The sequence below is a fragment of the Halonotius terrestris genome, from assembly GCF_006861665.1.
Taxonomy (GTDB): domain Archaea; phylum Halobacteriota; class Halobacteria; order Halobacteriales; family Haloferacaceae; genus Halonotius; species Halonotius terrestris.
Window position 1 is genome coordinate 56,504 of sequence record NZ_RKLU01000002.1, and the last position, 55,786, is coordinate 112,289.

56 protein-coding genes and 2 pseudogenes (2 of these 58 cut by a window edge) are annotated in these 55,786 nt (G+C 64.4%); 27 read left to right on the plus strand and 31 right to left on the minus strand.

Annotated elements, in window-relative coordinates; all coding sequences use genetic code 11:
* Positions 1-85, plus strand: the 3' portion of a protein-coding gene (locus EGH24_RS03805) for a hypothetical protein (RefSeq protein ID WP_142978850.1). It extends 353 nt beyond the left edge of the window; only the last 85 of its 438 coding nucleotides appear in the window; its start codon lies off the left edge, out of view; the stop codon is at positions 83-85.
* 10 nt (positions 86-95) lie between these two features.
* Here the strand turns inward: EGH24_RS03805 and EGH24_RS03810 are convergent, their stop codons facing one another.
* Positions 96-1,301 carry a PQQ-dependent sugar dehydrogenase gene (locus tag EGH24_RS03810; RefSeq protein WP_142978851.1) on the minus strand — a complete coding sequence of 402 codons (1,206 nt, stop codon included), beginning with the start codon at positions 1,299-1,301 and terminating at the stop codon, positions 96-98.
* 76 nt (positions 1,302-1,377) lie between these two features.
* Positions 1,378-2,214: a hypothetical protein gene (locus EGH24_RS03815; protein ID WP_142978852.1), complete on the minus strand. Its 837-nt coding sequence runs from the start codon at positions 2,212-2,214 to the stop codon at positions 1,378-1,380.
* A gap of 223 nt (positions 2,215-2,437) precedes the next feature.
* Here EGH24_RS03815 and EGH24_RS03820 point away from each other — a divergent pair, with 223 nt between their 5' ends.
* Both EGH24_RS03820 and EGH24_RS03825 read left to right on the plus strand, forming a co-directional pair.
* On the plus strand, positions 2,438-2,764 hold the full coding sequence (locus tag EGH24_RS03820) for a nuclear transport factor 2 family protein (RefSeq protein ID WP_142978853.1): 327 nt from the start codon (positions 2,438-2,440) through the stop codon (positions 2,762-2,764).
* A 92-nt stretch (positions 2,765-2,856) separates the two neighbouring features.
* A complete protein-coding gene (locus EGH24_RS03825; protein WP_142978854.1) occupies positions 2,857-3,336 on the plus strand; it encodes an RNA-binding protein in 480 nt (159 codons plus the stop codon).
* A gap of 39 nt (positions 3,337-3,375) precedes the next feature.
* Here EGH24_RS03825 and EGH24_RS03830 read toward each other — a convergent pair whose 3' ends face one another.
* Complete coding sequence (locus EGH24_RS03830) at positions 3,376-4,089, minus strand: DUF1028 domain-containing protein (RefSeq protein ID WP_142978855.1); 714 nt, start codon at positions 4,087-4,089, stop codon at positions 3,376-3,378.
* Positions 4,090-4,232: 143 nt separating this feature from the next.
* Between EGH24_RS03830 and EGH24_RS03835 the strand changes: the two genes are divergently transcribed.
* Positions 4,233-4,583 carry a cell division protein SepF gene (locus EGH24_RS03835; RefSeq protein WP_142978856.1) on the plus strand — a complete coding sequence of 117 codons (351 nt, stop codon included), beginning with the start codon at positions 4,233-4,235 and terminating at the stop codon, positions 4,581-4,583.
* A gap of 76 nt (positions 4,584-4,659) precedes the next feature.
* Here EGH24_RS03835 and EGH24_RS03840 read toward each other — a convergent pair whose 3' ends face one another.
* Together EGH24_RS03840 and EGH24_RS03845 are read right to left on the minus strand one after the other, a co-directional pair.
* On the minus strand, positions 4,660-5,649 hold the full coding sequence (locus EGH24_RS03840) for a PrsW family intramembrane metalloprotease (RefSeq protein ID WP_142978857.1): 990 nt from the start codon (positions 5,647-5,649) through the stop codon (positions 4,660-4,662).
* Positions 5,650-5,732: 83 nt separating this feature from the next.
* Positions 5,733-6,581: a translation initiation factor eIF-2B gene (locus tag EGH24_RS03845; RefSeq protein WP_142978858.1), complete on the minus strand. Its 849-nt coding sequence runs from the start codon at positions 6,579-6,581 to the stop codon at positions 5,733-5,735.
* A gap of 115 nt (positions 6,582-6,696) precedes the next feature.
* Between EGH24_RS03845 and EGH24_RS03850 the strand changes: the two genes are divergently transcribed.
* Together EGH24_RS03850 and EGH24_RS03855 are read left to right on the plus strand one after the other, a co-directional pair.
* A complete protein-coding gene (locus tag EGH24_RS03850; RefSeq protein WP_142978859.1) occupies positions 6,697-8,493 on the plus strand; it encodes a HEAT repeat domain-containing protein in 1,797 nt (598 codons plus the stop codon).
* Between the two features lie 69 nt (positions 8,494-8,562).
* On the plus strand, positions 8,563-8,937 hold the full coding sequence (locus EGH24_RS03855; protein WP_142978860.1) for a hypothetical protein: 375 nt from the start codon (positions 8,563-8,565) through the stop codon (positions 8,935-8,937).
* Here the strand turns inward: EGH24_RS03855 and EGH24_RS03860 are convergent, their stop codons facing one another.
* Together EGH24_RS03860 and EGH24_RS03865 are read right to left on the minus strand one after the other, a co-directional pair.
* Positions 8,938-10,398 (minus strand): RtcB family protein, encoded by a 1,461-nt coding sequence (locus EGH24_RS03860; protein ID WP_142978861.1) that lies wholly within the window; start codon positions 10,396-10,398, stop codon positions 8,938-8,940.
* A gap of 291 nt (positions 10,399-10,689) precedes the next feature.
* Positions 10,690-11,838, minus strand: coding sequence for a DoxX family protein (locus EGH24_RS03865; RefSeq protein WP_142978862.1), 1,149 nt, complete (start codon positions 11,836-11,838; stop codon positions 10,690-10,692).
* Positions 11,839-11,935: 97 nt separating this feature from the next.
* On the opposite strand from EGH24_RS03865, the gene EGH24_RS03870 reads away from it, so the two are divergent.
* The 8 genes from EGH24_RS03870 to EGH24_RS03905 all read left to right on the plus strand — a co-directional run bounded on the left by EGH24_RS03870 (position 11,936) and on the right by EGH24_RS03905 (position 17,581).
* Entirely contained in the window at positions 11,936-12,412 is a 477-nt protein-coding gene (locus EGH24_RS03870) for a GNAT family N-acetyltransferase (RefSeq protein ID WP_142978863.1), read from the plus strand.
* 142 nt (positions 12,413-12,554) lie between these two features.
* Positions 12,555-12,845: a 50S ribosomal protein L21e gene (locus tag EGH24_RS03875; protein WP_142978864.1), complete on the plus strand. Its 291-nt coding sequence runs from the start codon at positions 12,555-12,557 to the stop codon at positions 12,843-12,845.
* On the plus strand, positions 12,846-13,202 hold the full coding sequence (locus tag EGH24_RS03880) for an RNA polymerase Rpb4 family protein (RefSeq protein WP_142978865.1): 357 nt from the start codon (positions 12,846-12,848) through the stop codon (positions 13,200-13,202).
* A gap of 66 nt (positions 13,203-13,268) precedes the next feature.
* The gene (locus tag EGH24_RS03885; RefSeq protein ID WP_142978866.1) at positions 13,269-13,865 is read left to right on the plus strand and encodes a DUF655 domain-containing protein; all 597 of its coding nucleotides are present in this window, start codon (positions 13,269-13,271) and stop codon (positions 13,863-13,865) included.
* 60 nt (positions 13,866-13,925) lie between these two features.
* Complete coding sequence (locus EGH24_RS03890; RefSeq protein ID WP_142978867.1) at positions 13,926-14,792, plus strand: 16S ribosomal RNA methyltransferase A; 867 nt, start codon at positions 13,926-13,928, stop codon at positions 14,790-14,792.
* Complete coding sequence (locus tag EGH24_RS03895) at positions 14,785-15,414, plus strand: HemK2/MTQ2 family protein methyltransferase (RefSeq protein ID WP_142978868.1); 630 nt, start codon at positions 14,785-14,787, stop codon at positions 15,412-15,414. Before EGH24_RS03890 ends, EGH24_RS03895 begins: the two co-directional genes overlap by 8 nt.
* A gap of 77 nt (positions 15,415-15,491) precedes the next feature.
* Entirely contained in the window at positions 15,492-16,511 is a 1,020-nt protein-coding gene (locus EGH24_RS03900) for a 5-methyltetrahydropteroyltriglutamate--homocysteine methyltransferase (protein ID WP_142978869.1), read from the plus strand.
* Positions 16,508-17,581 (plus strand): methionine synthase, encoded by a 1,074-nt coding sequence (locus EGH24_RS03905; protein ID WP_142978870.1) that lies wholly within the window; start codon positions 16,508-16,510, stop codon positions 17,579-17,581. Before EGH24_RS03900 ends, EGH24_RS03905 begins: the two co-directional genes overlap by 4 nt.
* A gap of 50 nt (positions 17,582-17,631) precedes the next feature.
* Here EGH24_RS03905 and EGH24_RS03910 read toward each other — a convergent pair whose 3' ends face one another.
* From EGH24_RS03910 to EGH24_RS03925, 4 genes are all read right to left on the minus strand, one after another.
* Positions 17,632-18,153 carry a hypothetical protein gene (locus tag EGH24_RS03910; RefSeq protein WP_142978871.1) on the minus strand — a complete coding sequence of 174 codons (522 nt, stop codon included), beginning with the start codon at positions 18,151-18,153 and terminating at the stop codon, positions 17,632-17,634.
* 60 nt (positions 18,154-18,213) lie between these two features.
* Positions 18,214-18,558 carry a DUF5615 family PIN-like protein gene (locus EGH24_RS03915; RefSeq protein WP_142978872.1) on the minus strand — a complete coding sequence of 115 codons (345 nt, stop codon included), beginning with the start codon at positions 18,556-18,558 and terminating at the stop codon, positions 18,214-18,216.
* 2 nt (positions 18,559-18,560) lie between these two features.
* Positions 18,561-18,866, minus strand: a complete 306-nt coding sequence (locus EGH24_RS03920; protein WP_142978873.1) for a DUF433 domain-containing protein — start codon at positions 18,864-18,866, stop codon at positions 18,561-18,563.
* Positions 18,867-18,967: 101 nt separating this feature from the next.
* Entirely contained in the window at positions 18,968-19,951 is a 984-nt protein-coding gene (locus EGH24_RS03925) for a DMT family transporter (RefSeq protein ID WP_142978874.1), read from the minus strand.
* Between the two features lie 38 nt (positions 19,952-19,989).
* On the opposite strand from EGH24_RS03925, the gene EGH24_RS03930 reads away from it, so the two are divergent.
* From EGH24_RS03930 to EGH24_RS03950, 5 genes are all read left to right on the plus strand, one after another.
* The gene (locus EGH24_RS03930) at positions 19,990-20,187 is read left to right on the plus strand and encodes a hypothetical protein (protein ID WP_142978875.1); all 198 of its coding nucleotides are present in this window, start codon (positions 19,990-19,992) and stop codon (positions 20,185-20,187) included.
* The gene (locus EGH24_RS03935) at positions 20,184-20,990 is read left to right on the plus strand and encodes a helix-turn-helix transcriptional regulator (protein ID WP_142978876.1); all 807 of its coding nucleotides are present in this window, start codon (positions 20,184-20,186) and stop codon (positions 20,988-20,990) included. The genes EGH24_RS03930 and EGH24_RS03935 overlap by 4 nt, the downstream gene beginning before the upstream one ends.
* Positions 20,987-21,937 carry a carbohydrate kinase family protein gene (locus tag EGH24_RS03940; protein ID WP_185903226.1) on the plus strand — a complete coding sequence of 317 codons (951 nt, stop codon included), beginning with the start codon at positions 20,987-20,989 and terminating at the stop codon, positions 21,935-21,937. The genes EGH24_RS03935 and EGH24_RS03940 overlap by 4 nt, the downstream gene beginning before the upstream one ends.
* Positions 21,938-21,995: 58 nt before the next feature.
* Positions 21,996-23,525 (plus strand): hypothetical protein, encoded by a 1,530-nt coding sequence (locus tag EGH24_RS03945; protein ID WP_142978878.1) that lies wholly within the window; start codon positions 21,996-21,998, stop codon positions 23,523-23,525.
* Positions 23,526-23,649: 124 nt separating this feature from the next.
* Positions 23,650-24,045 (plus strand): pyridoxamine 5'-phosphate oxidase family protein, encoded by a 396-nt coding sequence (locus EGH24_RS03950; RefSeq protein ID WP_185903227.1) that lies wholly within the window; start codon positions 23,650-23,652, stop codon positions 24,043-24,045.
* 180 nt (positions 24,046-24,225) lie between these two features.
* On the opposite strand, the gene EGH24_RS03955 is transcribed toward EGH24_RS03950, so the two are convergent.
* Together EGH24_RS03955 and psmB are read right to left on the minus strand one after the other, a co-directional pair.
* Complete coding sequence (locus EGH24_RS03955) at positions 24,226-24,492, minus strand: DUF2061 domain-containing protein (RefSeq protein WP_321167809.1); 267 nt, start codon at positions 24,490-24,492, stop codon at positions 24,226-24,228.
* A 113-nt stretch (positions 24,493-24,605) separates the two neighbouring features.
* On the minus strand, positions 24,606-25,337 hold the full coding sequence (gene psmB, locus EGH24_RS03960; protein ID WP_142978880.1) for an archaeal proteasome endopeptidase complex subunit beta: 732 nt from the start codon (positions 25,335-25,337) through the stop codon (positions 24,606-24,608).
* A 119-nt stretch (positions 25,338-25,456) separates the two neighbouring features.
* On the opposite strand from psmB, the gene EGH24_RS03965 reads away from it, so the two are divergent.
* On the plus strand, positions 25,457-25,939 hold the full coding sequence (locus EGH24_RS03965) for a cupin domain-containing protein (protein WP_142979372.1): 483 nt from the start codon (positions 25,457-25,459) through the stop codon (positions 25,937-25,939).
* Positions 25,940-25,961: 22 nt separating this feature from the next.
* Here EGH24_RS03965 and EGH24_RS15230 read toward each other — a convergent pair whose 3' ends face one another.
* On the minus strand, positions 25,962-26,126 hold the full coding sequence (locus EGH24_RS15230) for a hypothetical protein (RefSeq protein ID WP_185903228.1): 165 nt from the start codon (positions 26,124-26,126) through the stop codon (positions 25,962-25,964).
* 309 nt (positions 26,127-26,435) lie between these two features.
* Between EGH24_RS15230 and EGH24_RS03970 the strand changes: the two genes are divergently transcribed.
* Positions 26,436-26,804: a DUF555 domain-containing protein gene (locus EGH24_RS03970; protein ID WP_142978881.1), complete on the plus strand. Its 369-nt coding sequence runs from the start codon at positions 26,436-26,438 to the stop codon at positions 26,802-26,804.
* A gap of 97 nt (positions 26,805-26,901) precedes the next feature.
* Complete coding sequence (locus EGH24_RS03975) at positions 26,902-27,441, plus strand: CBS domain-containing protein (protein ID WP_142978882.1); 540 nt, start codon at positions 26,902-26,904, stop codon at positions 27,439-27,441.
* 29 nt (positions 27,442-27,470) lie between these two features.
* On the opposite strand, the gene EGH24_RS03980 is transcribed toward EGH24_RS03975, so the two are convergent.
* Positions 27,471-28,640: a DUF4013 domain-containing protein gene (locus tag EGH24_RS03980; protein WP_142978883.1), complete on the minus strand. Its 1,170-nt coding sequence runs from the start codon at positions 28,638-28,640 to the stop codon at positions 27,471-27,473.
* Between the two features lie 68 nt (positions 28,641-28,708).
* On the minus strand, positions 28,709-30,850 hold the full coding sequence (rqcH, locus tag EGH24_RS03985; RefSeq protein ID WP_142978884.1) for a ribosome rescue protein RqcH: 2,142 nt from the start codon (positions 30,848-30,850) through the stop codon (positions 28,709-28,711).
* A gap of 118 nt (positions 30,851-30,968) precedes the next feature.
* Here rqcH and EGH24_RS03990 point away from each other — a divergent pair, with 118 nt between their 5' ends.
* Positions 30,969-31,823, plus strand: coding sequence for a ZIP family metal transporter (locus EGH24_RS03990; protein WP_142978885.1), 855 nt, complete (start codon positions 30,969-30,971; stop codon positions 31,821-31,823).
* Positions 31,824-31,898: 75 nt separating this feature from the next.
* On the opposite strand, the gene EGH24_RS03995 is transcribed toward EGH24_RS03990, so the two are convergent.
* From EGH24_RS03995 to EGH24_RS04010, 4 genes are all read right to left on the minus strand, one after another.
* Positions 31,899-32,168, minus strand: a complete 270-nt coding sequence (locus EGH24_RS03995; protein WP_142978886.1) for a hypothetical protein — start codon at positions 32,166-32,168, stop codon at positions 31,899-31,901.
* A gap of 120 nt (positions 32,169-32,288) precedes the next feature.
* Positions 32,289-34,580, minus strand: a complete 2,292-nt coding sequence (locus EGH24_RS04000) for an OB-fold nucleic acid binding domain-containing protein (RefSeq protein WP_142978887.1) — start codon at positions 34,578-34,580, stop codon at positions 32,289-32,291.
* 111 nt (positions 34,581-34,691) lie between these two features.
* Positions 34,692-35,309 carry a YIP1 family protein gene (locus tag EGH24_RS04005; RefSeq protein ID WP_142978888.1) on the minus strand — a complete coding sequence of 206 codons (618 nt, stop codon included), beginning with the start codon at positions 35,307-35,309 and terminating at the stop codon, positions 34,692-34,694.
* A 64-nt stretch (positions 35,310-35,373) separates the two neighbouring features.
* The gene (locus EGH24_RS04010) at positions 35,374-36,597 is read right to left on the minus strand and encodes an HD domain-containing protein (RefSeq protein WP_142978889.1); all 1,224 of its coding nucleotides are present in this window, start codon (positions 36,595-36,597) and stop codon (positions 35,374-35,376) included.
* Positions 36,598-36,763: 166 nt separating this feature from the next.
* Between EGH24_RS04010 and EGH24_RS04015 the strand changes: the two genes are divergently transcribed.
* Positions 36,764-37,243 (plus strand): phosphate-starvation-inducible PsiE family protein, encoded by a 480-nt coding sequence (locus tag EGH24_RS04015; RefSeq protein ID WP_142978890.1) that lies wholly within the window; start codon positions 36,764-36,766, stop codon positions 37,241-37,243.
* A 58-nt stretch (positions 37,244-37,301) separates the two neighbouring features.
* The gene (locus tag EGH24_RS04020; RefSeq protein WP_142978891.1) at positions 37,302-37,631 is read left to right on the plus strand and encodes a hypothetical protein; all 330 of its coding nucleotides are present in this window, start codon (positions 37,302-37,304) and stop codon (positions 37,629-37,631) included.
* 35 nt (positions 37,632-37,666) lie between these two features.
* Here EGH24_RS04020 and EGH24_RS04025 read toward each other — a convergent pair whose 3' ends face one another.
* The 7 genes and pseudogenes from EGH24_RS04025 to thrS all read right to left on the minus strand — a co-directional run bounded on the left by EGH24_RS04025 (position 37,667) and on the right by thrS (position 46,294).
* Positions 37,667-39,475 (minus strand): acetyl-CoA carboxylase biotin carboxylase subunit, encoded by a 1,809-nt coding sequence (locus EGH24_RS04025; protein WP_142978892.1) that lies wholly within the window; start codon positions 39,473-39,475, stop codon positions 37,667-37,669.
* A gap of 91 nt (positions 39,476-39,566) precedes the next feature.
* On the minus strand, positions 39,567-40,466 hold the full coding sequence (locus EGH24_RS04030) for a methyl-accepting chemotaxis protein (RefSeq protein WP_142978893.1): 900 nt from the start codon (positions 40,464-40,466) through the stop codon (positions 39,567-39,569).
* A gap of 87 nt (positions 40,467-40,553) precedes the next feature.
* Entirely contained in the window at positions 40,554-40,898 is a 345-nt protein-coding gene (locus tag EGH24_RS04035) for a hypothetical protein (RefSeq protein WP_246057886.1), read from the minus strand.
* Between the two features lie 6 nt (positions 40,899-40,904).
* Positions 40,905-42,449, minus strand: a pseudogene (locus tag EGH24_RS04040) (acyl-CoA carboxylase subunit beta).
* Between the two features lie 110 nt (positions 42,450-42,559).
* Positions 42,560-43,264 (minus strand): SDR family oxidoreductase, encoded by a 705-nt coding sequence (locus tag EGH24_RS04045; protein ID WP_142978894.1) that lies wholly within the window; start codon positions 43,262-43,264, stop codon positions 42,560-42,562.
* 67 nt (positions 43,265-43,331) lie between these two features.
* Entirely contained in the window at positions 43,332-44,294 is a 963-nt protein-coding gene (locus EGH24_RS04050) for an NADPH:quinone reductase (protein ID WP_142978895.1), read from the minus strand.
* Between the two features lie 68 nt (positions 44,295-44,362).
* Positions 44,363-46,294, minus strand: coding sequence for a threonine--tRNA ligase (gene thrS, locus EGH24_RS04055; RefSeq protein WP_142978896.1), 1,932 nt, complete (start codon positions 46,292-46,294; stop codon positions 44,363-44,365).
* A 167-nt stretch (positions 46,295-46,461) separates the two neighbouring features.
* Here thrS and lpdA point away from each other — a divergent pair, with 167 nt between their 5' ends.
* A complete protein-coding gene (lpdA, locus tag EGH24_RS04060) occupies positions 46,462-47,862 on the plus strand; it encodes a dihydrolipoyl dehydrogenase (protein WP_142978897.1) in 1,401 nt (466 codons plus the stop codon).
* 18 nt (positions 47,863-47,880) lie between these two features.
* On the opposite strand, the gene EGH24_RS04065 is transcribed toward lpdA, so the two are convergent.
* The gene (locus EGH24_RS04065) at positions 47,881-49,620 is read right to left on the minus strand and encodes a peroxidase family protein (protein ID WP_142978898.1); all 1,740 of its coding nucleotides are present in this window, start codon (positions 49,618-49,620) and stop codon (positions 47,881-47,883) included.
* Between the two features lie 104 nt (positions 49,621-49,724).
* Between EGH24_RS04065 and EGH24_RS04070 the strand changes: the two genes are divergently transcribed.
* The gene (locus EGH24_RS04070; RefSeq protein WP_142978899.1) at positions 49,725-52,112 is read left to right on the plus strand and encodes a DEAD/DEAH box helicase; all 2,388 of its coding nucleotides are present in this window, start codon (positions 49,725-49,727) and stop codon (positions 52,110-52,112) included.
* 26 nt (positions 52,113-52,138) lie between these two features.
* Here EGH24_RS04070 and dnaK read toward each other — a convergent pair.
* The 3 genes and pseudogenes from dnaK to EGH24_RS04085 all read right to left on the minus strand — a co-directional run.
* A pseudogene (gene dnaK, locus EGH24_RS04075) lies at positions 52,139-54,046 on the minus strand (molecular chaperone DnaK).
* A gap of 175 nt (positions 54,047-54,221) precedes the next feature.
* The gene (locus EGH24_RS04080) at positions 54,222-54,914 is read right to left on the minus strand and encodes a nucleotide exchange factor GrpE (RefSeq protein WP_142978900.1); all 693 of its coding nucleotides are present in this window, start codon (positions 54,912-54,914) and stop codon (positions 54,222-54,224) included.
* Positions 54,915-55,118: 204 nt separating this feature from the next.
* Positions 55,119-55,786, minus strand: partial view of a bactofilin family protein gene (locus EGH24_RS04085; RefSeq protein WP_142978901.1) — the 3' portion only. 472 nt of this gene lie beyond the right edge of the window; the window shows 668 of its 1,140 coding nt (coding positions 473-1,140); its start codon lies beyond the right edge, outside the window — the gene reads right to left on this strand; the stop codon is at positions 55,119-55,121.

A 55,786-nucleotide genomic window follows, 5' to 3' on the forward strand; every position in this document is an offset into this window, starting at 1 on the left:
TGTCGGTGATATGGTCGACGCGCTGCCGATCAACGACCGAACGAGAAGCACGATCGGACCGATTCTGGAGTTGTTGCGGGGATAGGTCGCCGCGTTCACTTAGGAGCGATCCGCAAAATCGGCGCGTCGCCGGCGTCGACAGCGACGTACAACGCGTCATCGGGGCCGACGACAACGTCTCGAATCCGTCGATTGAACTCGGCTAATAGCGGTGCTTCCTCGCTCACCTCGTCGCCATCGACCGCTAGATGAACGATGTCCTGTGTGACCAACCCACCGACGAAGAGGTCGCCCTGCCACTCCGGGAACGCCTCGCCGTCGTAGAACGTCATCCCGCTCGGCGCGGGGCCGTCGGCTCCGCAGGGCCACCCGAAAACCGGGGCGATCACGTCGTCGCGGTCGTCGTGGCTGACGCCGATCTCCTCACCTGTAACGTAGGTACAACCCTCGTCAGCGACGGGCCAGCCGTAGTTACCGCCGCGCTCGATTCGGTTGATCTCGTCGCCGTCGGACTCGCCGAACTCGCTTTCCCAGATCGCGCCGGTTTCTGGGTGTACGTCGATGCCCTGTGCGTTCCGATGGCCGTAACTGTAGATCGCGTCGCGGGCGTCCGGGTCGTCGACGAAGGGGTTATCCTCTGGAATCGAGCCGTCAGGTCGCAGTCGCAGGGTCGTTCCGAGATCGTTGCTCAGATCTTGGGCGAAATGATCGGGGCCGAAATCCTTCGATTGGCGGTCGCCGACCGTCATATACAGCAAGCCGTCGGGCCCGATGGCGACGCGGGAGCCGTAGTGACCGCCGGAATCGACGTAGGGTTCGGCGGTGTACAGCACCTCGAAGTCGGACAGCCGGTCGTCGTCACCCGCGCCGGTGAGTCGCCCGCGACCGAGTCGGGTCGTCGTTTCGCCGCTGTCGTTGGCGACAGCGTAGGTGAGATACGCCCACTCGTCGTCGGGGCCGAGCGTCACATCGAGGAGGCCGCCCTGTCCGGCGGGCTCGACTTCGGGGATGCCGTCGATTTCGGTCGTCGAGCCGTCGGCGAGGTCGACGCGCAGGAGCCGCCCAGCGTCGCGTTCGGTGACCAGCAGCGATTCGCCGTCCGATCGGAACGCCATCGCCCACGGGAACGCCAGCCCGTCGGTGACCGTTTCGAGACTCGCGCTTTCGGGGAGGCCGTTGCTGTCGCTGCTGTCGCCGGCCCCGTCGCCACTGTTACCACCGCTGCCGACTCCACCGAGACAGCCGGCTACGGTGCCACTGACGGCGACGCCGAGGGCGGCGAGATAGCTCCGTCGCTCCATTGGTTGGCGGTGCTTTGCTCGCTCGCCGCAAAATCCTGCCGGCTCGGTCGCCCTCTTGCTCGCTTTCTAGGGACCATCAGGCCGTATCCTCGACGGTCGAGGTTGCGAAGTTGCCGTCGGCGTCGGTTCCTCTAACCGTGAGCGTGTACCGTTGGCCGCTCTGCACCGTGTAGCCGGCGTTCGGTTCGACCACTTCCGCCGGATTTCCTTTCGGCGAATACTGGGCCGTCGGTTCGAGCGTGACCGTCTTCTCACCGACGAGCGTCCCGTTCGAGCCACCCTCTCGTACCTCGTAGGCGACTTCGACGAGGTCGTCGTCATCGTCGTTGTCCCGGATGTCGACGTTCCTGATTTCGAAGACGTTGCCGCGGTTGCCTTGGGGGAGGGCCGCGGTGAAATCCGGGTCGATGACGGGTTTCTGGATCACTACTGCACCGGTAACGTTGCCGACTTCTGCCTCGACGCTGCCGGTTGTTTCGACGGTGAACCGATCCCCGTTCGCGGTGACGGTGTAGCCGATCGTCCCCGTCGTCTTCGCCGTAATATCGACGATGCCGCTGTTTCCGCTTCCCAGCGTCACCGTCACCGAACAGCCTTCCTCGCCCTCGTTGTCATGAAGCGCCCCCTCGCTGCAGTTCGACAGCGCGACCGTGTAGCTCACGGATTCGGGGGCGTTGTTAGTGAGTTCGACCATCGGGTTCCGCACGTTCCGTTTGACTGGCCCTTGGTCGACGATGCCGACTAATGCGTTGTTGTCGTCGACACCGATCCCGAAGAGCCGCCGCGCACTGACCTGATCGTACGCGCCCGCGGCCGTCACGCCCAGCAGGCCCCCGCCGGCGATCAACAGGAGGGCTGCGCGGCGGCTGAGCTTCCCCGAATCGTCCCACTTGTCGCTGCTTTTCGGGACCATCGCTACACCCTCGTGTCGGGCCGCTCAGCCCTGACTCTCGACCCGGTCGCTGCCGCGGGGCCGACGCGGATCGTGGTCCGGCTGCGGCGAGTGCCGGATAGTCGTCGCTTCGTACTCATTCCCGTCTAGTAGGCGGTCCCTACGGTTAGTCGTTCGTATTATCGGGGATGTCGTCCGCTCCGAGTGCCACAACCGCTTTGCGACCGGCGGCCGAGATGCCGCTATGGAGCGGGCCGACCGCGTCAGCGAATACTACCGCTGTCTCGACGACGACGAGTACGACACCCTGTGCTCGCTGCTCGACCCCGACTTCGTCCAGCGTCGCCCCGATCGCTCGTTCGACGACCGCGAGGCGTTCGTCTCGTTCATGGCCGACGAGCGGCCGGTGACGGACACGACCCACGAGGTCGTCGCGCTCTGTGAATCTACGGCCGGCCTCGCGGCCTACGGCGAACTGCGTGGTCCCGACGGCGACACCCTGTTCGAATTCATCGACGTGTTTCAGTTCGCTGCCGACGGCCGAATCGCAGCACTCGATACGTACTCGTAGCGCGTCGCCGCCGCGATCGTCGCCGCTGCCGCGGCCCCCGGCTGCCACAACGGAACGGTCGATTTATTCGCCCCGCGGGCATCCGCTCGCGTATGCAAGTCAAATCCCGACACCATCTCCGCAGTGACGCCATCGCCGACCTCCAAGAGTCGCTGGCGGACTCGCTCGGCGTCGACCTCACGGGCGACAGCTTCGAGTTGGTCGAACTCGACGGCACCGAGTTCGATATCGTCCTCGTCGACGGCGACAAACTCGTCGCCTACGTCGACGACGAACCGTTCCTCACCGTGCAGGGCGCAAACGAGTTCCCCCCACAACACGGCGTCGTCACCGTCGACGAGGGCGCGGTCTCCTTCGTCTCCAACGGCGCGGACGTGATGCGGCCCGGCATCGTCGAGGCTGACGACGGCATCACCGCCGGCGACCTCGTCGCTATCGCCGAGGAAACCCACGGCAAAGTGCTGGCCGTCGGCCGGGCGAAAACCGATAGCGACGACATGGTCGGCGACTCCGGCAAGGTCGTTGACTCGATCCACCACGTCGGCGACGACCTGTATTCCTTCTCAGTCTGAGCGGTCTGTTACCGTTTCGTTGCCCCCACTTCTTGTGCGTTACTCAGGTCTGTTCGCTTCGATATCTTCGGCCGAGGCATACTCGGATAACATCTGCTCGTAGCCCAACATCGCGCCCTCGTAGGTCCGTTTGAGGTCGGCGATCGGCGTCTCGCTGGCATCGACACGGAGATCGTTGTAGAACCGCCGGTACGGCGTCGATTCTGTCGTGACGACCGTGACCGCCGCGCTCTGCACCGAGAGGGCCTCGCGCTTGTCGCCGCCGGCCGCGTGGCCGGCTTCCAGCGCGTCGATCAACCGCTCCGCGAGTGGTCGGTCGCCGAAGGCACTCGCTTCGTAGGCGTCGGCGGTTTCCCGAACGACGGCTTCGTCGGTGAGGAGGTTGCCGGCGACGGTGTAATGATCGCCGTCGTATTCGCCGATCGCGCCGACACACGAGTCGCCGGTGACGACGACGCTGTCCTCGCGGTCGACGCCGTGAATTTGGCGGTTGCGCCGCTGTTCGGGCGCGTCGGCGTTGAGCAGGGCGGCCACCACGTCGTCGATAGCGAGGCCGTCGTCGAGGTAGTCGAGCGCGCGCTCGCCGAGGTCGGGATCGACGTGGCTCTGGATCGCCAGCGCGCCGGACTCACCGACGAACGGACAGAGCGCGCCGACGCCCGGCAGCCGCGTCGTCACCGCCACGCCGAAGCGGTAGGCCCGCTCGTCGGCGTCAGTCCGGTAGGGCTCCCGGACACAGATGCTGAAGGTCATACCGGTGGCTCACGCTGCAGGCCCAAAACCTCACTGTCGCCGGCGACGCGGCGAACCGCTGTGCCGCCGTGTGACCTGCTAGGACCTCACCCTGACGGGTGTCTGACGTAAGAACTAATGGCGAACCACTCCCTGGATACCCTATGGGAATAATGAGCAAGATCCTCGGCAGTGGCGGAGAGCGTACGGCCTCTGATTACGTCGAACTCGACATGGAAGACGTCGAACCTGCGGGCGGCGGCGCGGGCATGTCGGTCCGGATCGCCGAAATCAGCGGGAAACAGGACGTCATCGACATCAAAGACGCCATCTACGACGGCGACCTCGTCATCGCCGACATCACCCGTCACAGCACGAGCGACCGCACCATCGAACACATCATCGATGAACTCCGACAGGTCTCGAAGGAAGTCGACGGCGACATCGTCCAGAAGGGCGACGACCAGCTCATCATCACGCCGACCGGCATCAGCATCGGCCGCGAGAAGCTGTAACCGACGCCGTCCCCGCAGTCCCCGCTTTCCTCTCCAGTACAGCCCGCCTAGCGGTGAGTACCGCTGTGGCGGATCGTTATGCTGGCTTTTCGACAGCCCCAGCGTCGGTTTCGTTGTACGTTCGGCGGTACCGCCAGAGCTTCCGCAGCAGATAGAAGCCGAAGACCGCATCGAAGATGACGACGTAGATGAGGAAGCCGCCGATCTGCGGCAGCCCCGTGATCGACGTGATGAGGTACGAGCCGGATGCGACCGTCGAGTTGTAGGTCGCGTGGATCGCCGCCGCGATCAACAACCCCTTGACGACGATCGGGCCGCTGTTTTCGGGGTTGAACTTCGCCAACCCGAGGTAGTAGCCCGCTGTCGCCGAGTAGATGACGTGGCCCGGCCCGGCCAGCGCGCGGATCGCCGTGATGTCGCCGCCGGTCGTGAGTGCCGTTATCCCGATCGTCAACTCCGCCAACTCGCCGCTTTCGGAGAGTTGCCGCAGAATGTACAGCGAGTTCTCGATCGTCGCAAACCCGAGGCCGGCGATCGCGCCGTAGACCGCGCCGTCGACGACGGCGTCGAACCGGGCGTCGGTGTAGGCATACAGCCGGACGGCCAGCAGCTTCACCGTCTCCTCGCCCGGGCCGACGATCAGGAAATAAAACAGCGGGAGGCCGATAACCCCGAGCGGCTCGAAGAACTGCTGGGCCGCAGTGTTGGCTAAGGCGGCGAACGTCGCAAACAGAATCGACAGGAGAAACGTCGTCACGAGCAACGACAGCGGTTCCCGCGTCGTCACGTCGGAGTAATAGACGTACGTTGTCAGTCCCGCCGCGGGGACGACCGACAGCACGGTAAGCATGCCGACGGCGGGCTCGCTGATCGCGGCCAGCCCACCGATGGCGACGAGGATGCCGAGGGCGATGAGGACGACGATCCACTTCGCGCCACGGATCAACAGCCAGTGGAGCGCGACCGCCGCGCCGTCGATGGAGGTGCGTTCCTCCCAGTCGGCGATATCGTAGAGGTCACGCGAGCCATCGGCGGCCGATTCGACCGGATCCCGCGACTCGTCCATGCTACCCCTTCGTGAGCGGCCCGTAAGGGCTTCTCGATTGTGGCAGGTACAACGCCGACGCCGTCGCCATCGCGCGCCGGCGACTACAGGTCGTGGACGCCGGTGTCGGTGATGAGCTTATCCACTAATTCGACCGGCGTCGCGTCGTAGGAGGGGTTTTCAATGGTAATTCCCTCGACGGGTTCGAGCATGACCTCCTCGGGGGCGCGGAACTGGTTTTCGAAGGCGAAGCCGTCCTTGATGACTTTCGCGCCGGAGCCGACGACGACGACCTCGACACCGAGTTTCTGGGCGGTCGCCGCCAGCGGGAGTGTCCCGACGCGATTGTAGAGCGTGTCGTCGACGATACAGTCCATCCCGATGACGACGCGGTCACACTCCGGGAGGTAATGCCCCATCGCGTTGTCGACCATGAGGTGTGGGTCAACGGGATCGATCTCCGCCAACATGCGGGCCGTTCCGCGACCGATGTAGCGCGGGCGGGTTTCCTTGACGTAGGCCGTGAGTTGCGTGCCCGCATCCGCCGCGGTTTCGACGGCTGACAGCGCGGTCGAGGAGAAGTCGTGAGTCATGAACGTCTCGCCGTCGTCGAACGTATCGGCGGCGTTCTTGGCGGCGCGTTTCTTTCCCGTCTCGATGTCGTCGATGACCCGGTCGATCATATCGCGGGTCAGCTCCTTCGACTCCTCGACTGTATCGGCGGCATCGACGACGGCACGCTGGACGGCCCAGACAGCGTTGTGGAGAGAAGCGTGTGAGGGATTGGCCCGGCGGAGCGCGCCCGCGTTGCGTTCGAGGTCCAACTCGAACTCGTCGACAGAGGCGTACTCCCGGTCGAGTAGCTCCGAGAGCGCTTCTGTCGCCTTGATGGCGATAGTCGAGGAGCTGTGGGAATGCATCCCCTGAATCTCCTCGACGGTCTCGTTAATCATACCCGGACGTTGGCGTCTCGGGCCTAATGTGTTGCGGGCGAGGCCGACCTCGCGCTCCTCGAACGGCGGCCGAAGACTTTTGCGCTACGCCATCCAGTACCATACCAACCGCCAGATGCCATCCGACCCGTCTGCTACCGATCCAGCCTGCTGTCTTTGTGGTGATGCCGTCTCGTGGGCACCGACTCCGGGCACGCCTGACGACACCACGGCGACACCGGCTTCCGGGCAGTCCGCTCCGCCGAGTGACGACGCTGCCATCACGTTCGCCCGCCCGCAGCGACGCCCGCGGTCAGCCGTGCCGAATCCGGTCTGTCGATCCTGCGCCGAAGCCGCCGAGACCACCGATGGCGAGCCGATCGATGGACTCCCAACCGCACCGCCCGCGGACGACGAGTTCGAACTAACGCCGTACGCCGATGGCCCGAATCCGGTCATCGTTGACGGCGCGCGCTGTTGGCGGACCGGGACCGCTGACTGCTGGCAACTCTCTCGGGAGGCCGTCGCCTGTGACTCCGTCCGCGAGTTCATCCGCCGCCACACTGACAGCGACGGCGCGGCAATTGAGTGGTTCGCGCCCGACCCGACCGGCTTGCCGCTGCAGATTCGAATGGAACCCGACAGCGCGCCCGGACTGACCGCGTTTTTCGAACAGTTCGGTCCCGCAACCGCGTTCCGCGTCGACTTCGCTGCGGCGGCGACGCCGAGCGCGCCCAACGATTGCCCGCTCGTCGATCCCCACCGCGTGCCGACTGCGGAAGTCGCCCCCGACGCGCCGCCGACCTTTGAGGCGACGACGCTTGAATCCGAACCGCGGCGACTCCGCTTCCAGTTGCCGGCGATCAAACAGGTTCGCGTCGTCGAAGAGCCGTCGCGCCCGTCGCTTGACGAGCAGGAGCCAGCAGTGCGTGTCAGCCACTACCGGACGCTGGCCGAAACCGCGCCCGGCCTCGTCAATCCGGCCGACATCGAGCCGTTGTTGACGGCGTCGGCTCCCCGGGTCAGATTTGACGCGGTGCGGACGTTCCGGACGCTGCTGACCGCCGAGCCGTCGGCCGGGCTGTCTGCAGTGGATTCACTCACCGACCGACTCGACGACCGGCAGTTGACCGCGCTGACTGCGGTGCGGTGTCTGCTCCGAATCGCCGAAGAGTATCCGGCGGCCGTCGCCGACAGCACGCCCGCGGTGAGCGACGTGGTCGACAGCGGGAGCGCGCTGCTCGATACGGCGGCGACACGACTGCTGTTGTATATCGCCGAACACGATCCGGCGGCCGCGTTGGATGCGACACCCGCGCTTGCCTCGTTGTTGTCGCCAACGCCGACCCGCCCGCGCCGGCAGGCGTTAGCGACGGTCGGCGTGTTGGCCGAGCCCTATCCCGAGGAGATACGGCCGCTGGTACCGCAGCTCTGTTCGCTGTTGCGGACTGACGACACGCAGTACCGGATCAGCAGCACGGCCGCCCTCGGCCGCGTCACCGCCGAGTACCCCGATGCCGCGACGCCGGCGGTGCCGACGCTGCTCGATCAACTCACCGCGGCCGACGCCGAACTCCGCGGCAACGCGGTCGGCGTGCTGGGTGATATCGCCCGCGGCTTCCCGATGGATATCGCGCCTTACACCGAAGAGATCGGCCCGCTGTTGGGCGATGAGGATCCGACCGTCCGGTCGAACACCGCTGGCACGCTCGCCCGCGTTGCCAACGACGATCCGCGCCACGTCCTGCCCTACGTCCCGGCACTGATCGACCTCTTGGACGACAGTTGGACGCGCAGCCGAGTGCATGCCTGCTGGGCGTTGGGCTACTGCGGCGACAGCGATGCGACGGCCGCGCTCAGCGATATTCGCCACACCGACCCCAGCGAGGCCGTCCGTGACCGGGCGGCGTGGGCACTCGACCGCATTGAGTGAGTCGGCTGTCTCGAACGTGCCGCCGCGGCGCGCAAAGCCCTCAATAGCGTCGCCGCCCAACGGAGAGTAATGAGTTTCACCGTCACCTACTACTGTCCCCATTGCGAGGCCCTCGTCGAACTCGAACGCGAGGGATACCTCGACGATAAGGCCGTCACGCCGTACCCCTTCGAGGGCTGGTCGTACGTCACGCCGGAGGACCCATTCGAGGATGAAGACGGCGTCGACGGCGTCGAATTCACCTGCGGCGAGGACGGGACGCTGCGGGACGGCGAAACCGGCTGTGGCGAATCGTTCTATCTCAGTTTCGTCAAATTCGAAAACGGCCGCGAGATCGATCCGCGGCAACCGAGCGAACGCGTCGAGCTCGCAGACGACGGGCCGTCGACGCCGAAGGGTCCGAGCGGTCCATCTGGCCCGGGCTCCGGCGGCTTCTGGTCGTAATCAGCCTTTGATGTTGCAGACCGGCACCGTGCGGGCGACGGGGTCGGCGAGGTCGAGGGCCTCCGAGACGGCGACAACGTCGTCGATGTCCTTGTAGACGCCGGGGGCCTCCTCAGCGATGGTTTCGCCGTCCTGGGCTTTGATGTAGATCTGCTGTTGGTCGCGCAGGTCGGTTTGCACGTTGCTCGCGCCGTACTCGCGTTTGGCCTGCGTGCGACTCATGATCCGGCCCGCGCCGTGGGCCGTCGAGCCGAAGCTTTCGGCCAGCGACCCACTGCCCCCGCGGAGGACGTAGCTGCCGGTCCCCATGCTGCCGGGAAGCAGGACGGGCTGCCCCACGTCGCGGTAGGCTCGCGGCACCTCCTCGCGGCCGGCCGGGAACGCCCGCGTCGCGCCTTTCCGGTGGACGTAGAGTTCCCGATCCTCGCCGTCGACATCGTGGACCTCTTTCTTGGCGATGTTGTGGGCGACATCGTAGAGGAGTTCCATCTCCATGTCCTCCCACGAGCGGTCGAAGGCGCGCTCGAATACCTGCCGCGTTCGGTGGGTGAGCAGCTGGCGGTTGACCCACGCGAAGTTGATCGCCGCGCCCATGGCACCGTAGTACGCCTCGGCCACCTCGCTGCCCGCGGGCGCGGCCGCGAGGTTGTCGTCCGGGAGGTCGGCGTTGAACTCGGCGTGTTCTTCGGTGATTCGGTTGACGTAGTCCTTGCAGACTTGGTGGCCGAGCCCGCGACTCCCGCAGTGGATCATGACGACGATCTGGTCCGGTTGGAGGCCGTAGGCGTCGGCCACGTCGTCATCGAAGATTTCGGTGACGCGCTGGACTTCGAGGAAGTGGTTCCCGGAGCCGAGGCTCCCGATCTGGTTTTTGCCGCGGTTCTTCGCGTCCTCGGAGACGAACGCGCTGTCGGCGTCGGGGCGACGGCCTTCATCCTCGCAGTGCAGCATGTCTTCGCGGGTCGCGTAGCCCTCTTCGACTGCCCAGTCGAGCCCGCGGTCGAGGATTTCGGTGACGGTCTCGACGTCGGTTTCGACGACGCCGCCGTGACCGATGCCGGTCGGGATGTTGGCGAACAAGGTGTTAACGAGTTCTTCCTCTCTGCCGCGGAGNTCGTCGTANGTGAGATTTGTNCNNATCATCCGGACGCCACAGTTTATGTCGTATCCGACCGCTCCGGGCGAAATACAGCCGTTCTCGGCGTCGATACCTGCGACCCCGCCGACCGGGAAGCCGTANCCNTGGTGGCCGTCNGGCATACANAGNGCGTGGGTCGTCATTCCCGGGAGGTGGGTAGCGTTCGTGATTTGGTTGAGCGTGTCGTCGTCGCCGATCTGGTCAAGGAGGGCTTCGCTGGCGAGGAGCCGCGCGGGCACTCGCATCTCGCCTTCTGGGGGTATCTCCCAGACGTGCTCCCGGACGCGGTGCAGCCGGTAGCCGTTGATCTCGCGTGTGGTCATGGCTGTGGGTGGGCTGTGGAGCCGAAAGAGCGTTGCGTCCGATACGCGGACGATATTTGCTCTATCGCCGATTCACTATCCCCTTAGAAAGCCCTCAACGCGCTCGACTCCCGGGACTCGTTGCGCTCCTCGTTCGCTTCGCTCACTGCGGTGCTTACGTCGTCCGGGTTCGCCGAGCGCGTTTCGCCCTTTCAGTCCGCCAGGCGCGGCAGTTGATTCAGTTCTCTCAAGAAGGGTGGATGGCTGGTCGAGACGCAACTCAGTTGCCAGCGAGAAAGACGTTGCGGCGGCTTAGTCGCCGCTGACAGATTCGTCAGCAGTCGCCGGGTCGCTTTGTTCACCGTTCTCGCGGGCGACGACTTGAGCCGCGGAGTCGAATCGCGTTTTGAGCCAGCGGTCAACCGAGTACGGGCCGCCGCCGGTGATCAGCAGGGCCGACACGAGGCCGAACAGCGAGATGTGGGCGACGACCGGGTCGTCCGGGAGGCCGAACAGCGTCGTCACGAACAGCCCGAAGGCGACCAGCGAGAACCCGCGCGTGAACGCGCCGACGATGAACATCACGCCGACGAGGGCCTCAGTCAGCCCCGCGCCGATCACCCAGAGCTCCGGCGCGACGGGGACGACCGCCGTGAGGTCGTATTTAGCGACGACGGACAACGCCTCGCCGGGCCGCAGTAGCTTCTGGGTGATTCCGAGGTAGACGAACGCGATGCCGATCCCGACGCGGAGCAGCGTCGGCACCAACTCAGTGTAGGGCTCGATCCGCTCGGCGAAGGGGACAGCGACCCGCCGATAGAAGGGGTCGAAATCCGAGTAGAGCGTCCGATCGTCGTTCGCCATCCGTGCGATCAGTTCGTCCGCGCTCGGTCGGCCGCCGCCGAGCAGGGCGATCGCCAGCAATCCGGGGACGTACTCGAAGGCCAACAACAAGCCCGGTTCGGCGGGTAACACGGCCAGATAGATCAACAGCGTCGTCACGGCGACGACGCGTGTTGCGAGGCCGAACAGCAGGAGGAACCCGACGCTGATCCCGAAGAGTCGGAGGACGGTCGGATACGGCAGTTGGACCGAGGGGCTGAAGAAGTAGCCGCCGAAGCCCGCGCCGATCATCGGCATCCCCATGCTCAGCCGGAAGAGCCACGGCAGCAGATCGCGGTAGTCGTCCATGATTTCTCGGAAGGCAGCGATGTCGGCCGGGAACGGTCGCACAAGGAGATAGCCGGCGATCCCGGCGACGATAGCGACGAAGCCGCCGAGCAGGACGGCAATGATGAACGGCGTGGTGAACGCTTCGATGAGGAACTGGGCGACATTTGCGGGCTGGGAGTCTTCCGGGCGGACGTACTCGATGTGGGCCGTTGCCGGTCCGACAAAGGCCACGAGGAGGGCTGTCAGTGTGAGACAGCCACCGAGGAGTCGATTGCGGCTGGGGGTCATATTCGCCATTATGACTGATGGGCTCCTAATTGCACCGGTCGGAACAGGGGGTAGTCGGACGGAGGAATTAATACTCTCGTCGGCCATAGGGATGATAGTGAGCGTCAATCTCGAACGACGGCGCGACGGCCCGGGTGACACCGAGTACGTCGAGCGCGCCTGGCGGCTGAAAGAGCGCATCCACAACCAAGAGGGCGTGCTCAAACAGCGACGCGGCTTCTTCGTCGATGCCTACCGGCGATCGACGACGCTGCTGTACTTCGAGGACCGGGAACTCGTCGCCTTCGGCTCGGCCCGACGCGACGGCTATATCCTCTTTTTGGCTGTCGCCCCCGAAGCTCGCGGACAGGGCTACGGCGAACGGCTGGTCGCCGAGATCGCCGACGACCACCAAACGATCACCTGCCACGCTCGGACGACGAACAAAGCGGCCCTCGGTTTTTATCAACACCTCGGCTTTCAGGTCGATCGTCGGATCGAAAACTACTATGAAGACAACGGCGACGCCTATTATCTCAAACTCGGCGAGGAAGACGGCATTCGCCAGCGGCTCTCTGAGTTCCTACGTCGGTAGCGACGGCCTCAGCGCGGTCGCTGCCGTGGCGGTACGTCAGCACGGTCGTTGCCGGGCGATTCGTCCCCGTATGTGACTCGCTGCCGCGAGCGCGACGGAACGCACCTTTTATACGCTGACACACGTAAGCCGAGGTACTACTATGCCAAGTTCCAATGGGCCGCTGACCGGAACGCGCGGAAAGCTCTCGAACGATCCACGCGACGGCGGGACGTCGCCGCCGCAGCGCGCTGTCACCGAATTCGAGGAGGGCCAGAAGGTCCACCTCAAAATCGACCCCAGCGTTCCTGAGGGTCGCTTCCACCCTCGATTCAACGGCCACACCGGCGAGGTCACCGGCGAACAGGGTAGTGCCTACACCGTCAGCATCGTCGACGGCGGGAAGGAAAAGACGGTGATCGCCCGGCCGGCCCACCTGCGCGCTCAAAAGTAGATGACGATCTTCAAGGAAAAAATCGACGAGGAGTACGTCACCATCTCCGAGGTGAAAACGCTCCTCAACGACGTGGAGGCCGAACGCGCTGCCGACGAGGATCGGGACCTCCAGTACGAACTCGCTCGTGCCATCGAACACGTCAACCGCCACGCCGTCCTTGAGGCCGAGGAGTCCCGCGAACTCGTTGACCAACTCCTCGACCTCGAAAAGGTCAACGAGAAAATCGCCCACCGGATCGCGGACCTGCTGCCGCAGGACCGCACCGAACTCCGGGCGATCTACGCCAAAGAGCGACACACCCTCGACGGCGAGGAGCTCGACGAGATCCTCAACGTCGTCGCGCAGTACACCTGATCGGCAGCCGGGCCCCTTGGAGCGCGGAGCCGATTTTTTAAATAGCTTGTTTGCGTAGTCCACCCTATGTCTGACTCCGAGAACGGTAACGGCGACAGCGACGCCACCACACGCGAAGCCGTTGTTCTCGACTACCTCCCTCATGGTCGCCCCGACGACAACCGACCGCAGTACCAGAAGGACGCGCTCGCCTACGCGGTCGCCGTCGACGACTTCTCACTCCTGGAACTCACGTTGACCGACGAGGCCGACATCGGCATCGTCGACCGCGTCACGATTGGCGACGACGCCGACGACGCGATCATCGAGTCGGCCCGCGAGATCGAGTACGAGGACCTCTCGAATTCGGCGGTCTCGGAACTCGAATACGCCGTCGAGGCCATCGTCGAGGCCGAGGAAGACCGGTTCGTCGACTTCTACAACGACGCCCAGCCGATCACGCTCCGGCTCCACCAATTGAATCTGTTGCCCGGAATCGGCAAAAAACTCCGCAACAAGATCATCGACAAGCGGAAACGCCAGCCCTACGAGAGCTTCGAGGATCTCTCCGATCGGGTCGGCGGTCTCCACCGCCCGAAAGAGGTGATCGTCGAGCGCGTCCTCGAAGAGATCCGCGACGATGACCTGAAATACAAGACCTTCGCCCGCGACGACGAGGCCTGAGCCCTCCCCACGACGCCGCCGAAACGGGACGTTTAGGCCGCCCGCAGCAAACCCTGTAGCATGACTCGTTCCGAATCGCCCGGCAGCCGCGATCCCGACGCGCTGATCCGCCGGGCCGGCGACCGCGGCAACCCGGATTTCGACCAACACTTCCTCGTTGACGACCGCGTTGTCGACCGGATTCCGGGCTATCTGCCCGATACGGCCGACCGCAGCCATATCCTCGAAATCGGCGGCGGGCCGGGCGTCCTCACTGACCGCCTGCTCGCGGTTGCCGACCACGTGACCGTCATCGAACGCGATCCCACGTTCGCCGCCCACCTCCGCGAGGAGTTCGCCGACGCCATCGACGCCGACCGCCTGACCGTCATCGAGGGTGACGCGCTTGAGGTCGACCTCCCGGATGCGACCGCTTGTGTCTCGAATCTCCCCTACAGTGCGTCCAGCGAGATCGCGTTTCGATTGCTCCCGCTAGACATTCCGCTGGTCTTGATGTTTCAACAGGAGTTCGCCGAGCGGATGGTCGCCGCCGTCGGCGAGGACGACTACGGTCGGCTCTCGGTGAGTGCGCAACACTACGCCGACTGCGAGATCGTTGAATCGGTGCCGAACACCGCCTTCGATCCTCAGCCAGCGGTGCAGAGCGCGCTCGTTCGGCTGATGCCCCGAAAACCCGAGTACACCGTCGCCGACGAGGAATTCTTCCTCCGATTCGTCAAGGCGATCTTCACCCAACGCCGGAAGACGATCCGCAACGCGATCCGTAACACGGCTCACATCTCCGGGCTGGACGATGCCGACGCGGTCGTTGACGCGGCCGACGAAGACCTGCTCGGTCGGCGGGCTGGCAACGTCGCGCCCGCTGAGTTCGCCGCGCTCGCACAGACAGCGGTCGAACACGGCTTCGATGACTCCGACGATGGATAACGCCGATAGTGGCGACGAGACCGACGAAAGCGAGAGCGACAACGACCGCCCGTCGCTTGCCGAGCAGCGCGGTGTCGACGGTCACGTCTACCAGCCCGCCGAGGACTCCGCGTTACTGGCGAAAGCGGCCATCGACGACATGTCTGCACCAAATCGCGTCCTCGAAGTCGGCACCGGCTCAGGGTGGGTCGCCGAACAGGTCGCCAGCGAAACCGACGCCCGCGTCGTCGGCAGCGATCTCAACCCCCACGCGTGCCAGCAGGCCCGCGAGCGCGGGATCGAAGCTGTTCGCGCCGATCTGGTCGCGCCGTTTGCCCCCGACGAGTTCGACGCCGTCCTGTTTAATCCGCCGTACCTGCCGACCGACCCGGACAACGAGTGGGACGATTGGATGGAACACGCACTGTCCGGCGGGACCGACGGCCGGCGGCTCATCGTGCCGTTTCTCGACGATGTGGGCCGCGTGTTGACCGCGGATGGGGTGGTCTATCTGCTGGTCAGCAGCCTCACCGGCTATGAGATCGTCGTCGATCTCGCCGAGGGGGCCGGCTTCGAGACCGCTGAGGTCGCACAGGAATCGTACCCGTTTGAGGTGCTGTCGGTACTCCGGCTAACGCGGTGATCTCCCTCTCTAAAATTACTATAGGACATATTCTTACATAGTAAATATTAAGCAGCCGAATCACCAACGCTGAAGGGATGACTGAACGCGTTGCGACGACGACGGGGCTACTGCCCCTTCCTGACCCGGCTAAAGAGGAGCTCTCCGACCTCAAAGGCCACCAAAAGCACGATCTGATCTCCGGCACCGAACGCGAGGAGATCGCCAGTGCCTACGCCGAGTATCGCCGCGAAGTAATCGACGACCAGCAGTCCGCTGGCCTCGACCGTATCACTGAGGGGCAACTCCGGTGGGACGACATGCTCGCCCACCCGCTGACGACCCACGACAACGTCGACCCCAACGGGATCGTCCGCTACTACGACAACAACAATTTCTACCGTGATCCGCAGGTCCGCGGCGACCTCGACTTCTCGGGCGACGTGGCCGAAGAACTCGACGCCGCTGCCGACCTCGTCGACGACCCGGCCGACTCGCTGCAGGCCGTCCTGCCGGGCCCGTACTCGCTGTTCGACCTCGCTTCCGACGAGCACTACGGCGACGATGCCGAGTTCTTCGGGGCCATCGCCGACTTCCTCGCCGGCGAAGTCGAGGCGTTCCCGGATCACAAGACGCTCACGCTGCACGAACCCTCCCTCGTCGAGAACCCCCCGAACGAGGACCTCGTCGAACGGCTTGCCGAGGCCGTCGACACCGTTGCAGGCGAGACTGACGCCGACGTGGTCGTCCACACCTACTTCGGCGCGCTCGACGAGACGACCTACGCGCACCTGATGGACGCCGACGTGGAGGCACTCGGCTTCGATCTCGTCGCCGGCGACCGCGAGGACACGCTGTCGAACATCACCGAGTTCGGCACGAAGGACGCCGCCGCCCTCGGCATCGCCGACGGCCAGAACACTCTCGTCGAATCCGCCGACACGCTCAACGAGCGCGTCGAGTGGTTCGAGGATCAGATTCCGGTTCAGGAGTTCGACCGGCTCTACCTCTCAACAAACACGGAGCCGTTCTACCTGCCGGTGAACAAACACCTCGCCAAACTGGAGGCGATTGCCGCAGCGGCTGGCAACGTTGACGCCGAGGAGGTGACAGCATGAGCCGCCCCGTCGACAACCGCGCGCAGTTCCGTCCCGAGGACCACCCCAACGACAGCTTCCTGCTGACGACCGTCGTCGGCTCCTACCCCAAGCCGAAGTGGCTGAACCGCGCTGACGACCTCGTCGACGACCCCGACTCGAAGTTCAACGAGGAGAACCTCAAAGAGGCTCACGACGACGCCGCCCGCGTCATCACCCACGAACACGAACGCTGCGGGCTCGACACCGTCGTCGACGGCGAAGTCCGGCGCAACGAAATGGTCGAGTACTTCGCCGANCGNATCGACGGCTACGANTTNAANGGGCCNGTNAAGGTNTGGGGNCACAACTACTTCGACAAGCCNTCNGTCNCGNNNGANGTCGCNTACGANGANCCGTGGCTCGTCGACGAGTTCGAGTTCACNANCNACGTCGCCAGCAAGCCGGTCAAGGTGCCGATCACGGGACCGTACACGCTGGGTAACTGGGCGTTCAACGAGGCNTACGACNNCGAGGAGNNNNTNGNCTACGANCTCGCCGACCTCGTCAACNNNGAGATCGAGNNGCTCGTCGAGGCGGGCGCTCGCTACATCCAGATCGACGAGCCCGCGCTGGCGACGACGCCGGACGACCACGCAATCGTCGGCGAGTGTCTCGANCNNATCGTCNNCGGNATCGACGANGACGTNCGCATCGGCCTNCACGTCTGTTACGGCGACTACTCGCGCATCTACCCCGAACTCAACGACTACCCGGTCGATGAGGTCGATCTCGAACTCTGCAACGGCAACTACGAGCAGATCGAGGTGTTCAGCGAACCGGAGTTCGTGCCTGATCTCGCACTCGGCGTCGTCGACGTTCACACCGCCGAGGTCGAACCGGTCGACGAAATCAAGGAGAACATCAAACAGGGCCTGAAGATCGTGCCGCCGGAACGGCTCACGATCAGCCCCGACTGCGGCGTGAAACTCCTCCCGCGGGATGTCGCCTACGGCAAGATGGAGAACATGGTCGAGGCGACCCGGCAGGTCGAAGCCGAACTCGATAGCGGCGATATCGACCTCGAAGAGCCGGTGCCGACGGCCGACTAACGGTTGGAGCGCGAGTTTTTCCTTATTTGATCTGTTCTAAATTACCTTCACTAAGCATAAGCTAACCACAGCTGGATGCCTGCGAAAATAATCAGTACGATAGACGTGAATATGATTCCTTTCTGGAATTGCTTCGGACGCCTTACAGTCGCATCGTAGTGCGATTTATCCCACACACTGAACGCGCTTGTGGGACGAATTAGGTAGTCATCCCCACCGGGATTTAGTGACGATGGATGATTCTCATTGTTGACGTTGACACCACCCGAGATGGAAAAGCCGAGAACTGCATGCCCTTCATAAGTCAGCGGTTTTGCATCTACTGAAACGTTGGTTGACTCCCCTGGCGGAAGATCAGCACCTATCTCAACTTCCTCTGACCAGACTATGTTATCATCAATTTGTGTCCGGAGATGAACCGCCGTATCTGCAGTCCAAGTGTTGTCTGTGGTGTTATTAAATTCGACATCAATAGTGGGTTCTGTATCTGTCCACAATACTGGTGATGGTTCCTCGACAGGCTCTGCCGTAATTTCTAACCCATGTACTTCCTGAGTGTAGGAGACTGGCATATTATTGGTCAAGTTAGGTTTGAAAATCAAACTTTTTGTCGTCCGTTTCTTGCGCGCATTTCATAACCAGTCGGTCGTGATGTACGTCACTGTCTCCATCATCTCCCGATTGGGGAACGCGTCAATCACGCGCTGGATGATGTGATAGCATTCATGCGCCGGCAGTGACTGGTCTGGGATGTAGAACACGCCACTGTGTGCGTCGAGTTCCATCTCGACAAAATCGTCGTCGCTGGTGACGATGATCCGGTGTTCTTCGACGGCGTACCGACAAATCGTGGTGTCGTCAACTCCTTCGCCCAACTCGCTCACGTTGACGACACGCTCTACGTCGTGGCCTGCTTTGTCCAGTTTGGTCGCCAGCGCCGCCGCGATGTTCTCGTCGAGCAGCAACGACACCTGCATACCTACGAGTCCGGCAGCTCCTCGGGCCCGGTGATGATTCTCGGGTCGTCCGCTGCGGCGTCCTGACGCTCTCGACGGGTTTCTTCGACCGCCCGCATCTCTTCAGGATGGTCGTGATAGTAGGCCAAGGCGTGGTAGACCGCCGCAGCAGTGAGGTCGAACCGCTCGGCAACCGTCTGCGCGTCGAGCCCGCGCTCTTCGACCAGCGCGTGAATGTGGCTCACCGTGATTCGCCGGTCCCGAATGTGGGGCTCGTCGTGAATCTCCGACTCGTCACCGGAGACGACGGTGTTCATCTGCTTCGACATAATGTAGCGTACTGGTGCTGTGGCCTTCATTCTTTGCCGGTACATCGTCAGCTTCGGGTGCGTTGTGCGGTACAGAAGGTATCGTATGCCACTTCACGCGATTAGTGCCCGGATCGTAGCACGTCGCCACCGTCGAAGCCGTGCTCTCGAACCCACGCTCGCAGGCGGTGGCGACTCCGGCGGGCCAGCGGGGCCAACTCCGGCGCGCCGATGATCCCGAAGCCGACGACGATCACGCCGAAGCCGGCGACCGTCATCGCCGACAGGGACTCGCCGAGCAGGAGCCAGCCGCCGAGCGTGGCGACGACCGGGCTGACGTAGAAGACCAGACTCGACCGGGTCGCGCCGACCGCATCGAGCAGATTGAAATGCAGGATGTAGGCGAGCGCGCCGGCGAAGACGCCGAGGTAGGCCACCGACAGCAGGGCCGAGGCCGTCCACGTCGCCGCGGCGACCGACTCGCCGGTCGCCATGCTGAGCGCGTGCAGCAGGGCCGCGCTGACCGGGAGTGCCCACACGGTGCGGGCCGTACTCGACAGCCGCGGCGCGGAGCGGCGGATCAACACGGTCCCGAGTGCGAGGCTGACCGCGCCCGCGAGGACGATGGCCGCGCCGCCAGACAGCGTCGCCCGCAGCGTCGCCGGCGTTATCTCGATCACCATGCCGACGCCGACGAGGCCGACGAGCGTGCCGACCGCGCCGGTCGCCGAGAGCTGTTCGTCGCTGAGCAGGACGCCAGCCAGCAGCGGCGTGAAGATTGGTACGAGCGCGAAGAGGATCGCGCCGACGCCGCTGGTGACCGACCCCTGCCCGAGGAACAACAGCCCGTTACTGAGCCCGATGGCGAAGACGCCCGCCGCGAGAATCCCTGCGATGTCGCCGCGGGTCCGCGGCACGAGATCGGCCCAGTCGTGGGTGTAGAGGACGTACCCGCCGAGGACGAGTGCCGCGAGATCGAACCGGACCGCGACGAGCAGCAGCGGCGGCACGTCAGCGAGGCCGGCTTTCGCCGCGACGAACGTCCCACCGAACAGGATGCTCACGGCGAGGAAGGCCGCTGTCCAGCGGTGGTCGCTCAGACTCATCGGACCTCCAGCCCGTCGGAAGCGGGGGAAAACTGCGTGTGAAAGAGAGGATCGCTCATATCTATACTGAGGGGCCGAACCGGTATAAGCCAATCCAGAAACCGCTGCACGGCGGGACAATCGGTCGGTTCCTGACGGTTGTTCGCGCCGTGAATTCACTGCCGAATCCGACAGGATTTCACACCGTGAAAGACAGCGAAACCGACTTCCACGCCGGCCCGAAAGGAAAGCTATGAATCGGGTTCTTGAGGAAATGGAGTTCCTCGCGCGGTCGGCCAACCGCGGCGACGTGCTGACCGCGCTGACCGACGCGCCCCACGACCGCCAGGCGTTGGCGGCGGAGACCGGAGCCTCACAGCCGACGCTCGGCCGCATCCTCCGGGATTTCGAGGACCGCGACTGGGTCAGAGAGACGGACGACGGCTACACGGCGACGGCGACCGGCCGGCTCGTCGCCGCGGGGCTGACCGAACTCTCGGACTCGCTGGCTGCCGAACTCCACCTCAGAGAAATCAGCGAGTGGCTGCCGGCCGACGACCTCGGCTTCGACCTCCGGCGACTCGGCGAGGCGACGATCACCACACCCACACAGACCCGCCCGAGCGCGCCCGTCGGCCGCGTGATCGACCTCATTGAGGCCGCTGACCACGTCAGAATCCTCTCGCATGCGTTCAACGAGGCGACGCTGGCGGCGGTCGTCGAGTGGGTCGCCGACGGCGGCACCTTCGAGGGCGTGTTCTCGGCCGCGGCTATCGAAGCCGTCGCCGACGAGGCCGCGCTGGGCGAGCAACTCCGCCGATTGCAGGCCAGCGAGGGCGCGACGATCCGGATCGTCGAGGAGTCGGTCCCGCTGGCAGTGACGGTCGCCGACGACACGGTGAGTCTCCTGTTGCGCGACGAGCAGGGTCGGCTACAGGCAGCCGTCGACACCGACGACCCAGAGGTCACGGAGTGGGCAACGGACCTCCACGGTCGCTACTGGGCCGACGCGCGGCCGATCGCCGACAGCGACACCGATACCTTCGGAGACACGCCGTGACCATCCTCTGTGCGGGCCACATCAACTGGGACGTGACGATCCATGTCGACGGGCTCCCGGAGCCTGACGGCGAGGTACAGATCCAGCAGTTGATCCAGTCCGGCGGCGGCTCGGCGGCCAACGTCGCCGTCGGGCTGGTGGGCCTCGACGTGCCGGCGGCACTCTACGGCAGCGTCGGCGGCGACGACACCGGCGCGCTCGCCCTCCGGGAACTCGACCGCGCGGGCGTCGACTGCGGCCACGTCGTCATCGACCCGGAGACGACGACCTCGGTCAAATACCTCGTCGTCGACGCCGCCGGCGAGGTGATGGTCTTCTCCAACGAGGGTGCCAACGAATCGTTCCGGGCGGTCGATGTCGATAGCGACTTGCTTTCCGGCGTCGACCACCTCCACCTGACCGGCCAGTCCCCGGAGACAGCCTCGCTGTTGGCGATGTTGGCCAGCGATATGGGGCTCACCGTGAGTTTCGATCCGGGTCGCCGGATCTCCGAGCGGGCGTACGGCGACACGCTCGCGGCGACTGACCTGCTCTTCCTGAACGACCGCGAAGCCGCCCGCGCCGAGGCGGCAGGACTGCTGACACCGACCGATCCCAGCGACACGGTCGTCGTGGTCAAACACGGCGGCGAGGGTGCGGCTGTTCACACTCCAACCGGGCGCGTCTCACATCCGGGGTTCGCTATCGAGCCGGTCGATCAGACTGGGGCCGGCGACGCCTTCGCCGCGGGGTTCCTCGCGTCGGTGTTCGGCGGCGACGACTCGGCCGCTGACGGTCCGACCGGCGTGGATACGGTGTCGCCACCGCTCGACGACGCCGAGTGGTACAGCGACGCACTCGCGGTCGGCAACGCCTGCGGCGCGCTAGCGGCCGAATCGATGACCGCACGCACGGAGCTGTCGTGGGACGCGATCGAGGAGTTGTTGGCATCCCACCAGTCGGAGTGATCGACCCATCCGGCCAAGCTAGGTGGCTTCAAGGGGCTCGAAGTCACAGGGGCGGACGATGACAGAGTCCTCGCTGGCCGCCGCCGTCCGCGACGTACTGGCCGTCGACGCCGACTCGTTCCGGGCGGAAGCCGCGACCGACGCCGACTTCGTGCTGTCGGAGCTGAGCGACGGGACCTTCGACAACCACCAGTCGATCCTCGGCCTCGAATACGAGTTTTATGCGGTCTCCGAAAACCGCTGGAACCCGGACGACGGCGCCTATGGGCTGGCCCGCGTCCCGCGCCGCCTCCTTGAGCTGATCGGCTTCGAGAAGGAACTCGGCCTCCACAACGCCGAGATGACCGCGACGCCCCAGCCGTTCAACGCCGACGGCGTCCGCGCCATCGAGTCGGAGGTCCGCAGCCAACTCGCGGCCGCCCTCGACTGTAGCCGACCAGAAGGCCTGCGGCTCGTCAGCGACGGCCTCTGGACGATTCCGCCGACTGGCGAGACGGCTCGCGGTTATCTCTCCGATTGTGTCACCGACGACGGGATCCGGATCGCTACCAACATGACCGACGCCGTCCGGTATCACGCGATGGCCAACGGCGACCTCGGCGACACCTTCCGCGTCGAGGCCCCCCACGTCGATATTGCTGCCGAGACGCTGATGCCCGAGAGCCTGATCACGTCGATTCAGCCGCACTACCAGATGCAACAGGCGATGGACCTGCCGCGGTATTTCACCTACGCGCTGCGGCTCGCAGGGCCGCTGCTCGCGCTTGGCGTCAACGCGCCGTTCTTCCCGCCGGATCTCTACGCCGACGGCGTCGATCCCGACGACGTGCTCGCGGAGGGGTGGCACGAAAACCGAATCGCCGTCTTCGAGTCGGTGCTCAACACCGCCACCGAGACGGACAAGGTGGCGTTCCCCGAGGATATCGACTCGCTGGAGGATGCCATCAGCCGCGTCGTCGGCGACGAGGTCGTCGTCCCGATGGATGTCGACCGCGGCGACCGCTTCCACGACAACTTCGCCACGCTCCGCCGCAAGCACGGCACCTTCTGGCGGTGGGTACGCCCGGTCTTCGACGGCCCCTCGCGGTCGGCGGCCAACGCCAGAATCGAGTTCCGCCCCTTACCCGCCCAGCCGACCGTTCGGGACTCGATGGCCCTGACGGTCGCCTTCGCCGGCGCGATGGAGGGCCTGACGCGCACCGAACACCCGGTCGGCGACCTCCCGTGGGAGGCCGCCCGCGACAATTTCTACGCCGCGATGCGCAACGGGATCGACGCCGACATCGAGTGGATCCTCGCCGACGGCACCGAGACGACCGACAGCACCGCCGCGATCACCGACCTCTTGGATCACGCCGCCGAGGGCCTGCGCGCGGTCGGCCTCGACGACGACACGGTCGATGCCTACCTCCAACCGCTGATGTGGCGCGTCGACAACGAGTTGACGCCGGCGGGCTGGAAGCGCGAACAGGTGCGGCAGCGACTCGACGAGGGGGCTGCCTTCGACGAGGCGATCCACGGAATGCAGCGGGACTATATCGAGACGCAGTCGGAGACGCTGATCGACGGCGATTTCCGTGCTTGGTAGGGCGCAGACGGGATCGTTCCAAGCGATCCCCGAGATACCGTTCTAGGAAACGCTTGTATCGTTCGGAGCCCTTGTCTTACCTACCATGTCGAGTAATCAATACGCCCAGTTCAGCGGAGTTCCGATGAGTAGTAACGATATCGACGACCTGCTGACCTCCCAAGGATACGGGATTCTTTCCCTCTGTCGGGAGGGAACCCCGTACAGTATTCCGATCTCGTTTGGCTACGACGGGGAAGACATCTATTTCGGATTGCTTGAGGACGGGCCAGAGCCGACGAAGTTCGCGTTCATCGACGATGGTGCGACCGCTCGACTCCTCGTCACGGACATCCGTGGGCGATTCGATTGGCGGAGCATCGCTATTACCGGGCCTGTCGAGGAGCTGGACCCCGATGACCCCGACTGGGAGCATTTTATCGATACGTTAGCCGAGAATGCCTGGTTCATGCGGGCGTTCGAACACTCGGATGCTATCGAGTCGATTCAGGGGTGGAAGCTACAGACGGATGAACTCTAGGGGCTTGAACGAACAGAGGAAGTCTACGACTGATCCGCGTCCAACCACGCCGGGCCCCCTCGCCATGTCGCTCTCGGCTGTCTGGGGCTCCACAGAAGCTACCCTCTATCTCCTCCAGTAGCTTACGTCCCAATACGCCTGTGGGTTGCCGTCTCGCTGTTTTCATGCGAACAGCCTCGTTCACTCGCCCGGATTCACGCCCCACGAGATCCGATCCCAGAGCCGTTCGTACCCGTAGTACGTCCCCGTTTTGACGAGGTTGGCGACGAGACCGATACTGAGGGCTTCCCCCGTGTTGCCGGTGAACCAGAAGGCGACGGCGACGGTGATCACGATCATCAACGCGCGGTAGCCGAGCGTTTTGGCGAGCGCCCGCGACATCCGCTGGTGGGGTGCCTGTGTAAACATCCCCCGTCCAGCCTCCCGCAATCGGTCGAAGACGCTCATTACGTGCAACTGGCGACCACGCTCACTAAAGAATACGGCTCTCCTCGCTCTGTGAGCAACGAAAACCGGTGGCACCCGAGCCGAAGCGACCCTACAACGCGTCTCTGGAGTGCTTACAGCAACTGGTCGATGTCTTTGTACTTGCTGATGTCGACGCCGTCCTCGGTGACGACGGCGACGTTGATGCCGTTCCCCGACGCGAGGTCGCGTTCGACCGCGCTCTTGATGGCTTGGGCGGCGACGGATTCGGCTTCCTCCAGCGAGAGGTCCTCCTCGTAATGCTGTTCGAGCACGCCGAGGGCGAACTGACTCCCGGAGCCAGTGACCGTGTAGTTCTCCTCGGTTGTTCCACCGAGAGCGTCGATGGAGTAGATGTGGCTGCCCTCGTCGTCGACGCCGCCGAGGATCGGACTGACGATGAGGAACGCGCCCGACCGGAGGAAGTTGCCGGTCAGCGTCGAGAGGGCCTGCATGCTCATGTCCTCGCCGCGGCGGGCCTCGTAGAGCCGCACTTCGGCCTGCAGCGAGCTGATGAGGTTCTGGGCTGCCGAGACCGAGCCCGCGATCGTGAGCGCGCCCGTCGGATGGATCTCCTCGACCTTTTGGACGTCCTTGCTGGAGACCATGTTCCCCAGACTCGCTCGCATGTCAGTAGCGAGGACGACGCCGTCCTCGGTTTTGAGGCCGACTGTCGTCGTCCCCGTTTTCATGCCGGCCTCGTCAGCGGCGGCCTCGTCGCGCTGGCCCTCGCCGCTGAACTCGCCGAGTTCCGGGCCGAAGACGTTGCTGCTCTCGCCGTCCAGCTGACCCAACTCTCCCGCAAAACCGCTTGTCGGAGTTCGCATTACTTTCTGTTAGGCCGGCGCGCGGATAAATGCAACCATTCGGCCAACCCTCGCCGCGACCTGACTCCCTCGCCGCGACCCAGCGGAAGACATTCGTGACCGCCGACACAACGCCGCTTATGCGACGCGTCAACGCCGACGACATGGAGTGGACGACGATCACCAACGACGATACTGAGATCAAACGGAAGCATCTGGGCGAGGCTGCGGGTGGCGACCAACTCGGCTGTAGCCTCTATGAACTGCCGGCGGGCAAGCGGTCGTGGCCCTATCACTACCACACAGCCAACGAGGAGGCAATCTTCGTGGTGTCCGGTGAGGGGACGGTGCGGTGTGACGGCGAGGAAGCCGCCATCAGCGAGGGCGACTTTCTCGATTTCCCGGCCGACGCCTCAGGAGCCCATCGCGTCATCAACGACTCCGATGGGCCGCTTCGATACCTCGCGGTCTCGACGATGACCGAGCCCGATGTCACCGTCTATCCCGACTCCGAGAAGTTCGGCGTCTATGTCGGCTCGCCGCCCGGTGGCCGCGAGGAACGCGACTTAGAAGGGTACTACGAGCGGGACGCTAACGTCGACTACTGGCAGGACGAAAGCTAACGGCGAAAATCGTGGTGCTGAATCAGATCGACTCTTGGGTGGCGTCCATTTTGTCGAGCAGGGTCGCTACGGGAAGCTGCAGGCCGACACGCCGTGCGGCAAGCGCGACCGGCAGCAGGACGATCCCGAGCAGGACCGTCAGCTGATACAGCGCGAACGCAGTGAACCGTGAAACGGTTTGGATCATGTCCGTACTCAACCCCTCCCAATAGCCGTATATAAATCTTCGGAGGCTGAATACTGGCCGACACCGACGCTGTATTGCGGTTTCGCTACCCCTCCCTGATACGAGCCGAACTATCGGCAGTTGGCCGGTCACCCCACGTAAACCGCGTGACGAATCGGCCTGATTGCCATAACTTATGAGAAACCAATGGTGCTCTTGCGCCTATCTAAGCCGGTGCTTCACCACCGATCGAGCCGGCCCGTAGGCCCCGTCGCTGTCGCCGCCGGAACGAATCACAAGACACGAAACCCTCGGGCCCAAGGTAGCGGTATGAGCAACTATCTCGTCGCCATGGAAGCGGCTTGGTTGGTTCGTGANGTCGANGANGTCGACGACGCTATCGGCGTCGCNGTCAGCNNNGCNGGCAAGCGGNTNAACNAGCAGGACAAGGAGTACGTCGACGTCGAAGTCGGCGTCACCGGCTGTCCGGCCTGCGGCGAGCCCTTCGACTCGGCGTTTATCGCCGCCGACACCGCGCTGGTCGGCCTCCTGCTTGAGATCGACGTGTTCAACGCCGACAGCGTCGAACACGCCTCCCGGATCGCCAAAAGCGAGGTCGGCGGCGCGCTGCGTGACGTGCCGCTGACGGTTATCGACGTGATTGAGGAAGAAGACGCCGAGGAAGGGGCCGAAGCCTAATCGACCGAGCAGTGGCCTCCCTGCACCCGCTGTCCCGGCGGCGCGAGCGGCTGTCACCGACGAAAGCTTTTCAATAACTTGGGGTAATAGGCCTGGTATGGACCTGCCGACGCCACAGGATCTCAAGGAACGCCGCACCGCCTTAGAGCTCACCCAGAGTTCCCTCGCCGAGGCTGCCGGCGTCTCACAGCCGCTGATCGCCCGCATCGAGGGCGGCGATGTCGACCCGCGGCTCTCGACGCTCCGCCGGATCGTCAACGCATTAGACGAAGCCGAAGGCGAGGTCGTCCGCGCCGCCGACCTAATGCACGAAGAGGTCGTCAGCGTCGCCCCCGACGACGCGGTCGGCGACGCCGTCGAGACGATGAAAGCCGAAGCCTACTCGCAGTTGCCCGTGCTGCAGAGCGGCGTCCCGGTCGGCTCGATCAGCCAACATGACGTGATCCAAGCCGGCGAGGATGTCAGCAACCATCCGATCAGCGAGATCATGAGCGAGTCGTTCCCGACGGTCAGCGAGGACGCCACTGTCGATGAGATTCGGAACCTGCTTGAGCACTACAAGGCCGTGATGGTCACGCAGGGCGGCGAGACGGTCGGGATCATCACCGAGGCCGATATCGCTGCGCAGATCTCCTGAATCGTCGGCGTCGCTGCACCTGTGGTCGGCTACGCTTCTTCGACGACGCCCCATTCGAAGCCGTCGTCGTCGGTGTCGTCGTTGTTCTCCCGTTCGTTGCCCCCGTCGGTCTCTGTCTCATCGGCATCGATCTCTGTTTCGTCGGCGTCGATCTCTGTCTCCCGTGGCTGATCGTCGTCAGGCGTTGCTCCGTTCGTTGCCATCGCACCGTTTTCGATCCCGAACCGTCGAGAGTTGGGACGCGGCATCCCGGCCATGCCGAAGTCGATGGATCGCTGGTCGGCTCCGACAGCCTCCGAGTGTTGGCCCACGGTTCGGCCGACCTGCACCGCCGCCGCGACCTCCGGCGGTCGGCTTGGCTCCGTCTCGGGTTCGGGTATCACCTCATCGTTGTCGTCGTCGACCGCGGTCGTGTCGTCGATCGCCAGACTCGGGGCCGCGCCGCGGCCGGTCGCCCACGCCGCCGACATGCGCAGCGAAAACAGCAGCACGACCGCCAGCAGCAGCGTGAGCAACCCGCCGATAGCGGTCAGAACCGGATCGTACAGTCCCGCGAGCCCGGAGACGACGACCAGCGGCAGCAACAGCACTGGGCCGACGGTCAACAGCCCCATCGCCACCAGCCAGCCGCCGAGATACGAACCCGACAGCGAGAGCCGAAAGGTACGCCGCACGTTGAGGGCGGCTCGCGCCGAGCCGGTCGCCGCCAACACCGCGCGGGCGGCTCCGCGCAGGTAGAGATAGACGAGGCCGTAACACAGGGTGCCGAAGCCGCCGACGAGGATCGCGAGCGCGGCGATCGCCTGCAGCGCGCCCTCGAACCCCGGCGGATCGATAACGGTCGCCGCGCCGGCTCCGCCGGCAAGGCCGATGAAAACCGCCGCCGGCAGGAAATAGATCGCCGAGACAACGGCTGATTTCGCACCGTTGCGGAGGAGCGAGCCCCAGTGGACGAAGGAGGGAGCCGACGGATCGCCGTTGATGCCGCCGGCAACGACTTCGAGGAGGTAGCCGCGGACGACGAGGCTCAGGAGGAACACGACGGGCGTGACCGCGGCCCCGACTCGGGGAGCGACTGCCAGCAGGGCCGCCCAGCCGACGAGCGCAATCCACGTCACTCCCGTCAGCACCGAGCCGACGAGCAGCGTCCCCGTCGCGTCGGCTGCGCGGTAGGGCAGTCGGAGGGCCTCACTCAACATTGGTTACACGAAGACGCTCTCGGTTTTTATAACTGCGCGTCGCTGCGGCCGTGTCGGTGTCGCCGGTTTCACTCGATGATCTCGCTGCCGCCGGCCGGCAGGTGTTCCTGAATCAGATCAGGGCTGGCGACCGAGCGGACGAAGCTCTCGTCGGCGAAGCGACCCTTGAGTTCGCGGTAGCACCGTTTCGCCATGTCGTTTTGGGCGTACTTGCCGGGTTGGAGTTGGAGGTGTGCCGCAGCGGCGTCGGCGACTGCGGGCGTCGGGCCGCCGACGACGCGGGTTTGTGGTTCACACTGGATGCCGACCGCAAGGTCGACCGCGAGATCGTTGAAGTAGGTACGGTCGCCCCGGATGACGAAGCTGCCCTTTTCGATATACTCGCCGCTCTCAGGTGTTTTCGAGACCTGATCGGGTTCGACCATGTACACGTCGCCGGCGTGTTGGCCGGCTTTCCAGACTGAGGAGTGCGACACGGCGAACTGTGCGGCCTGTCGGAGCGTCTCCTCGGGGAAGTCGACTTCCTTGGCGGGTTCGCTCGGCCCAGTTGCCTTCAGGATCGTCACGGGGCCACCGTGGGCCTCGGCGTGGAAGAACCGGTCACCATTGCTCATGTATTTCTTCACTAAGGCCTCGTTTTGATCGGCGTTGCGCCCGCCGATGACGAGGAAGCCATCGGTCGTGTGGAACCACCGGAACCGTTCGTACCACCCCTCGTCGCGTTTGATCGGGATCGACGACCGCGCGAGCCAGTCGGTGTCGGCGAATTCGTCGTCCCCGTCGTCCGTATCCTCGTCCTCATCGCTGCTGCCGTCCTCGTTGTCGTCACCGTCGTCGGCTTCCCACGCGTCGCGGCGAGCCTTCACTGCCTCTAACTCTTTGCGGGTCTGCTCGATGGCCTCTTTCGCACCCTCCTTCTTCTCCTCGATGCGTTTGGCCTCCTGATAGAGCTGATCGGCGTTCTTTTCGACGCCGATGGTCGCATCGAGCGTCGCTCGCGTGCCGCCGATATCGATCGTGACCGTTCCTTCCGAGCCATCGACTTCAACGACGGCTTCGGCGGCTGGAAGGCCTGATTCGGCAGCCTCCTGTAGGGTATCGTTGATCTCGTCCCACGGGACGCCGTCCTCGCGGGCGTTTTGGATCGTCGTCAGGATCTCGTCGACGCGGTCGTACTGCTCGTAGAGGGCTTCGGCTTTGGCGCGCTCCTCGGCGGCCTGTTGCTCGAAGCCCTCGATGGCTCCCTCTTGCTGGTCGATAATGCGCTGCTGTTTGGCGATCTCGGCCTCGAAATCCGGTTTACCGTCGTTCGGATCGGAGCTATCGCTGTCGTCGTCGGAGCGGTCGAATCGATAGAAATAGTCGTCGACAGCCGCGGTGAAATCGTCGTAGTGCTCCTCGTCGAGGCCCGCGGCCTCGCGTTCGGCCAGGGGGAACGGCGTCACGTCGACCACGCGGTCGTCGTCGAGATAGATGCGCGGCTCGAAATCACCGGCGTCGACGCGGGTCGCCAACTCGTCGAGTGCGTCGTAGATGGCGCGGTACTCGTCCTCGGTGGCGTCCTCGATTTGGGTTTCTTTTTCGACGCCAGCGCGGGTACAGACTTCCTCGGCGTATAGCCCGCCGAGGTTGAGTTGGGTGGCCAGCGTGCGCACCACGTCGCTGGTCGAGTCGTCCATCTCGCGGACGAAGGCGTCGAAGCCGACCGACAGCGGGTCGATCCGGGAGTCGGGATACTCGTACTGGCTGCCGGGAGCGATGGTGCGGGATTTCAGCCGGACGGTCTGAAGGCTCTGGATGACTTCGCCGGTTTCGTCGAGGGCGGCGATGTTGCCCTCGCCGAAGAGTTCGACGACGAGCGTCGTGTTGGCGTCGGGGCGTTCGAACTCGAAGACGAGGATGCGGTCGAACTCGTATTGGGAGACACCGGCGAAATCCGCGCCGCCCAACCGATTGCGCAGCATCTTGGCGAAGTTCGGCGGCCGGCCGGGGGCGTCGGCGACGTGGTCGGGGTCGGCCATGTGGGCGCGTTTGACCTCGCCGACTTCGAGCATCAACTCGACCCGCCCGCGGTCGAAATCCCGCATTTTGAGCCGGAGGAGATCGTCGCCGTAGAGATACGCCTTGTCGACCTTCGCGCCCTCGTAGCGGCCCATCTCGGTGACGAGGGCGGCGAGGTCAATGCTTGAGAGCTCCCGCTTGGCGTTCATACGGATGCCTCACGACGACGGGAAAAAGGGGTGTCGTTGTGGTATGCAGTGGCCCTGCGGCCGCGGTGTTGCCGCGTTCGCCCCGCTTACTTATGCCCCTGCGGCGTAGTGGGCCCGTATGTCGGTTGCACTGAGCGAGGGGTTCGTCCGGTTGGTCGGCACGTCGCCAGTGATGCAAGCGTTCGTCGGTGGCGTCATCATCGCCACGCTGAACCTCGTCGGCGCGTCCCTCGTCTTGGTCTGGCGGAACCCCTCCGAGCGGGCGTTGGACGCGATGCTCGGCTTCGCGGCAGGCGTCATGCTCGCCGCGGCGTTTACGAGCCTCATCATTCCCGGCATCGAGCAGTACTCCGGCGGCAACCCGATCCCGACGCTGATCGGCGTCGGCCTCGGCGCGCTGTTTCTGGATCGCGCCGACGGCCTCGTTCCGCACGCCCACTACCTGCTAACGGGCGAACGGCGAACCGACGCCGCACACCCCGATGACACGCTGTCCGTCGATGATGAGAAACTGGCCGGCGTCGTACTGTTCATTCTGGCGATCACCCTCCACAACATGCCGGAGGGGTTGGCCGTCGGCGTCGGCTTCGGTGCCGCTGCGGGCGACCCGTCTCAGATCGGGAGCGCGCTGGCACTGATGCTCGCAATCGGCATCCAAAACGTCCCTGAAGGGTTAGCCGTCTCAGTGGCCGCGATCAACGCCGGCCTCGACCGCCGGCTCTACGCCGTTGTCGCCGGGATTCGGTCGGGCGTTATCGAGATCCCGCTGGCTGTCCTCGGTGCGGTCGCGGTGGCGACGATCGAGCCGCTTTTGCCCTACGCGATGGGGTTTGCCGCCGGCGCGATGCTGTTTGTCATCTCCGATGAGATAATTCCCGAGACCCACCGCAGCGGCCACGAGCGCGTGGCGACGCTCGGGCTCATGGCCGGCGTGATCATCATGCTGTATCTGGATATCGCGCTGGCTGGCTGAGTGGCTCTCGACGGCGGCTTCTTCTGAGGAACTGTCGAGCGGGGACAGCGAGACTGTGGCTGACGACCGATCTGATCAGTTAGCGACGAGCGGGGCGTCGACATCGCACTGATGTTCGACGGCCGTCACCTGCCAGCCCTTGCCGCGACAAGGGGCTTCTTCGACCGTGACAGTCACCTTGTCGCCGACGCTCAGTTTGTCGAGTTCTCTGCCGAGCTGCGGGGACGCGCAATCGACGATCTGGAGGGTCTCGTTGTCCCCAGACCGGAGGGTCATCGCCCCGTACCGGTTACGTTCGGTCGTGACAGTACCCGTTATTCGGCGTTCGGCCTGTGGGACCATCATGATTGTAAATTAACGTTATAGATAATAAATCCCTTTGTCAGCAAAATTTGGTAAGAGTCACGACTGTTTACTCGATTAGTTGTAAACGCTTGGCGCAAAACGAGCCGCGGGCAGCCGGATTCAGTCGAACTGTGCAGCGGCTGCGTCGAGGACGGCGTTGCGGGCTGCCTCGCGTCGCCCGGAGAGGAACTCGATGCGACCCTCGCGGATGCCGCGAGCGGTCACGTCGGCTTCGGGTGCGTTCTCGGCGGCGGCCTCCGCGACCGCGCGGATGTCGAGGTCGTCGGTGCTGCGGAGGTAGAGTTCGTCCATGCCAACGCCGACGGTGACGAACTGCTCGCCCTCCCGTTCGACGAAGTGGAGTTCGTCCAGCAGGAGGCTCGTCGGCGGGAAGTCGAAGCGGTGGGTGAACTGATCGGTGTCGAGAACGGCAATCCCGACGCCGTCGCGCTCCTGTCGGTCGAGGTTGGCTTGGGCTGTTTCCAGCTCGTCGTCGAGTTTTTCGCGGAACTGCTCGGCGATGTGGCCGGCCAGTCCGCCGGCGTCGTCGAAGAGCAGATCGGTAATCAGCTCGCGTTTGTCCTGATAGGACTGGTAGTACGCCTCAAGCGCGATCGCCTCACGGAGGTGTCGCACCTGCTCGGCGTCGTAGCCAGCCGCTTCGGCGGCTTCGGTGTAGGCTTCGGGCGTGTTCTCCCAGTAGCTGACCGCCGGAAGGTGTTGCATATCCTCGCTCACGTCGGGGTTGAGCGCGGCGGCGAGCGTCGCCGTCAGCGCGCCGATCGAGAGATCCGGTGCGTCGCCGGTGACGACCTGTTCGGCCACGTCGCTGACTTCGGGGTCGGCGGCGATGGCGTCGAGGACGACTCGCTCGGCACCGTAGACGCCGAGCAGGCCGAGGCCGTCGACGGAGTCGGCCGTCGAGCCCGCGCCGACGAAGCAGAACAGCGGCAGTTTCTCATCGTGGCGGTCTCGATCCTGCAGCATCTGCGTGGCGTCGTTGGTCGCGTCGTCCATGTCGTAGACCGCGTTCTCCAGCGGTCGGCGGACGATGTAGTGGTACTCGGCGTCCGAGCGGGCGTGTTCCTCACGAACGAGTGGCAACACGGCGCGCTCGATGGCCGCGCCGGCGACGTAGCCCGCGGCGGTCGCGGGATGCCGGATGACGACCGGCCGCGATTCCAGCACGGCGCGCCGAATCGCCTCGGCGACGTCCAGCAGTTCCTCGGACATCCCAGCGACGGTGTCGTGATCGCCGATGGGGTCGAGTTCGTCAGGGCGAGCGCGGTCGGTCAGCGCGTCGGCCAGCCGCTGGGCGACGGTCGCTCTCTCATCGCCCTCCAGTGCGAGGAGTGCCTCGGTTTCGACTTGGAGTTCGCCACGCCGCTGTTCGACCTCGCCGTCGAGCCGGACGATGTCGCCGACCTCGATGTCGGGGTAGGCACGGACGCCGGCTTCGACGAAGGCCGCACAGTCGATGACGCCGGTCTCGTCGCTGAGTTCGAAGACGGTCGGGCCGCCGGTCTGGCGGACGCTGACGATCTCGCCTTCGAGCCGGATTGACTCGCCGATCTGGTCGGAGAGGTCGTCGACGGTCGTTTCTGCGTACTCTGCATCTGATTCCGTTTCCGCGGCAACGTCGTCCTCGCCCTCGGTTTCGGCGTCGGCGTCTTCGCGTTCGGTAACGGCGACGGCACCCGCGCCGTTGGTTTCGGCCTCGGCGTCGGCGACAGCCGCGGTGTCGTCGGTGCTGGCTGGCTCTGTGTTGGCTGCTGTTTCTGTCTCAACCGCCGCTTCCGCATCGGGTTCCGCAGCAACTTCGCTCGCGTCGTCGTCAACTGCCGGTTCAGATTTTGCTTCGCTCTGTTCGGCCTCTTGCGCTTCCGCGTCGTCCGCCTCTGTGTCGTCGGCTTCGGTGTGATGCCCACCGGAGGTGTCGGTGTGGGTAACAGTGACCGAGCCGCCGTCAGTGTCGGCGGGTTCGGATGGTTCGGCGTCGCCGGCGTCCGTCTCGGCAGCGTCGTCGATTTCCTCGGGGAGTTTCTCCTCGTCGCCGTCGAGGATGATCTTCCCGCGGAACTCCCGGTCGGACTGGCGGATCGATTTGCCGAGGTCGATGTTGCCGTTGTCCCGCACGTTGTTGACGCGGACACAGACGGTATCGCCCGGCTCCCAATCGAGGCTATCGAGGCGGCGGTCCAACTCGCTGCGGTGGAGCAGGCCGGTCACGCCGGGGGCGATGTCGATGAAGACGCCGAAATCGGCGTAGCCGTCGACGGTGCCTTGGTAGAATCGCTCGGGGACAAGCTGCGATGCGCGGTCGCCGCGGAACTCGAAAATGACGTCCTCCTGGTGGCTATCACATACGTAGCCGTTGTCGACAGGAGTGCTACAGATGATACACGAACCCATTTGCTATCAGAATAGGGAGCCTCCCTTTAACGGTTGTCGAAACGTCGTCGCCAGCGTGCCTCCTCATGGTCGATGGTCGTTAACGACCCGTGTGAGTACCTAAAAACCCGCTTAGAGCCCGACCGCGGCGGCGACCGACTGCAGTGCCCACACGCCGCCGTAGGCGACGCCGAAGACGAGCCCCGCGGGCACTGCTCCCGCTACCGCCGCTCGCAGCAGCGACGTTTCATGGACGACTGCGAGACCGAAAATCAGCAACCCGGCACCGTAGAGCGCGCAGGCTGCCGCGAGCGTGGGAAACGGCAGCCACGCCAGCGCGCAGGGCGCGGTCGCATAGCCCACCACTTGCACCGTCTCGCTGACGCCAGCGCGATCCTTCACTGTCAGCATCAACAACACGGTCTGGATGGCGGCCGTCAGGTGCAACCCGGCGGGTGCGGCGACGACGGCCGTCACGAGGACGACCAACACCATCGTCAGCGCGGGACTCCCGCCGAGGATCGGCACGAGCGACGTGTCAAGGATCGTCTCGGGCTGGACCGCCAGCAGGCCGACGACGTAGCTCACGGCGACGACGACGGCGAAGGCGAGACCGGGGGCCTGATCGCCGGGCGCGACGCCGTTCGTGAAGAACCGCCGCGGCCGAACGAGCACCTCGGCCCACGCGCGAGCGATGCCGACCGGCCCGCGGCTGCGACCGCCCTCCGGCGTTTCAACCCATGTAGTCACACCTGACCGTAGGGGCTGGAAGCGGTATGATAGTTACTAGTCGGCGTCGCTGGGTCGCGCTCTCTCACTCGAACTCGTCTAGCGTCGCGTGCAGTCCTTGCCGGGATTCAGTCACGAGCCCGCCGGGGATTTCGAGGCCCAACTCCTCGGCAGCGAGTCGGCCGACGCGCTCGGCGGCCGACGGCGTGGTGTAGACCCCGAGTCGCCACTGGCCGCGCTGGGCGGTTCGGAGCGCACTCACCAGCGGCGACTGCGCGCCGAGATTCCGGATCTCGCCGTTGACGACGACGCGGGTCGAGGACTCCCGCATCGAGGGTTTTTCGGGAATCTCGATAATCACGTTCGTCTCGGGCACGTCGGCCCGGTCGGCGATCGTCGCCTCTAACTCCCGGATCTCGTCGTGGTCGTAATCGAGCAGGTCATCGGGGACGTGCTGGAGTTCCGCCCAGACAGCGCGTTTGAACAGCCGACGGTCGTCGTACCTCTCGGCGAAGGCTTCGGTCGCGGGCGTCGTCCGGAGCGCGACCAGCAGGTCGTGATCGTCCATCCGACGCAACTCGTGAGCGTCGAGTTCGGTCGTCGCCAACAGCCGCTCGCTGGCCCGCCGGAGCATCGCTTTGCTGATGCGGGCGACGGGATGCATGTAGACGGTCGGGTTCATCAGCGCGCGGGCGAGCAGCAGGCTCTCAGCGGTCTGGACGTTGCCCTCCGCGAGTACCAATTCGCCGTCGACGAACGTGAGTTCCCGAAGCAGTCGCTCGGTGTCGATGGTGCCGTAGGGAACGCCGGTGTGGTGGGCGTCNCGNACNAGGTAATCCATCCGGTCGACGTCGAGNTCGCCGGAGACGAGTTGGCCGAACTGGCCNTCGCCGGCGACGAGGCCGGCGATGTGGGCAGGGTCGAGGTCGTGCTCGCGGAGGATCTCGCCGACCTCCCCCGAATCGAGGAGTTCGGCCACGTCGTCGTGGTATTTTCCAGTCTTGCGGTAGGTGAGTTCCTCGATGTTGTGACTGAACGGGCCGTGGCCGACATCGTGCAGCAAGGCGGCCGCCCGGATGCGCTCGGCCTCTCGACCCTCGATCCCGAGTTCGGCGAGCGCGCGGTCGGCGAGGTGGTAGACGCCGAGGCTGTGTTCGAATCGGGTGTGATTCGAGGCGGGGTAGACGAGTTGGACCGTCCCGAGTTGGCTGATGTGGCGGAGCCGCTGGACGGTCGGCGTATCGAGGAGGGCTTCGGCGACACCGGTGATCTCGATATGGTCGTGCACGCTGTCCTTGATGGTGGCCATGGGCCGCGTTTCGCAGCCAGCCACAAAACCGTTGCCGGCCCTGTCGGCAGCGGGAATCGCACTCGTTCGTGACGTTCTCGTCGGCAACGTTGCTGAGTATCCGTCGGCATCGTCTGATTAGTGGCACCTGACGGCCATTAATGAGGCTTGAGTCCGTTTGATTCGTATGGACGACGAGGAGACCGACCCTGTCGGCGGCTCGCTCCCGCCGGCGACCTCCATCGATGAGCGGGTGTTGGGCTACAGCGAGGAGTTGATCCGCTACATCGAGGTGATAGCCGCGCTCGTGTTGGTCGTCCTCTTCGGCATCGGCGTCTTCGATCTCGGATTGCAGATCTTCGGGACTGCGGTCTCCGGCACCATCACTGATCCGCTCGTCGTCGTCGGCTTCATCGATACCGCGCTGCTGTTGTTCATCATCGTCGAGGTCTACCAGACCGTTGTCGCCTACACGCGGGAGAGCGAAACCCGACGGATCGTCCGGTTGGTCATCTACACCGGCGTGATTGCGATGGTCCGGAAAGCGATTATTTTCCGGACCGGCGAGTACGCCGACGAGACTGCGGCCCTGATGGCTGCCGGTGCCTACACGCTCATTATCCTCGGGCTGGCGGTATTGCTTCTCGTCGAACGGAACACACGGTAAGCTGCGGTGCGGCTGTTGTCGGCCACAGCGTTATCCCGCTCACGACCCTCAGGAACGTATGGCCGACACGAAACAGGGACGCGACAAGCAGGCCCACGACGAAGCCAAACGCCAGCGCGAACGCGACCTGAAAGAGGCCCGCAGGCGCGGCGATGAGGACGAACCCGACCACGCGGCCGACGGACCGGCGACGTGTTACCGCCGCAACTGCAGCGAGCCAGCGGCGTTCGTCGTCCTCGAACGCTATCAGGAGGAAGGCGGCCACGGAGCGGTTGAAGCACGAGTCGAGCTGTGTCAGTCCCACACTGCAGAAGAGAGTCCGGTCAATCTCGACGCCGTCTATGACGACTACGTATTCCGCGTCGAGCCGATTTCCGACGACGAGTAAGCCACTCGGCCGCGCTGCCTGCCGCAACAACGGGTCTATTCCAGCACGACCAACACGTCGCCCATATCGACGCTGTCGCCTTCGGCGATCCGGATATCGGTGACGGTGCCGCCGCGTTCGGTGACAACGTCGTTTTCCATCTTCATCGCCTCCAGCACGCAGACCACGTCGCCGGCGGCGATCTCGTCGCCCTCCTCGATATCGACTGAGAGGATCGTCCCCTGCATCTCGGCGGTGACGGTGTCGCCACCCTCGACGCTGCCGCCGCCGTCGTCGCCCTCGCTTTCGGCTTGCGGCGGTCGATCCATCCCGCCGCCGCTGTCGGCATCGATGGCTCCCACGTCGATCGCCGGCGCGCCGTGTTCTTCGAGGTTCACGTCGAAGCGTTTGCCGTTGACCTCGACGGTGAACTCGCGTTCGGTCGTCTCCTCGTCGTCCTCATCACTCTCATCGGCGTCGCCGGTGTCGCTCGCGCCCCATTGAGAGACGGCCTCTTCGATCCGGTCGTGATCGAGTTCCTCGTCGAGGTATTTGGTTGTGTGCTCACTATTCGAAAAGGCCTCGTCAGTCAGCATGAGGCGGTGGAACGGGATGATCGTCTGGATGCCCTCAATATCGAACTCCGCGAGTGCGCGCTCCGAGCGGGTGAGACACTCCTCGCGGTCGCCGGCCGCAACGATCAGTTTGGCGATCATCGAGTCGTAGTCGCCGCCGATCTCGTCGCCCTGCCGGACGGCGTCGTCGATGCGGACGCCGATCCCGCCCGCCGGATCGTACGTATTGAGCGTCCCGGTCGCGGGCTCGAACTCCGCGGCGGCGTTCTCGGCGTTGATTCGGAACTCCATGGCGTGGCCGTCGAACTCGATATCGTCCTGTGCGAAGTCGATCTCCTCGCCGGCGGCAACCCGGAGNTGCCANTTNACGATGTCGATGNCNGTNANCTCCTCGGTGACGGTGTGTTCNACCTGAATCCGGGTGTTGACCTCCATGAAGTAGAACTCGCCGTCCTCGACGAGGAACTCGACGGTCCCGGCGTTGGTGTAGCCCGCCGCGTCGACGCCGCGTTTGGCGGCCGCGCCGATCTCTTCCCGTAGCTTTTCGTCGAGAATTGATGAGGGGGCTTCCTCGATGACCTTCTGGTGGCGACGTTGCAGTGAGCAGTCCCGTTCGCCGAGATGCCGGACGTTGCCGTGTTCGTCGGCGAGGATCTGTACCTCAATGTGGTGGGGGGCTTCCAGATATTTCTCGACGTAGACGGAGCTGTTGTCGAAATAGGCCTCGCCCTCGCGTTGGGCGGTTTCGAACTGCTCTTCGACTTCGTCCTCGCTGTGGACGACTTTCAGCCCGCGGCCGCCGCCGCCACCTTCGGCTTTGATGGCGACGGGGTAGCCGAACTCGTCGGCGACTTCGGTGATCTCTTCGACCGAGGAGACGGGTTCGGTCGTGCCCGGGACGACCGGCACGTCGGCTTCCTGCATGAGCGCGCGGGCGTTGGTTTTCTCACCGAGCGACGCCATCGCTTGGGGTTCGGGGCCGATCCAGACGAAGCCGCTGTCGACGACGTTTTGGGCGAATTCGGCGTTTTCGGCGAGAAACCCGTAGCCCGGATGGATCGCGTCNGCGNCGGCNTTCNNNGCGGCNTCGANGACGGCNTCNTGNTCGAGATAGGAGTCGGCGGCGCGGGCGGGGCCGACGTTGTACGCCTCGTCGGCGTAGCGGACGTGCCCGCCGTGTTTGTCNGCCTCGCTGTAGACNGCNACGGTNCNGANNCCNANNTCCTCGCAGGCGCGCATCACNCGGACNGCGATCTCACCGCGGTTGGCAACCAGAACCTTCCTGAACATTCTTGGCCCCCATTTGACCGAACGGTTACGTGATTCTATCGGTCGATCACGAGCGGACTGTCAGCGAAAAGAGACGACAGCTCCGAGCCGCCTACCGCATCCGGTCGAGTTGGCTGATCTGCTCGTCGACGAGGTCGCTGATTTCCTCGGTCGCGCTGTCGATAGCGTCGGCGTTCTCGGCGGTTTCGTCGATCATCGAGGCAACAGTACTCGCGCTTTGGGCCTGCTGGTCGGTCGCGGCGGCGACCTCGTCAACACCCGCAGAAACCTCGCCGACGGCGTCGGTGATCTCGTTGAGACTCGATTTCGCCTTGTTGGCCCGGTTCATGCCGGTTTCGACCTCTTCGACGCTGGATTCCAGCGTGTCGACCGCGCCGGCGGCGTCCTCGGTGATCCGCTGGACGGTGCTGTCGATGTCCTCGGCCTGCTCGCGGGACTCTTGGGCGAGGGACTTGATCTCGTCGGCAACGACCGCGAACCCTTCGCCCTCCTCGCCGACGCGGGCGGCCTCGATCGAGGCATTCAGCGCGAGCAGGTTCGTCTGGTCGGCGATCTCGTCGATCACGTCGGCGAGTGCGGTAATCTCCTCGACGCCCTCTCGGATCGTCCGGATCTCGTCGACGGCCTCCTCGGTGGCTTCCTGAATCTCGTTCATCGCCTCGACGACCTCGCGGGTCGCTTCCTCGCCCTCTTGGGCGCGGTCGTCGGCCTCTTCGGCGGCCGAAGCGACCTCTTCGGAGGATGAGGCGATCTCTTGGACGGCTGCACTCAGATCGGAGACTTCCGCGGAGACCTCCCGCATGTTGTTGGACTGCTTGTGCGCTCGTTCGGCGATGTCATCGATCCCATCAGCGATCTGTTCGGATGCCGTGTAGACCTCCGCCAGCGTGTCGCCGCTGCCACCACCGACCGGTGCCGAACCTGAACCGTTCGTCGACTCCCCGAACTCGAACTCCCCCTCCGCATCGATATCGGGCTGATTAGCTGTCATTGATGAGTCCTAGAGAGGCAAGGTAATATAATTCGGGTTTACAGTATCAAACCTGATAGGTACCCGGACACGCGGCCGCGCTGACCGTCAGAATCGATCCGACCGATCCGACGCCGTCCACGCGTCCGCCGGCGTCGATGCCGGCGGTCGGTTCGCTCTGACGCCGAGCCCCGACAGCCGGCCGGCGAACCGCCACGACCGCTGGCTCGCCGCCTCGCCACCGGCGTCGGCTGCGGCCGCTGCAGCTGCGGCGGCTGCCGCTTGGCTTCCGAGATGGGCACCGATCGCGGCGGCGATCGCAGCGGCTTCCTCGTTGCTCGCGTCAGCCAAGCCGTCGATAGCGTCGGCGTCGATGGCGACGGCTCCGGTGTCGTCGCTGGCGTTGCCATCGCCGGTGGCGTCATCTGTGGCGTCGTTGGATTCGTCAGTCATCGCCGGTCAGATCGGGATGTTCCCGTGTTTCTTCGAGGGCTTGTCCTCGCGTTTCGACAGCAACATTTCGAGGTCGTCGATCAGCCGCTGGCGAGTTTCGGCCGGTTCGANCACNTCGTCGANGAAGCCGCGNTCNGCNGCCGTGTANGGGTTNGCGAACNCNTCGCGGTACTCGTCGATGAGNTNCTGNCGNCGNGCCTCNNNNTCGTCGGCGNCGNCGAGNTCCTCNNNNTAGAGNANGTTGACNGCGCCNTTCGGNCCCATNACGGCGATCTCGGCGGTCGGCCACGCGTAGTTNACGTCGNCNNCNANNTGNTTCGANGCCATNACGNNGTAGGCNCCGCCGTANGCCTTCCGCGTGATGACNGTCANNAGCGGGACGGTCGCCTCGGNGNANGCNTACAGCAGNTTCGCGCCGTGNNNGATGATNCCGCCGTGCTCNTGNTCNNTNCCGGGCATGAAGCCAGGCACGTCTTCGAAGGTGACGATCGGGATATTGAACGCATCGCAGAATCGGACGAAGCGCGCGCCCTTCTCGCTGGATTCGATATCGAGGGTGCCGGCGTTGACGCGGGGTTGGTTGGCGACGATGCCGACCGACCGGCCATCGAGACGGGCGAAGCCGACGACGAGGTTCTTCGCAAAGCTCTCATGCACTTCGAAGAAGGAGCCCTCGTCAACGACTTCATCGACGACTGCGGTCGCATCGTAGGGTTTCTTCGGTGCGTCGGGAACGATTTCGCCCGCGGCGGTGGTGTCGCGCTCGGGGTCGTCCCACGGATCGACGCGCGGCGGATCTTCGACATTGTTCTGCGGCAGGTAGGAAAGCAGGCGGGCGATATTGTCGAGGGCTTCTTCCTCGCTGTCCTCGGCGAAGTGGGCCGCGCCCGACGTGGAGGCGTGGGTGACCGCGCCACCGAGTTCTTCGAAGCTGACCTCCTCGCCGGTGACGGTTTTGACCACGTCGGGGCCGGTGATGAACATGTGGCTGGTATCTTTCACCATGAAGACGAAGTCGGTGATCGCCGGCGAGTAGACCGCGCCGCCGGCACACGGGCCGAAGATGCCTGAGATCTGGGGGATGACGCCGCTGGCGTCAACGTTGCGCTGGAAGATCTCGCCGAACCCGCCGAGGGAGCCGACGCCCTCCTGAATCCGCGCGCCGGCGGAGTCGTTGAGTCCGACGACCGGCGCGCCGACCTCCATCGCCTTGTCCATCACCTTACAGATTTTTTCCGCAAACACCTCGCCCAGCGAGCCACCGAAGACAGTAAAATCGTGAGCGAAAACGAAGACCGTCCGGCCGTTGACCTCGCCGTACCCCGTCACGACGCCGTCGGTCAGGAGCTGTTGTTCCTCCATCCCGAAGGTGTGGTTCCGGTGGGTGCGGAACTGGTCGAACTCGTGGAAGGTGTCGTCGTCGAGGAAGTACTCGATCCGCTCGCGGGCGGTCTTTTTGCCCTTGTCGTGTTGTTTGGCGATGCGCTCCTCGCCGCCGCCCTGTTGGGCCTCCGCGCGCTTCTCGCGCAACTCCTCGATGCGGTCGTCCATCGTCACTGCGGACCACCCGAATTCATTGCTCGAAGGGTTGGCCAGCGGCATCAAAAGGATTCCGACAATGCGAAACCCCGCTCTCGACAGTCGTCGAATTCGCGCCCTGTTCAGGCTTCACCGTAGACCGGCACCGCCGCGCCGCTGGTGACCGAGGCCGCATCCGAACAGAGGAACTGCATCACTTCGGCCACGTCTGCGGGATCGACCCATTCGTCTTTCGGCGTCATCATCTCGCGGTTCATCGGCGTATCCAGCACGCTCGGCATGACGCAGTTCGCCCGGACGGTTCCGAGGTTTTCTTCAGCAATCGTCTCCGTCAGAATCCGCACGCTGGCCTTCGTCGAGCGGTAAATTCCGTCACCCTCGCCGCCCTCCAAGCCGGATCGCGCCGAGACGCTGACGATGGAACCCTCGCTGTCCTGCAAGTGCGGCAGGGCGTGTTTCGAGGCGAGGAACATCGTCTTGAGATTCACGGCGAACAGCATGTCGAACTGGCTTTCGTCGGTCTCCTCGATGGGATCGCCGCCGCGCCACGTGCCGGCGATATTGAGCAAGAAATCGATTCCGCTGTGGTCGTCGGCGATGGCCTCCATCGTCTCGCGTACCGCGTCCTCGTCGGTGAAGTCGGCCTGATAGAAGTCGATGTTTTCCCGTGGATCGAGGAGCGCGTCGTCGTCCTCGATATCAACGATATCGCAGGCGGCGACGGTTGCGCCTGCGTCGGCGAAGCTTTCGGCGACCGCGCTGCCGAGCGCGCCACAGGCACCGGTGACGACGGCGACACGATCCGTGAAATCGAATTCGACTGTCATACTCGCTATGTCGGCAGCGAGGAATATAAATCGATGCCAGCAGCCGGCGACGCGAAACGTGTCCCGATTACGGCGTGATGACCAACTTTCCGAGAAAACTCTCTTCGAGGACGGCCCGCTGGGCCTCGATCGCACCGTCGAGGTCGTAGCTCGTCGCGATTCGAATGTCGAGGTCGCCGCTCGCCAGCAGCGAGGCCACCTTCGACAGCGGTTCCCGCAGATCGGGCGTGTTGAACATGCTCATCAGCGTCAGTTGCAGGTCCTTCCCGCGAGCGGCCGAGGACTGGCTGAAGCCGACCGACTGCTCCTTTTCGCCGATGCCGACGATCCGGCAGCCGGTGGCGGCCACGTCGGCGTCGAACTGGAGATACTCATGCATGCGGTGATCGAGAATCACATCGACGCCGCCGTCACTGGCGTCCAGGACTGCGTCGGCGAGGTCGTCGCGGCGGTAGTCGAAGACGACATCCGCGCCGAGATCGGTGAGCTCGTCGTGGAACTGCGGTCTGGCGGTCGTGATGACCTGTGCGCCAGCGGCGGCCGCCAGTTGGACGGCTGCGTGGCCGACGCCGCCCGACCCGCCGTGGATCAGACAACGGTCGCCGAGCTGGAGGTCGGCGTGATCGATCAGCGCGCGCCACGCCGTGACAGCGGCGACGCCCGCCGCGCCAGCGTCGACGGTGTCAACGCCCTCGGGGAGGTTGACGAGTCGATCCTCGGGAATCGCGGCGTACTCGGCGTAGCCGCCGTAGTGGTCCTTGCCGATGCCGGTGGCGATAACTGCGTCGCCCTTCTTGAACCCGGCTACGTCGTCGCCGACGGCAACGACTTCACCAGCGGCGTCGATGCCGGGGATCATCGGCAGCGTGAACGGCTCGTAGGACCCCTCCCGAAAGTAGGTGTCCACCGGGTTGACCGCCGCGCCGTGGACCTCGATCAGTACCTCGTCGCTGGCGGGTTCTGGCTGCTCTATCTCGTCTACCTGCAGAACGTCGGTACCTCCGTGGCTGTGGAATCTGACGGCGCGCATACTCGAAGACAGGGCCGGCAGGCGAATAAACACGGCGGCGCGAGCGGATCGGCTGAACCGCGACTCGCTCAGTCGAGGAAGTCCGGCTCTTCGCGTTTCTCAGTTCGCTCGGTTTCGAGGTGATCGATGAATGAATCGAGTTCCACGTCCTGCTGTTCGCGCTCCTGGCGGTCCCGAACCGAGACGGTCCCGGCTTCGGCTTCGTCGCTGCCGACGATGAGCATGTAGGGGACGCGGTCGTCCTGTGCCTCGCGGATTTTTCGGCCGAGCGTCCACGAGCGGTCTTCGATATCGACGCGGAAGTCCGCGTCTTCGAGATCGTTTTTCAGGCGATGAGCGTAGCCGAGTTCGTCGTCGCTGATCGGCAGGATACGGACCTGTTCGGGCGCGAGCCACAACGGGAACTTCCCGTCGTAGTGCTCGATGAGCACCATGAAGAACCGCTCGAAACTGCCGTAGAGCGCGCGGTGGATCATCACCGGCCTATGGTCCTCGTTGTCCTCGCCGGTGTAGGTGAGGTCGAACCGCTCGGGCATGTTGAAGTCGAGTTGGACTGTCGGCCCATCCCATTTGCGGCCCAGCGCGTCGGTGAAGGCGAAGTCGATCTTCGGGCCGTAGAAGGCTCCGTCGCCGGCTTCGAGGTCGTACTCCATCTTGGAGTTTTCGAGGACGGATTCGAGTTGGGATTCGGCCTTTTCCCAGATTTCGTCGCTGCCGACGGACTTGTCGGGCCGGGTGGCGAGTTGGACCTCGTAGTCGAGATCGAAGGTGTCGAGCACCTCGTAGATCATCTCCATGATGTCGTCGACCTCGCGTTCGATCTGGTCAGGTCGGACGAAGAGGTGGCCGTCGTCGATGGTGAACGCCCAGACACGGGAGAGGCCGGAGAGTTCGCCGCGCTGCTCCTTGCGGTAGACCTTGCCGTTCTCGGCGTAGCGGACGGGCAGATCGCGGTAGCTCCAGGAGTTCTGCTCGAAAATGGTCGCGTGGCCGGGGCAGTTCATCGGTTTGAGGCCGTACTCCTCGTCGTTCACGTCGAGCAGGAACATGTCATCGACGTAGTTGTCGTAGTGCCCCGACTGCTTCCAGAGTTCGGTGCGGAAGAGATGCGGCGTCTCGACGTAGTCGTAGCCGTACTCCTCGTTCATCGACTCGCCGTACTCCTCAAGCTCTTTGAGGATGGTTTTGCCGTTCGGGTGATACAGCGGCAGGCCGGGGCCGGTGACCGTCGGAATCGAAAAGAGGTCGAGTTCCTGGCCGAGTTTGCGGTGATCGCGCTCTTTGGCCTCCTCGCGCATGGTGAGGAACTCCTCGAGATCGGACTCGCTCTCGAAAGCGGTGCCGTGAACGCGGGTGAGAGTGTCGTTGTCCTCGTCGCCGCGCCAGTACGACGAGGAAATGTTGAGGAGTCTGAACGCGCCGATCTCGCCGGTTGATTCGACGTGTGGGCCCTTACAGAGGTCCTCGAATTCGGCCTGTTCGTAGAACGAGATTTGCTCGTCGTCGCCGGCTTCGGCTTCCAGAATATCGAGTTTGTACTCGTTGTCGCCCTCGTACTTGGCGACCGCCTCGTCGCGGTCGTAGACGACACGTTCGATGTCGTAGTCGGCTTCGACGATCTCGTCCATCTCGTCTTCGATCTCCCGGAGGTCGTCCTCGTCGAGATCGACGCCCGTGATATCGTAGTAGAAGCCCTCCTCGGTCCACGGACCGATGGTGAGTTTGGCGTCGTCGTACAGTCGCAGCAGGGCTTGGGCGAAGACGTGGGCGGCGGAGTGCCGCAGGACATCGAGGTATTCGTCGCTCTGGTCGGTGACGATCTCGATGCGGTCGCCGTCGGAAACGGGGGTCGCTTTGTCGACCAGTTCGCCTTCGATCTTGCCGGCGACGGTGTCGTCGCCGAGGCCAGGGCCGATCTCGTAGGCCACGTCCTCGACGGTCGCGCCCTCGGGCACGCCCAGTTCGGAGCCGTCCGGGAGGACGACAGCGATATCGCTCATGAATTTGGGAAACCGTCAGCCGCGGATAAGTGTTGTTGGATGCGGTCGCGGCCGCGCACAGACGCCGCTCTCGGTCAGTTCGCGCCGTCAAAACGACGGGTGCCACGACACATCGAGCTGTCGCTCGTGACAAACTACTATCCCGATACGGCTCGATAGTGTGAGCTATGCCAACACAGACCGACCTCGCTGTGATCGGTGCTGGTCCCGGCGGCTACACCGCAGCCATCCGCGGCGCGCAGAAGGGTCTCGATGTCGTCCTCGTCGAACGCGAGACCGTCGGCGGCGTCTGTCTCAATCACGGCTGTATCCCCGCGAAGGCGTTGATCCACGCCGCCAGCTTCCAGAAAGATATCGACCACTGGAACGCCCTCGGCATCGAGACCGGCCCCGTCGATGTCGATTTCGACGCCATCCAAGACTGGAAGGACAGCGTGATCGACACACTCGACCAGCAGGTCCTCGATAGCCTCGACCACCACGGCGTCGAGTTGATCGAGGGCACCGCCCGCTTTGCCGATTCGACGACATTGCACATTGATAGCGACGACGCCGACACCCTCACTGTCGACTTCGACACGGCGATCATCGCCACCGGCTCCCAGCCCATCGAGATCCCCGGCCTCGAATACGACCAGGAGGGCGTCATCTCCTCCCGCGAGATCCTCCAGGTTGACAAAGTGCCTGACGAGATCGTCGTCGTTGGCGGTGGGTATATCGGCATGGAAGCAGTGACGAAATTCTCGAAGTTCGGCTCTCGCGTCAAAATCGTCGAAGCCCTCGACCGCGTGCTTTCTGAGTTCGAGCCAGAGATCGTCGACTCGATCCAAGAGACCAGCGAGATGTACAGCGACGACATCTACACGTCGACATTTGCCCAAGGCGTCGAGTACGACGACGGGCGGCCCGTCCTCGTCGCCGAGCAGGATGGTGAAGAAATCCGGCTGTCGGGTGACTACATCGTCGTCGCTGCCGGCCGGGAGCCGAACTCGGCGTACGAGCGGCTGGATCTCGATACGACCGACGTCGCGCTGAGCGACGACGGCTTCATCGCGGTCGACGATCAGCTTCGGACGGCTGACGACAACATCCTCGCAATCGGCGACGCCGCAGGGCCGCCGTATCTCGCCCACATCGCCGCTCACGAGGGGAAGGCCGCCGCCGCGGCGGCCGCCGGCGAGGACGCCGAATTCGACACCGAGTACATGCCGACAGTGATGTACACCGACCCGGAGGTCGCCACTGTCGGCCTTTCGGAGACCGAGGCGACCGAAGAGTACGACGACGTGCTGGTCGGCCGCGTCTCGATGGCGACCTCGGGCCGCGCGCTGACGACCGACAAAACGTCGGGCTATCTCAAGGTGATCGCCGATAGCGACGAGCAACTGCTGGGCGTCCGGATTGTCGGCGCACGCGCGTCGGATACGATTGCCGAGGCGACCCTGGCGCTGGAAATGGGCGCTTCCCTCGACGATATCGCCACTACGATGCACGCCCATCCGACGTTCCCGGACACCCTCGTCGAGGCCGCCGAGGCGGCACGGGGCGAGGCGATCCACTCCGTCTGAGCCGGGATACCGCGCCGCTCAGTTCACGCCGTCAACTGCGAATTCGAGCAGGTCGGCGATGGCGAACTCGTCGTCGCCGGAGTTCGGTGCCGGCAACGTCGGCGTCCATTCGGGCTGGACCGTGAGGAACGAACTCGGGTCGGATTCGATGAGGCCGACCAGCGTCTCGGCGACGATCCGGCTGCCGACTGCGCCGAGGTGGTCGCCGCCGCTGGCCTCCCGCGCTTCGGCGAGGATGTAGTGCCACAGCGGGGCTTCGATATCTGCCGGCGGGTCGTGATCGTCCAACTCGGCCAGGGCCTGGTCGAAGCCGATTTCCTCGTTCGACAGCGGTTCGATCCCCATCGCGCGGGCGACGGCCTGGCCGCTCGGCAGGCCGAGTCGCTTCCCGCGGACGAGGTTGCGGGAGGCCAGCGAGGACCGCCAACTCTCGCTTTCGATGAACGGCAGATCGAGCAGATCCGGCGACATCAGCGGGTCGATGGCGCGGGCCGACTGCGGGACGATATCCGGGTCTTTCAGATCGAACAGGTATCGCCAGTCGACGGCTTCGTCGGCCGACGGTGCTTGAAAGCCCATCCCGAAGGCGTCGTCGCCGTGGCCGAAGAGGTCGGCTTTCGTCTCGCTGTTGACGCGGTACCGCTCGCGGATTTGGCTGTGACCGTAGCGGTAGGCGGCGACCGAGAACTCCACCGGGATGTACGGCTCCTCGCCCTGGCCGGGGGTGTAGTACGCCCGCTGTTGGCGCACGTCGTCGACGATATCCTCGTCGCAGATCGTCGGCAGGAACTCTTCGAGGACGATCCACTGGTAGTGCCACCGAGCGAGTTGGTTGGCGCGCTCGAAGGGCTCCGAACAGCCCTCGCCGAGCCAGTCAACGATGGAATTGTGGAACTCTAACATCGCGTACTGGAACTGCGAGAGGATGTGGTTCTCGTCGTTGCGGTGGTCGCCGGTCAGGGCCGTCCCTTCCCGGTTCCGTGGCACGTCGGGCCGGCCGTCGCCGGCGACGAGTAGCCGGTACTCGCTACCACCCTGCATCGGCGATTCATACAGGAACGGGGATGTCTCCGGCCCGGTCCCATAAACCGAATCGAGATCCAACCCTGGCGTCCGGAAGTTCCGTAGCGCGTCGGGATCGTTCCGGCGGGCGAGACTCGACAGCGGATCGAGCGTGATGTCGTGATCGATGAACTGGCCGAAGAATGCGATCCCGGCGGGGACCGACGCCTCGCCGACCGACTGGTCATGGGTGCTCTCATCGAGTGGACCACCCGGGCGGCCGAGGTCTTCCAGCAACTCCTCGTCGTGGTCGGCGGGTTCGAGATACGGGAACAGCCGCCCGAACCGGCCGTGGCCGGGATTGAACGGGGCTCGTGAGACGTTCGTCATCCCGCGCTGTTCCGAGAGGCCATGATGCATGTTGCACATCGCGTTCATCATGCTCTCCATCGAGAGCTGGTCTTGCCGACTGACGGTTAGTTCGACCGTCGTCTCGGGATCAGCGGTGACTGACTGCTCGTGAATCCGCTCGCCCTCGCGGAAGCAGTACAGGACGATTTCGGGGTCGCCTTCGATTGCGCCGCCAACGTCGTCGCTCGTGGCGTGAATCTCGAAGGAGCCGTCAGGGCGTACTTCCATCGCGCCGAGAGGGTCGTCGGTTCCGAGATCGCTGTCGACAGCGAGGACCGTTACACCGAGGGCTGCGATGCCGTCGGGGTACGAGACCCGACCGCACACCGTATACTCAGTTGACATGAGTATGCGGCTGAGTCACACACAATTTGTTATAAAAATTTGGGAGACGCCAACATGACACAGTCGATCATAACCGTTAGGCTCCCGACGATCTGAGGACGCGTGTGAACGAGTTCGTCGACTGGCTGCGCACGCGACCCAACTACGACGGCCAGATCGTCGCCCACCGTACCCTACCGGCCCGCGACGCCGCGTTTGCCGATATCGACCTCGAATCCCGCCTCGAATCCGCTCTCGCCGACCGCGGAATCGACCAACTCTACGCCCATCAGGTCGACGCGATCAACGCCGTCCGCGACGGCGACAACGTCGTCATCGCCACCGAAACCGCCAGCGGCAAGAGCCTCGCCTACACCGTGCCGGCCTTCGAGCGCGCGATGGACCACGGCGGTCGCACCCTCTACCTCGGCCCGCAGAACGCCCTCATTGCCGACCAGGACGACACGCTCTCCGAACTCGCCCACGACCTCGGCTTTGGCAGCCGCGTCTCGGTCGAACAGTACACTGGCCGACTCTCCGACAGCGAAAAGCGAGATGTCCGTGACCGCCGCCCCACGGTCCTGCTATCGAATCCGGATATGCTTCATTTCGCGCTGCTGCCGTACGCCAACCGGCTCTGGGAGTGGTTCTTCTCCTCGCTGGAAACCATTGTCATCGACGAGGTTCACGGTTACCGCGGCGTCTTCGGCACGCAGGTAGCCCTCGTGCTCCGGCGACTCAACCGCATCTGCGAGCGGTACGACAGCGACCCGCAGTTCGTCTGCTGTTCGGCGACTATCGGCAACCCGGTCGAACACGCTGCCCGGATCACCGGCCGCGACGAATCGACGTTCTCGCTCGTCGACGACGACACCAGCGCGCGCGGGCCGCGGCACTGGCTGCTGTGGAACCCACCCGAGTACGACGACCCACAGCGCGGCCACGGGAGTGGTCGACGGCGGTCGAGTCACACCGAGTCGAAATCGCTGTTCGTCGACCTCGTCTCACGGGGCTATCAGACGCTTGCCTTTACCCGCGCCCGCCAAGCTGCCGAGCAGTACGCCACCGAGAGCGCGGACGAACTCCGCAACCGCGGCGAACGCGACCTCGCCGGCAAAATCAGGGCGTATCAGGCCGCGCTCAACAACGAGACGCGCCGAGAGATCGAACGCGACCTCCAGTCCGGCGACCTGCGCGGCATCTGGAGCACGAACGCCCTCGAACTCGGCGTCGATATCGGCGGCCTTGATGCAGTGATTCTCGATGGCTACCCCGGCACCCGGATGTCGGCTTCACAGCAGGCCGGCCGCGCCGGACGTGGGACCGACCCTGCGCTGGTCACCTTCGTCGGCGGCGAGGATCAACTCGACCAGTATCTGATGAAACACCCCGACGAATTTTTCGAGGCCGATCCCGAGCAGGCAATCGTCGATCCCGACAACCGCGAACTGCTGGCGGATCACGTCGCCTGCGCGGCCGCGGAAAACTGGCTGTCGACCGACGACGAGGCCCACTTCGGCGATGCATTTCCAGACATTGTCAGCGAATTAGTCGACGAGGGACGACTGGATCGCCGCGAGACGAAGGACGGCATCCGTTGGCTGCACGATGGCGACGGCAGTCCCCAACACGAAATGAACCTCCGGACTATCGGCGACCGCGAGATTCGTCTCATGGACGCCCGCGACAACAGCGTCATCGCCAGGCTCGGCTTCGACGACGCGCTCCGAGACGCCCACCGCGGCGCGATCTACCACCAGCAGGGTCAGACCTACGAAGTACGCGACCTCGATCTCGACCGCGATGTCGCCGAACTCCAGCCTTCCTGGGCCGACTACTACACACAGGTGCTCTCGGAGAAATCGGTCGTCGTCAACGAGGATCTGACCGAGAAATCACTGCCGTACGCGACTGGCGACACAGCCGCCGACACCGACGCGACCGTCCATTTCGCTGATGTTACCGTCACCGAGCGGATCACCGGCTTCCAGCGCAAGGACCGCCGAACCGGCGAGGTCATCGGCGAGGAATCGCTTGATCTTCCGGAAACGACGTTGCGAACGAAAGCACTCTACTTCACCGTCCCGCCGGCTGTCGAACGCGAGCTACGGGAGGCCCATTCCGACTGGGAGTTCAACGGCGGCATCCACGCCGCCGAACACGGCATGATCTCGCTGTTCCCGTTCATGCTGCTCTGTGATCGCGGCGACATCGGCGGGCTATCGATCCCACACCACCCTCATACGGAGCGGGCGACCGTTTTCATCTACGACGGCTACCCTGGCGGCGTCGGGCTCACCGAAGCCGGCTTCGACATTGTCGAGGAGTTGATGACACGCACCGCTCGGCTGATCGACGACTGCGATTGTACCGACGGCTGTCCGGCCTGCGTACAGTCGCCGCAGTGCGGCAACGGGAACGAACCCCTGGCGAAATCGCCGGCCGTGACGCTGCTCGAAGCATTGGTTGAGACGGATTCGACGGAAACAGCGTCACCAACGGACGTAGAATAGGAAAACAGCCAGCAGCGCGCGACAGCTTACTCGTCTTTCTCTTCGTCGTCCGCGTCGTCGGCGTCCTCGAAGTCGGCGTCGACGTACTCGTCGCCCTCGCCATCGGCACCGGCCGCACCGGCACCTTCGGGGCCGAAGCCACCCTCAGGACCGCCCGCGCCGCCGGGACCGGCCTGGGCCTGCTGGGCCTGTTGTTCGTACATCTGCTTGCCGATCTCCTGCAGTTCTTCCGAGAGCGTCTCGGTGGCGTCCTGCAGGTCCTCGGTTTCGGCGTCCTCGTCTTCGAGGACTTCCTCAACGTCCTCGATGGCGTCGCGGATGTCGGATTCGAGGTCGTCGTCGACCTGCTCTTCGTTCTCCTCNAGNAGNGNNNCCGCNCGNTGGACCGCGCNCTCGGCCTCGTTGCGGGCCTCGANNNNCTCGCGNCGCTNCTNNTCCTCNTCGGCGTGCTGTTCGGCNTCNTCCTGCATNNGCTCGACTTCCTCGTCGGAGAGGCCCGCGCCGCCCTCGATAGTGATCGATTCGGCGTTGCCCGAGCCTTGGTCCTCGGCGGAGACGTTGACGATGCCGTCNNCGTCGATGNNGAACNNNACNTCGATCTGCGGCGTNCCGGCCGGGGCCGGNGGGATGCCGGTGAGCTGGAACTCGCCGAGCAGTTCGTTCTCGTTGGCGATCTCGCGTTCGCCCTGGAAGACGCGGACCTGCACCTGCGTCTGGTTGTCCGCGGCCGTGGTGAACACCTTCGACTCCTCCGTCGGGATGGTGGTGTTCTTGTCGATGAGCCGCTCGAACAGCCCNCCCTTCACCTCGATACCGAGCGACAGCGGCGTTACGTCGAGCAGGACGATGTCGTCGACGTCGCCCGAAAGGACGCCGCCCTGAATCGCCGCGCCGAGCGCGACGGCCTCGTCCGGATTGACGTTCTTCTTCGGCGACTGNCCGNNNANNTCNTCGACCTTCTCNNNGACCTGCGGCATNCGNGTNGAGCCNCCGACGAGAATGACCTCGTCGATGTCGCCTTTCGATTTGTCGGCGTCTTCGAGGGCCTGCTCGGTCGGCTCAACCGTTCGCTCGATCAGATCCTTGCTAATATTCTCGAAGGTCGCTCGCGTGATCGACGTTTCGAGGTGGACCGGGCCGGAGTCGGTCGCCGTAATGAACGGGAGATTGATGTTGGCCTCTTTCCGCNNNGANAGNTCGATCTTCGCCTCCTCGGCGGCCTCNNTGAGTCGCTGGAGNGCCTGNCGNTCGTCGCGGAGGTCGATGCCGTGTTCGGCCTCGAACTCGTCGGCGAGGTAGTCGATGATCGCCTCGTCCCAGTCGTCGCCGCCGAGGTCGTTGTCCCCGTTCGTCGCGACGACCTCGTAGACGCCCCCGCCGAGGTCGAGAATGGAGACGTCGAAGGTGCCGCCACCGAGGTCGTAGACGAGGACGGTCTGGTCGGTCTCGTCGTCGAGGCCGTACGCCATCGACGCGGCGGTCGGCTCGTTGACGATGCGTTCNACNTCGAAGCCGGCGATCTCGCCGGCGTCCTTCGTCGCCTGCCGCTGCTTGTCGTTGAAGTACGCCGGCACCGTGATGACGGCCTTCTCGACGTCGTCGCCGAGATACTCCTCGGCGTCGCGTTTGATCTTCTGGAGGATCATCGCCGAGATCTGCTCGGGCGTGTACTCCTCACCCTCGATGTCGACNNNGTANTCCTCNTCGCCCATGTGNCGNTTGATCGACNNGATCGTCTTTTCGGGGTTCTGAACCGCCTGATTCTTCGCCGGCTTGCCGATCAGTCGCTCGCCGTCATCGTCGAAAGCGACGACCGAGGGGGTCGTCCGGTCGCCCTCACCGTTGACGATGATCTCCGGGTCGCCACCCTCCATCACTGCAAACGCGCTGTTCGTTGTGCCAAGGTCAATACCGAGAATTTTCTCACTGGCCATCTTGCCCTGAATTACCGCCTTGGATCGGTTAAACGTTACTAGACAAGCCGATTGGGACGAACCGACGACAACACCGCTGTCTTGCGATTTGGTTACTGTCCGAATCCGCCCAGTCGGTGTATTTAAATAAACCGCAAAATCACCACTGTTGCCCTTGGCAACGGCGACTGTCTACTCAGTCGTCGTTGCTGACGGTCACTCGCGCCGGCTGTAGCACCTTGTCCGCCATCTCGTAGCCCTGCTGGTAGACCTCGGCGATGGTCCCCTCCGGCTGATCGCTGGCGACACGCTGCATAACCTCGTGGCGTTCGGGATCGACCGCCTCGCCCGCCTCGGGGGCGATGAACTCGACGTTCTCCTCGTCGAGCACGCGGTCGAATGATTCCAGCGTCGTCTCGACGCCTGGCCGAATGTCGGCACCCTCGTCCTGATCGAGCGCGCGAACGAGGTTGTCTCGAACTTTGGTGAGGCGTTCGACCAGGTCCTCGGTCGCACGCTCTTTCATCTCCTCCTGTTGCTTTTTGGTTCGCTTTTTGTAGTTCTTGAAATCGGCCCGCGCTCGGGAGAGCTTCTCGGTCAGCTCGTCGATCTCGTCGTCCTTTTCGGCGACCTCCTCCTCCAGCGATTCGATCCGCGATTGGAGTTCGGTCGCCGGCTCGGTCAGGTCCTCGTCGCTCTCGGTAATTTGGGTTACTAGTTCGTCCACAGTGGCATCCTCGACTGCATTCGCCTCGCTGTCTTCGCTCTCGTCGCTCGATTCAGTTGCTTCCTCAGCCGCCGTTGTGTCCGTTGGTTCGTCGTCGGCGTCGTCGGGCGCAGCGTCCGTCTCGGAGTCCGATTCCTCGACCGCTGCTGCGTCATCACTCATACACGGGACCATGCCCTTCGGCGGCTTAAGCGTTCAGAACCGTGCGGCCGCTACTGGTACATCCGGATCGCCTCGGCGTTGGACGCGATGGCCTGCTCGTACAGGAAGCGATGTACTCCGTGGTCGCGTCCTGTACCTGTTCAAGGAGATCGATCGCCGCGGTTTCACCGTCCATCGCCGCGAGCAACTCGATAGCCGAGGGGCTCAGGAGTTGTCGGCCGTCCCTTCGGTTGACCGCCCGCTTTCGGTTGGCGTGAATCCGCTCTCGAACGCCGTCCGCCGGTCGCTCGGTCCGGGTTGCCGCCGGCTCTGGAACGCGTCGCGGACCCCTAACGTGACCGCGCCCAGACCCAACAGCAGCGCGACCAGTTCAAGCACGCTGCCGAGGATCGGAATCAGCCCGAGGACGGCGAACCCGACGAGCCCGCCGACGAGTGCGACCCACCGGTCGTCACGGCCGGTCTGTCGGAGCACCCACGCCCCGACGGCGTACTGGCCGTAGACGACGCCGACCCAAATCCCGAGGCCGAACGCCATCACGCCGAGCACTGCGAGGGGAATGCCGACGATCGTAATGGCGATCAGAACGAGAGCGATGGGCATGCCGAACAGTGTCAGCAGGCCAACGCCGCCGGTTTTACCGGGGTTGTTGGCAACCCGGCCAGCAACCCGCGCCGAAAACGCCGGGAAGACGAGTAGCAAGATCGCTCCCAACACGAGATTCGCCAGGAGGCTGTACACCGTCGCTGCCCCGTTCGGGAGCGTGACCGCACCGGCTCCGCTCCCGAGGCTCGGATCGTTCACGACGCCGCCCGCGACGGTCGCTGCCCCATCCCGAGTAAACTCGTCGGCATCGTAGCGCAACTCGCCAC

Coding starts and splice junctions, on each gene's coding strand:
- EGH24_RS04045 (WP_142978894.1), bottom strand. CDS start 43,264: ATGACAGTCGAATTCGATTTCACGGATCGTGTCGCCGTCGTCACCGGT.
- EGH24_RS03845 (WP_142978858.1), bottom strand. CDS start 6,581: ATGATTAACGAGACCGTCGAGGAGATTCAGGGGATGCATTCCCACAGC.
- EGH24_RS04065 (WP_142978898.1), bottom strand. CDS start 49,620: ATGTCAACTGAGTATACGGTGTGCGGTCGGGTCTCGTACCCCGACGGC.
- EGH24_RS03855 (WP_142978860.1), top strand. CDS start 8,563: ATGAGTTTCACCGTCACCTACTACTGTCCCCATTGCGAGGCCCTCGTC.
- EGH24_RS04030 (WP_142978893.1), bottom strand. CDS start 40,466: ATGACAGCTAATCAGCCCGATATCGATGCGGAGGGGGAGTTCGAGTTC.
- EGH24_RS03875 (WP_142978864.1), top strand. CDS start 12,555: ATGCCAAGTTCCAATGGGCCGCTGACCGGAACGCGCGGAAAGCTCTCG.
- EGH24_RS03850 (WP_142978859.1), top strand. CDS start 6,697: ATGCCATCCGACCCGTCTGCTACCGATCCAGCCTGCTGTCTTTGTGGT.
- EGH24_RS04020 (WP_142978891.1), top strand. CDS start 37,302: ATGGCCGACACGAAACAGGGACGCGACAAGCAGGCCCACGACGAAGCC.
- rqcH (WP_142978884.1), bottom strand. CDS start 30,850: ATGAACGCCAAGCGGGAGCTCTCAAGCATTGACCTCGCCGCCCTCGTC.
- EGH24_RS03825 (WP_142978854.1), top strand. CDS start 2,857: ATGCAAGTCAAATCCCGACACCATCTCCGCAGTGACGCCATCGCCGAC.
- EGH24_RS15230 (WP_185903228.1), bottom strand. CDS start 26,126: ATGATCCAAACCGTTTCACGGTTCACTGCGTTCGCGCTGTATCAGCTG.
- EGH24_RS03885 (WP_142978866.1), top strand. CDS start 13,269: ATGTCTGACTCCGAGAACGGTAACGGCGACAGCGACGCCACCACACGC.
- EGH24_RS03915 (WP_142978872.1), bottom strand. CDS start 18,558: ATGCAGGTGTCGTTGCTGCTCGACGAGAACATCGCGGCGGCGCTGGCG.
- EGH24_RS03995 (WP_142978886.1), bottom strand. CDS start 32,168: ATGATGGTCCCACAGGCCGAACGCCGAATAACGGGTACTGTCACGACC.
- EGH24_RS03830 (WP_142978855.1), bottom strand. CDS start 4,089: ATGACCTTCAGCATCTGTGTCCGGGAGCCCTACCGGACTGACGCCGAC.
- EGH24_RS03835 (WP_142978856.1), top strand. CDS start 4,233: ATGGGAATAATGAGCAAGATCCTCGGCAGTGGCGGAGAGCGTACGGCC.
- EGH24_RS03910 (WP_142978871.1), bottom strand. CDS start 18,153: ATGCCAGTCTCCTACACTCAGGAAGTACATGGGTTAGAAATTACGGCA.
- EGH24_RS04050 (WP_142978895.1), bottom strand. CDS start 44,294: ATGCGCGCCGTCAGATTCCACAGCCACGGAGGTACCGACGTTCTGCAG.
- EGH24_RS03820 (WP_142978853.1), top strand. CDS start 2,438: ATGGAGCGGGCCGACCGCGTCAGCGAATACTACCGCTGTCTCGACGAC.
- thrS (WP_142978896.1), bottom strand. CDS start 46,294: ATGAGCGATATCGCTGTCGTCCTCCCGGACGGCTCCGAACTGGGCGTG.
- EGH24_RS03980 (WP_142978883.1), bottom strand. CDS start 28,640: ATGTTGAGTGAGGCCCTCCGACTGCCCTACCGCGCAGCCGACGCGACG.
- EGH24_RS03840 (WP_142978857.1), bottom strand. CDS start 5,649: ATGGACGAGTCGCGGGATCCGGTCGAATCGGCCGCCGATGGCTCGCGT.
- EGH24_RS03975 (WP_142978882.1), top strand. CDS start 26,902: ATGGACCTGCCGACGCCACAGGATCTCAAGGAACGCCGCACCGCCTTA.
- EGH24_RS03925 (WP_142978874.1), bottom strand. CDS start 19,951: ATGAGTCTGAGCGACCACCGCTGGACAGCGGCCTTCCTCGCCGTGAGC.
- EGH24_RS03895 (WP_142978868.1), top strand. CDS start 14,785: ATGGATAACGCCGATAGTGGCGACGAGACCGACGAAAGCGAGAGCGAC.
- EGH24_RS04080 (WP_142978900.1), bottom strand. CDS start 54,914: ATGAGTGATGACGCAGCAGCGGTCGAGGAATCGGACTCCGAGACGGAC.
- EGH24_RS03965 (WP_142979372.1), top strand. CDS start 25,457: ATGCGACGCGTCAACGCCGACGACATGGAGTGGACGACGATCACCAAC.
- EGH24_RS03890 (WP_142978867.1), top strand. CDS start 13,926: ATGACTCGTTCCGAATCGCCCGGCAGCCGCGATCCCGACGCGCTGATC.
- EGH24_RS03945 (WP_142978878.1), top strand. CDS start 21,996: ATGACAGAGTCCTCGCTGGCCGCCGCCGTCCGCGACGTACTGGCCGTC.
- EGH24_RS04035 (WP_246057886.1), bottom strand. CDS start 40,898: ATGACTGACGAATCCAACGACGCCACAGATGACGCCACCGGCGATGGC.
- EGH24_RS04000 (WP_142978887.1), bottom strand. CDS start 34,580: ATGGGTTCGTGTATCATCTGTAGCACTCCTGTCGACAACGGCTACGTA.
- psmB (WP_142978880.1), bottom strand. CDS start 25,337: ATGCGAACTCCGACAAGCGGTTTTGCGGGAGAGTTGGGTCAGCTGGAC.
- EGH24_RS03955 (WP_321167809.1), bottom strand. CDS start 24,492: ATGAGCGTCTTCGACCGATTGCGGGAGGCTGGACGGGGGATGTTTACA.
- EGH24_RS03815 (WP_142978852.1), bottom strand. CDS start 2,214: ATGGTCCCGAAAAGCAGCGACAAGTGGGACGATTCGGGGAAGCTCAGC.
- EGH24_RS03900 (WP_142978869.1), top strand. CDS start 15,492: ATGACTGAACGCGTTGCGACGACGACGGGGCTACTGCCCCTTCCTGAC.
- EGH24_RS04015 (WP_142978890.1), top strand. CDS start 36,764: ATGGACGACGAGGAGACCGACCCTGTCGGCGGCTCGCTCCCGCCGGCG.
- EGH24_RS03935 (WP_142978876.1), top strand. CDS start 20,184: ATGAATCGGGTTCTTGAGGAAATGGAGTTCCTCGCGCGGTCGGCCAAC.
- lpdA (WP_142978897.1), top strand. CDS start 46,462: ATGCCAACACAGACCGACCTCGCTGTGATCGGTGCTGGTCCCGGCGGC.
- EGH24_RS03990 (WP_142978885.1), top strand. CDS start 30,969: ATGTCGGTTGCACTGAGCGAGGGGTTCGTCCGGTTGGTCGGCACGTCG.
- EGH24_RS03920 (WP_142978873.1), bottom strand. CDS start 18,866: ATGTCGAAGCAGATGAACACCGTCGTCTCCGGTGACGAGTCGGAGATT.
- EGH24_RS03810 (WP_142978851.1), bottom strand. CDS start 1,301: ATGGAGCGACGGAGCTATCTCGCCGCCCTCGGCGTCGCCGTCAGTGGC.
- EGH24_RS03880 (WP_142978865.1), top strand. CDS start 12,846: ATGACGATCTTCAAGGAAAAAATCGACGAGGAGTACGTCACCATCTCC.
- EGH24_RS03950 (WP_185903227.1), top strand. CDS start 23,650: ATGAGTAGTAACGATATCGACGACCTGCTGACCTCCCAAGGATACGGG.
- EGH24_RS03865 (WP_142978862.1), bottom strand. CDS start 11,838: ATGACCCCCAGCCGCAATCGACTCCTCGGTGGCTGTCTCACACTGACA.